This is a genomic window from Sphingobium sp. TomMM15 (assembly GCF_055397045.1).
In genome coordinates this window covers 1-57,671 of record NZ_AP027315.1, presented here as the reverse complement: position 1 = coordinate 57,671, position 57,671 = coordinate 1, and the positions used below count along the sequence as shown (strand labels likewise).

The window sequence follows — 57,671 nt, the reverse complement described above, 5'->3', positions numbered from 1 at the left end:
CTGCACATTGTCGGATTCGATGTTCGGGATGGGTGGAGGCGCCGGAATCGGCTACCCGGTGGCAAAGATGGCGATAATGGGGTTCGTGCGGGCGTTAGCGATGGAGGGCGCCCCGCACGGGATTACGTGCAATGCGATCTCGCCAGCCGCCTTTACCCGGCTGGTCGCCATGCATCTTCCCGACAGCGACATTCGCGACTGGATGGAAAAGGCCGCCACACCCGAACGCGTGGCGTCAGTGGTCGCCTGGCTGGTCCATCGCGATGCAACATGCACCGGCCAGTCGATCGCTGCATCCTCTGGCCGTTTCGCCAAAATCGTGACCGGCTTTTCAAAAGGTTATGCCGGTGGCGACCTGACCATCGAAGAGGTGCGCGACCATTTCGATGAAGCCATCGCGACGGACCATATCGATCTCATCGAAAATACCGGCGATGCGATCGCGCTATACCTTAGTGCGCTCAAGGAACGACGGCTGTCCGAGTTGAACAGTCCGCCCGAATGGGTCGCCTGAACGCCCATGCCACAGAATCACCACGACCAGATCGAAAGCGTACCGACTCATGGCTAAGCAGGAAATGGAAACCGGCCACCGCAGATTAAGCTTTGCGATAATTGGCGCGGGCATGGCCGGACTGCTAGCCGGGATTCGGCTAGACCAGAAGGGTGATGCAGATTTCACTATCTACGAAAAAGGCGACACCGTCGGTGGCACATGGCGGGAAAACCGTTATCCGGGCCTGACCTGCGACGTTCCCGCCCATGCCTATACCTATAGTTTCGCGCCCAACCCGGAATGGACGCAGTTTTTCTCCCCCGGTCCGGAGATTCAGCATTATTTCGAACGGATCGCGGACGATTATCGGCTCCGTGACCGCATCCGCTTCAATTCGGAAGTGACGGACTGCCGCTACGTTGATGGCCGCTGGCATATCGAGACATCCGATGGCTGCAAAGACATCGTCGATGTCATCATCGCCGCGACCGGCGTGTTGCATCACCCCAATATCCCGGCCATTCCCGGCCTGGAGGACTTCGGGGGTGATAGCTTTCACAGCGCACGCTGGGACGACAGCGTAGCGCTCGACGGCCGACGCATCGGCGTGATTGGCAATGGTTCGACCGGCGTCCAGATCGTCTCGGCCCTGTCGACCCGCGCCAGCACGCTTGTCCATTTCCAGCGGTCGCCACAATGGATCATGCCGGTCCAGAACTTCATCTATTCGGAAACCGACCGCCACGCCTTTCGTTCGGATGTGTCCAGGATCGACGCGATCCGCTTCGGCGAGGAATATTGGGCCGGCATCCGGCGGTTTAACAAGGCGATCATTGAGGTGGATTCGCCCGAAATGGCGGAAATAGAAGGCGTGGTCCTCCGTAATCTGGAGGACAATATTCAGGACCCGGTACTGCGCGAAAAACTCCGGCCTGATTATCGCGCTGCCTGCAAGCGGCTGATCTATTCGCCCGACTATTATGAGGCGGTGCAACGTCCCGGTGTGATCGTTGAGACGGGGGCAATCGAACGGGTCGAGGTCACAGGCGTCCGCATGAAAGATGGCACGCTGCACGAACTGGACGTGTTGGTATTGGCAACAGGCTTCAAGACCGACCGTTTCGTGCGCCCCATTCAGGTAATCGGACGAGGCGGTAATAACCTCGATGATGCCTGGGCGCTGCGCCCGACCGCTTATTATGCAATCACCGTGCCCGATTTCCCCAACCTGTTCCTGCTCAACGGCCCCACCGCACCAGTGGGCAATTTCTCGCTGATCGACATCGCTGAGCGGCAATGGGACTATATCGACCAACTCCTCGATCTTTTGCGCGACGGAACCTGTTCCGCGATCGCTGCAAAGCCCGAAGCCATGGCTGATTATGAGGAGCGCCGTATCGCGGCCGCGAAGCGGACGATTTTCGGCTCGGGGTGCACGAGCTGGTACCTAGACGCGCAGGGCGTGCCCCAGACATGGCCATGGAGCTACGACCATTTCGCCCAATCGATGGCCGCACCACGGATGGAGGATTTCGAACTGGCGTAATCGCGCGCGCAGTCCACCAGTTTGGGCGACTTACCCCAAATGAAGGTGGATGATCGCCAGAGCCACCAGTAATCTCGATGGCGCGGCAAAAGACCGCAAAAAGGAATTAAAATGACCGGCGAGGACTATTTCGAGATACAGAATCTCATTTTCACCTACCCCATGCTGCTCGACGGGGGCGATTTCGACGCGGTCGGGCGCCTTTTTGAACATGCTGTCGTTTACAGCGCGGGGATGCTGATGGCCGACCGCGATCCTGCCGCGATGGCAGCCTCGTTCCGCGACTGGGTCATTACCTATTCGGACGGAACGCCGCGGACGCGCCATTTCATAAGCAATGTCATCATTAGGCCGAAGGACGAGGGCACGGCCGTCGTCTCATCCTATGTGATGGTCTTCCAGCAAACCGACACGCTGCCGCTCCAGCCCGTCATCGGCGGAGATTACCGCGACACCGTGGCAAAGGTCGATGGCCAGTGGCGCTTCATCGAACGCCATATGGGCAATGATCTCATCGGCACGCTGACCGATCATGGACGCGATCTGCGCGCGATAACGCCCACGCGAGCGAACTGAACAGGAGCGGAGCTCATGCGATATAAAGACAAGGTCGTCATCGTAACCGGTGCCGCATCGGGCATCGGCCGTGCCACCGCCCGGCGGATGGCATCAGAAGGCGCGATACTTGTGCTTGGTGATCTCAACGAAGCGGGTGCCAAGGCCGTGGCTGACACGCTCGATACCCTGACCACGCCGGTGGTGATCGGGTTTGATGCTGGCGATCCCGATTCCTGCCGCGTGTTCATCGCTGACGCAGCAAAGGCGGCGGGCCGCATTGACATGCTGTGCAACATCGCGGGCATCATGGACTGGGCGCCGCTCGCCCGTTTCGACGACAGCCGCTGGGAGCGGATGGTACGCGTCAATCTGAGCAGCGTATTTTACCTCTGCCAGGCGGCGATGCCCCACCTGATCACCGCGAAGGGCAATATCGTCAACATCAGTTCGGCGGCGGGCCTCGTCGGCATAGCCTACACCACGGCCTACTGCGCCACCAAGCATGGCGTGATCGGCATCACCAAGTCGTTGGCAGTCGAATTCGCAAGCACTGGCGTTCGCGTCAATGCCATCTGTCCGACCGGCGTGAAAACGGCGATGACCGGGGAACTCGTCTGGCCAGATGATGTCGATGTCAGCCTGCTGACGCGCAATGCATCGAAGATGGGCGACATGATCGACGCCGAAGAAGTCGCCGCTGCCATCGCCTTTCTGGGATCTGACGACGCGCGGAGCGTCAGCGGTATCGCCATGCCCGTCGATGGGGCGCAGACGGCGGGATAATGCACGCGCGTCTTGCCGCAAACAATCAAATGGGAAGAGGGCCAATGTCGGAGCCAAATTCAGAACTCGTCGAGACGATGTTCTCGCGCATGGCGGTATCGCGCGCGATCGAACGGTTAATGCTGCGCCACACGCGCGATCATAAATTCTCCGGCTGGTGGCATCCGGGCGAAGGACAGGAGGCTGCGCCCATCGGCGCGTCCGCCGCTCTCGCAACATCGGATTATCTTTGGTATCAGGGACGCGGCGCTGCCTGGGCGATTGGCAAGGGGATGGCGCCCGGCCCCATCCTTGGCGACCTGCTCGGCAAGATGTCGGGCGCGACACGCGGCAAAGGTGGCGGTGTTCCTCATTGGGCCGACTATTCGATCGGCGTAATGGGCGAAGGCGCGACGCTGGGCAGCGTCTATCCCTTGGCTGGCGGGTCAGCGCTTGCGTCCAAGATCCGAAAGGACGGTCGGGTCTCGCTGGCAAATTTCGGCGACGGCACGTCTGCAAGAGGCACGTTTCACGAAACCATGGTCCACGCGGCAGCCTGGAAACTGCCGCTGATCTATTTCTGCGAGAATAATGGCCTGCTGGTTGGTACGCGTCTGGGATCGGTCAACTCGACGACGGACATCGCCGATTACGCGGCGGGCTATCATATTCCGGGCGTTATCGTCGATGGTCAGGATGCCATCGCCGTCTATGCCGCGACCTGTGAGGCGGTCGATCGTGCGCGCCGGGGGGACGGGCCGACGCTGATCGAAGCCAAGGTCACGCGCCGTCGCGGGCATTATGCGGGCGATCCCCAAAATTATCGCAGCGACAGCGAATTCGACGATTATCGCGATCCGCTGGATGTTCTGGCCGCGCGGCTTTCGGGAAATGCCGCTGCGCGATTGATCGAGGAGGCGGAAGGCATCGTGGATGCAGCCTATCGGGAGGCAAAGGCCGCGCCCGACCCCGACATGTCGGTTATCGAACGGGATCTTTATTATGTCGACTGAAACGATGGGCTATAATGCGGCGATGGGCCTTGCCCTGGTTGAAGAAATGCGCGCCGACGACAGCATATTCGTGCTGGGGCAAGGTGTCGCCACGGGCGGATGGTTCGGAACGGAAAAGGGGCTGATCGACGAGTTCGGCGTCGACCGGGTTTTGGACAGCAATATTTCCGAAGCGTTCGAGGCGGGCCTCGCCACCGGGGCGGCGATTGCGGGGATGAAGCCCGTCATCAATATGGGCTTTGGCGATTTCGCTCTGATCGCTGGCGATGAAATTTATCATAAGCTGGCGAAATGGCGCTATATGCACGGCCTGAATGTGCCGATGACTGCCGTCATCATTTTCCCGATCGGAGCGATGGGCGGCGCTGGACCGGAACACTCAAGCTGCACCGAAGTCTTGGGGATGCATTTCCCGGGATTGAAGGTGGTCGTTCCCTCGACGCCGGAAGATGCAAAGGGGCTTATGAAAGCGGCGCTGCGCGAACCCAACCCCGTATTGTTTCACAGTGTCCAGAGCCTGGGGTGGAGCAAGGGATATGTCCCGCTCGACCCTGAATTCATCGTTCCGATCGGCAAGGCCGCGATCCGCCGCCAAGGCGACAGCATGACGCTGATAACCTATGGGTCGATGGTATCTCGCTCACTTGCTGCGGCCGATCAGCTCGCCGCCGACGGCATCGATGTCGAGGTGATCGATCTTCGCAGCCTTGTGCCACTGGACTGGGACTGCGTGCTCGGATCGGTGCGCAAGACGCATCGTGCAATGGTCGTCCATGAAGCGGCCAAGACCGCTGGCCCTGGCGCGGAAATCGCGGCGCAGATACAGGAAACCGCATTTTTCGATCTGGAAGCACCAATCCTGCGCCTTGGCGCGAAGGATTTTCCGTTGCCCCAGCACAGTGATCTGGAAGCCCTTTCGATCCCGTCCATCGATGCCATCGCACAGATGGCACGGGACCTGATGAGCCTTTGAGGAAATGCCAATGTCCATTCTACACACCCTCAACATTCCGCAAATGGGCTCGGTAGAGAATGCCAAGATCCTTGAATGGCGAATTTCGGAAGGCGACAGTTTCAAAGAAGGCGATATCCTCTACGAGGTGGAGACGGACAAGACCGCAACGGAAGTCGAAGCGGTCGAGGCCGGGATACTCGCCCGACAGATCGGTCGGGCAGACGACGAGATGAAGATTGGCGACAAGGTCGGCCTCTGGGTTCCGCCCGGCACGTCACCGACCGCGATCGCGGAGGCGCTGGCGGCAATTGATGAGGCTGGCCCGGCTACAGTTGCGGAACAGGCCATTGCGCCCTCGACCGCAACGGCCGACCCGACTGACACGAAAAGCATTGCGGGACGGATAAGTCCGCTGGTTCGCAAACTTGCAAAGGATCATGGCGTTGACCTGTCGGCCGTGACCGGAACCGGACCCGGCGGCAAAGTCACGCAGGACGACGTTCTTGCCGCAGGCGGCGGCGATCGGCCGACGCTCGCGCCGCACTCGATGCGGCGCAAGGCCATTGCCCAAACGCTGACGAAAGCGGCGGCTGTGCCTTCGTTGACGGCGGATATGGAAATCGATCTTTCGGCGCTGTTCGCAAGGCGCGCCGCCCTGAAAGAGGCGGGGCAACCCACGCCTTCCATTCTGGGCTATATCGCCCATGTCACTGCGACAACCATCCTCAAACATCCAAAGTTAAATGCGACTTGGGGCGAGCAGGAACTGTCGCTTTGGCCAACGGTCAATCTGGGGATCGCGGTCGATGCGGAAGACGGCCTGATAGTGCCGGTGATCCGTAACGCGGAGCAGCAAGACCCGATGGCGCTCACTCAGGCAATCGCCGCATTGGCGGAGAGCGTCCGTACCGGATCGGTCAGGCAAACGGATCTGGAAGGTGGAACGTTTACGATCTCCAATCCCGGCTCTGTCGGACCTGTCATGCGCGCCGAAGCCTTGCTGAATGTTCCGCAAGTTGCGCTGCTGGGCGTGGGCGGCATCGTTCACTCGCCTCGCGCAGCGATGGTAGACGGTGAATGGACTGTGGCGGTGAAGCCGATGGTCTGTTTTTCACTGACCTTCGACCACCGCGCGATCGACGGAGGCCCCGTCATCGCTTTCCTCAATGCACTGAGAGTTGGGATCGAGGCGCTGTGAGGTCCAACAGGGCAATAGGCAGTCCTTCCGTCCAGCCATGTGCAGGAACACATGTTGATGGAAAATGATCTCGGCGAAGCGCAAATCATCGCTGGCAAGGTGGAAGCTTTCGTCAGGAATGTCGTCATCCCTTTTGAGGCGGATTATCACCAGGGAGGTCATGGGCCATCCGATGCGTTGGTCCAGGAGATGCGGGCCAAGGCCATCGCTTCGGGGCTGCTGACACCGCATGTTCGACCAGATGGGTCTCACTTCACACACCGCGGAACCGCACTGATCCTGCGCGCGTCGGGCCTGTCACCGCTCGGACCCGTCGCTTTGAACACAGCCGCGCCGGATGAGGGCAATATCTACCTTCTGGGCCACGTCGCAACGACAGAGCAGAAAGCGCGTTTCCTTGACCCGCTGATCGCGGGGCACAGCCGCTCCTGCTTCCTGATGACGGAACCGGCGGAAGAGGGCGGCGCCGGGTCCGATCCCTCGATGATGATGACGATGGCGCGGCAGGACGGCGACTACTGGATCGTGAACGGGCGCAAGGCGTTCGCGACGGGCTTCGAAGGCGCGGCGTTCGCGATCCTGATGGCAAAGACGGTGCGCGACGGCAAGGATACCGCGACCATGTTTCTGGTCGATCTTCCGCATCCCGCGATCAGGCAGGATCGGCTGATCGACACCATCGACAGTTCGATGCCGGGTGGCCATGCGGTCGTCACGATCAACGATTTACGCCTGCCGACCAGCGCCATCCTCGGTGCGCCGCACGAAGGGTTCGCCTACGCACAGATACGCCTCAGCCCGGCCCGGCTGACACATTGTATGCGCTGGTTGGGGAGCGCTATGCGTGCCAACGAAATTGCGACAGCCTATGCGCTCAAACGCAAGGCCTTCGGCCAGTTGCTGATCGATCACGAAGGCGTCGGCTTCATGCTGGCGGAAAATTTGATCGACCTCAAGCAGAGTGAATTGATCATCGATTGGTGCGCCGATGCACTCGACCGCGGAGACAAAGCTGTGACTGAAAGCTCTATGACAAAGGTTGCGGTGTCGGAGGCGCTCTACCGCGTGGCTGACCGTTGCGTACAGATATTGGGCGGCACGGGGGTATCGCGCGATACGGTCGTCGAGCAGGTCTTTCGCGAAATCCGGGCTTTCCGCATTTATGACGGTCCGACAGAAGTTCATAAATGGTCGCTGGCCAAAAAAATTAAGCGCACCTTCGCAATTGCGAATATCGAATGAGCACCGATACGCAGTCCAATGTGGGCACGACCCCGGTACGCGCGGGTCAGGGCTTCGATGAGCAGGCGATGGCCCGCTGGATGAAGTCGAATGTCGCGGGTTTCACCGGTCCGTTGAGTGTTGACCAGTTCAAGGGCGGGCAATCCAACCCGACTTACCGGCTTATGACGCCTGGCCGGGCTTATGTTCTGCGCTGTAAGCCTATGGGGCAGTTACTGGCCGGGGCGCATGCGATCGAACGCGAGGCGCAGGTATTGACCGGCCTCGAAAAAGCCGGCTTCCCGGTGGCACATGTCTATGGGCTGTGCACTGACGATAGCGTGATCGGCCGATGGTTCTATGTCATGGAATTGGTGGAAGGGCGCATCTTCTGGGATGCTACGCTGCCAGAGGTTAATGTTGCCGACCGCCCGGCCTATTTCGATGCGATGAACGCTGCTATGGCCCAGCTTCACGGAGTTGATTACCACGCCGTAGGGCTGGGTGAATATGGCCGGCCTGGCAATTACTTCGCACGCCAGATCGACCGCTGGTCACGGCAGTACCTTGGAGATGTCGAGGCCGGACGCGATCCGAACATGGATCGACTGATCGAATGGCTGCCCGCTAATATTCCGCCCGACGACGAGTCATCGATCGTGCATGGCGACTTCCGCGTTGACAATATGATCTTCCACCCAACGGAACCGCGGGTTGTGGCCGTTCTCGACTGGGAATTGTCGACGCTCGGTAATCCGCTCGCGGACTTCGCCTATAACGCGATGATGTACCGTATGCCGCCCCACATCGTGGCAGGGTTGGGCGGCGTCGACCTTGCCGCATTCAATATTCCAACCGAGGACGAATATGTCGCAGCTTATTGTAAGCGGACAGGCAGAGCCTCTATTCCCAATTACCATTTCTATATTGCGTTCAATTTCTTTCGGTTGGCGGCCATCTTTCACGGCATCAAAGGCCGCGTCATCCGCGGCACGGCGTCATCCGTGCAAGCAGCGGAGCGGGCCGAAGCATTTCCGGAGCTTGCACGATTAGCGTGGCAGCAAATACAAGAGTTTCGCTTAGCTACATCTACACCGGACTATGGCGATTGTGGGTCTGCAACCTAAGGCCTGTGGGGATTCATCGCGAGTTGATGACGGCGGCGGGGAGGCAGATCATGGCCTCGAAGCTTTGATCTGTTTTGCAGGCGCGCATGGCGATGCGCTTGAACTCTTTGAGTTTGCAGAAGAAGTCTTCGATCAGATGCCGCCACTTGTACATCTCGCTACCGAGCGGGATGGGCTTGCTTCGACGTGGGTTTGAAAACATCGGCTTTGCGCCAGCCGCGGAATCGTCGGAACACCGTGCTCCAGTTACCGAACACCGCAGGAAAGTCGCGCCATGGATTGCCTGTCCGGACAATCCACAGCACGGCCTCCATAAATAGCCGGTTGTTTCTCCCGCTCCGCCCTCGGTCAGTCGGCTTACCCAGACAATGCGGTTCCATCTTCGCCCATTGGGCGTCGGTCAATATGAAGCGATCCATCCAAAGCGTGAATCACATCTTCGCCAAAATGGGAATCTTAAATCCCCACAGGCCTTATTGCGCCTCGCCTCGCCGCGGAGGGACGCTGCCTTCAGCCTGCGACCCAGATGAGCCCCCTGCCCGCCCGTCAAGCGCTCGGCGCGCCCTTGCTGATAGGGGCGGATGAAAGACCCAAAAACTGGAGCGTCGAACTGGATCAGCGGACGGGTTCAAGGAGGCGTTGCTTCGGCAGTTGATCCACCACAATCCTGAAATCCTCCCAATCACGCAGGATGGCGGCCATCGCTGGAACAAGATATCTGAAATTGATATTCCTATTACTCATGAATCTTTTCTATGATACATATGCATCATGCGCCCGACCGATACCAGCCTTTGGCTTGCCCTCCTGCATCAGCTTCCTGCGAAGCCGCCCTATCTCCGGGTAAAAATCTGGCGGCGTTTGCAGGCGATTGGCGCCGTTCCTCTCAAAAATGCCGTCCACGTCCTGCCGCGCTCGGTCGAGGGTGAGGCGGCGTTCCGGGAGCTTCTGACCGAGATCACAGAAAATGGCGGCGAAGCGACCCTCATCGAGGCCCGTCTGTTGGTTGGCCAGACCGACCTGGATGTCCGCACGCTGTTCGATACCGCGCGAGATGCGGATTATGACGAGATCGCGCAGGCCGCGCGCCGGTTGCTGGACACGGGGCCGGCCAGCGGCGCCGATATTGCGCGCCTGCAAAAGCGGATGGAAGAGGCCAGCCGATTGGACTTCTTTGGCGCTCATGGTCGTCAGGACGCCGAAGCCGCGCTGGCGGAGCTGGACCGCCAACTTTATCAGCATCCCGATGTGAGCCGAGCCGAACCGGCAGACGCGCCACAGCCGATCGACCTTATCGGCCGCACCTGGATCACGCGCAGCGGCATCCATGTCGATCGCATCGCCTGCGCCTGGTTGATCCGGCGCTTTATCGACCCGGATGCCCGGTTCAAGTTCGTCGACAGCCGCCATTATGATCCCGTCGAGGGAGAACTCCGCTTCGACATGGTCGATGCCGAATTCACCCATGAAGGCGGCCGTTGCAGCTTCGAGACGCTGCTCATGCGCGCTGACTTGATAGATGATCATGCGCTCGTGGCGATCGGTGAGATCATCCATGAACTGGACATTGGCGACGGCAAGTTCGCCCGGCCGGAAACGGCGGGCGTCGGCGCCATGCTGTCGGGCGTTTGCGCATCGACTGACGACGATCTCCAGCGCATCGCCACCGCCAGCGAGGCGCTCAACCAGTTCCACGCCTATTTCAGCACCAGAAAGTCCGAGCGATGAGCACCACCATCACCGATCTTCACGAAGGCGCTGATGGTTCGCACGGAGATCATGGAATCGCCTTTGGTGAGGCCGCGCGCGTCTGGGCGCGGATCGCCGCGCTGAGTTTCGGCGGACCGGCAGGTCAGATCGCAGTCATGCACCGCATCCTGGTCGATGAGAAACGCTGGATCGGTGAAGAACGCTTCCTGCACGCGCTCAACTATTGCATGTTGCTGCCCGGCCCCGAGGCGCAGCAACTCGCAGCCTATATTGGCTGGCTGTTGCACAAGACCAAGGGCGGCTTGGTCGCAGGAGCCCTGTTTGTCCTCCCCGGCTTCCTGGCGATCCTGGCGCTGAGCTACATTTATGTGCTGCTCGGTCATGCGCCTCTGATCGAAGGCCTTTTCTTCGGCCTCAAAGCCGCTGTTTTGGCGGTCGTCGTTCAGGCAGTTGTTCGCGTCGGCTCCCGCGCGCTCAAGAACAACGTGATGCGGGGCATGGCGGTCGCAGCTTTCGCAGCGATCTTCTTCCTGGGCGCGCCCTTCCCCGTCATCATATTGGCGGCCGCACTTGGCGGCTATATCGGCGGCCGGGCGGGTCTTCCCGCGTTCAGGGGCGGCGGCAGCCACGGATCGGGCGGCGGCAACATTGTCCATGATCGCGACACCGCACTTGGCGAAGGCCTGCCGGATCACGCCCGGCCCAACCTTTCCTGGTCGCTCAAGATTTCGACAACCTTGCTGTTCCTCTGGCTTGCACCCGTGGTCCTGCTGTTCGTTTTCGCGGGACCCAATGATGTCTTCACCAAAATCGCGGCCTTCTTCAGCCAGATGGCGGTTGTGACCTTCGGCGGAGCCTACGCGGTGTTGGCCTATGTGGCGCAAGAGGCGGTGGGCACCTTCGGCTGGTTGCGCCCCGGCGAGATGCTGGATGGTCTGGGGCTGGCGGAAACGACGCCCGGTCCGCTCATCATGGTGACGCAGTTCGTCGGCTTCCTCGCGGCATTTCGCGAAGCGACCGGGTTGAACCCGCTCGTGGCGGCAACGCTGGGGGCAATCCTCACCACCTGGGTTACGTTCGTGCCTTGCTTCCTTTGGATTTTCGCGGGTGCGCCCTTTGTCGAAGGGCTGAGAGGGAACCGGGCACTTTCGGCGTCTCTTGGCGCAATCACTGCCGCCGTGGTCGGGGTTATCCTGAACCTAGCGCTGTGGTTTGCGATCCATACCCTGTTCCGCGAAGTACGGCCGGTCCATTTCCTGGGCAGCAGTTTCGATATGCCCGTTCTGGCGTCGCTGAACCTTCCGGCGCTTGTTTTGGCAGTGGGCGCAGCGATCGCCGTCTTCCGCTTCAAAGTCGGCATGATCCCGGTCCTGTTTACGTGCGCCGGGTTGGGGGCGGCTTATGTCCTCCTCGTCTGAGCGGAAGACAATGGTCGAATTAAATTTGTGCATCGCAAAATATTGCTTGCGACTCCAATGAATCGATGACAGCTTGCTTTTTATCGGAGCAGGGGCGCTTCGATCCATAAGTTGAACCTAGCCGATGACGGCACGGTTCAGCTTCGATCCTTAAAACGGATCTGCACGGCAATGACGCCGCCCGGATAGGTCGATCGACCTTTATCCTGGCGGCTTTTTTATTGGTTTTTCGCTGGCGGCCTGGATGCTGCCGGGCGGCTCTCAACATCATCTTCAAACGCCGGAACGCATTTCCGGCGACGGCTGGCTGCGCCTTTGTGCAGCCGAAGCGCACAACAGGGAAGGAATTTGGGGAATGGCAGAGGTGGACAATCCGAATGGCTTCAGTCGGCGCGGGCTGCTCAAGACGACCGGAACTGCGGCCCTTTTTGCCGCAGTGCAACAGGCATTTCCGTCCGGCGCCTTTGCTGCTGGAGCCGGGCCGGAAGTAACCGGCGCCAAGCTCGGCTTCATTGCGCTGACGGATGCGGCGCCGCTGATCATTGCCAAGGAACTGGGTCTTTTCGCCAAATATGGCATGCCTGATGTGCAGGTCACGAAGCAGGCGAGTTGGGGCGCGACGCGGGACAATCTGGTGTTGGGCAGCGCCGCTGGCGGCATTGACGGCGCGCATATCCTGACCCCCATGCCCTATCTTTTGACGCTGGGCCGGATCGGCAAGGCAACGCCAATGAGCATTCTTGCCCGCCTTAACGTCAACGGCCAGGGCATTTCGGTGTCCAAGGAATATCTGGGTGCCAAGGCCGATATCAACGCCGCCAAGATGAAGGGCGTGATCGCGCAGCGCAAGGGCGCGGGCAAGAAGATCACCATGGCCATGACCTTCCCCGGCGGGACGCATGACCTGTGGATCCGCTATTGGCTGGCGGCGGGCGGCATCGATCCCGACAAGGATGTGGAACTGATCACCATTCCGCCGGCGCAGATGGTCGCGAACATGAAGGCGGACACGATGGACGCCTTCTGCGTGGGTGAGCCGTGGAACGACCAGTTGGTCGCGCAACAACTGGGCTATACCGCCGTATCGACTGGCCAGATGTGGATGAACCATCCCGAAAAAAGCTTTGCGATGCGTTCCGACTGGGTCGCCAAATATCCGCGCGCTGCGGTGGCGATCACGGCGGCGGTGCTGGAGGCGCAGCGCTGGGCCGACAATCCGAACAATGTCACGCGCCTCGCCGGGGCTATCGCTGGCCGCGATTATCTGAAATGTCCGATCACCGACATTGCCGACCGGTTGCAGGGCAATTTCGCCATGGGCGACGGGCGGAAATATCCGAACGCACCGTTCAAGATGAAGTTCTGGAACGGCTATGCCAGCTTCCCTTACAAGAGCCATGACCTATGGTTCCTGACCGAAGAGCAGCGCTGGGGCAAGCTGCCCATGACGCTCGACACCACGGGCACGATCGCCAAGGTCAACCGATCCGACATCTGGCGCAAGGCGGCCGCGATGCTGGGCGGCAAGGGTCCGGCCAGTGACAGCCGCGGCGTTGAGAAATTCTTCGACGGCAAGACATTCAATCCCGCCAATCCCAAGGCCTATCTGGCCAGCCTGGCGATCAAGCGCGTCTGATTGAGGGAGAAAGCCATGGCTTCACCGTCATCCAACGGCAAAAGCGTACCGTCGGCTTCGGCCGCCGGTGCCGCTACAGCCGCCACCGAATTGGGGGTCATCCTGCCCTATCCCGAAGAGGCAATTGCGCGCCGCAGTTTCGAACCAGTCGCGGCGCCAGTCCATCCGCTGGTGAAGGCGGCGCGGACCGTGGTCGCCACTGTTCTGCCGACGCTGGTGATGCTGGTCGGGTTGCTCGCCTTCTGGCAGCTGCTGTGCAGTTCACCCGACACGACCTTCCCCAGCCCGCTCAAGGTCTGGCAGGAAAGTCATGAGGTGATCGTCCATCCGTTCAAGGGCGTGGACATCGGCCTCACCCATTTCAGCATTCAAGACGGCGGCGATGTCGGCATTGCCGGGCATGTGCTGACCAGCCTCAGCCGTGTGCTGATCGGTTACAGCCTGGCCTCGATCGTCGGCATGGCGCTGGGCATTTTGATTGGGCAGAGCATATTCGCCTTCCGGGCGCTCGATCCGCTGTTCCAGGTGCTGCGGACGGTGCCGCCGCTGGCATGGCTGCCGATCAGCCTCGCCATTTTCCAGCAGGCGCAGCCCTCGGCGATCTTCCTGATCTTCATCACCGCCATCTGGCCGGTCATCCTGAATACGGCTGCGGGCGTACAAACCATTCCGGCGGCCTATCGCAATGTCGCAAAGGTGCTGGCGCTCAATCCGATCGAATATTTCACCCGCATCATGTTGCCCGCCACGGTGCCACACATGTTCACCGGCCTGCGCATCGGCGTCGGCATGAGCTGGCTCGCGATCGTTGCGGCTGAAATGGTGCAGGGCGGCACCGGCGTCGGCTTCTTCATCTGGGACAGTTACAACAGCTCGTTGCTGACCGACACCATCGTGGCGCTGATCTGGATTGGGCTGGTGGGTTTCGCGCTGGACCGCATCGTCGCCTTTGCGGGCCGCATCATCGGCCGCGCAGGCTGAACAAGGGAGGCGTTCATGAAACAACGCAGCTATCTCGCGCTAGAAGGCATCACCGTCGAATTTCCGACCAAGGCGGGACGCTTCTGCGCGCTCGACGGAATCGATCTGGAAGTTGAAAAGGGGCAGTTCGTGGCGCTGATCGGCCATTCTGGCTGCGGCAAGTCGACCCTGCTCAATGCCGTGGCGGGTCTGGTCAAGCCGACGCGCGGCGCCATCTTCCTCGACGGGGAAGTGGTGGACGCACCGGGACCGGATCGGGCGGTGGTCTTTCAGGACCATTCGCTGCTGCCCTGGCTGACGGTCGAGGAAAATGTGCGGCTGGCGGTCGACAAAACGGCGCAGGGCAAGAACAAGGCCGAACGCAAGGATTGGGTCATGCATAATCTGGAACTGGTCCAGATGGCGCATGCCGCCGCCAAGCGACCGGGCGAGCTGTCGGGCGGCATGAAACAGCGCGTCGGCATTGCCCGCGCCATCGCCATGAACCCGCGCGTCCTGTTGATGGACGAACCGTTCGGCGCGCTCGACGCATTGACGCGGGCGGCGTTGCAGGATGTCGTCATGGAATTGCAGTCGCGGCTCAACAACACCGTGCTGATGATTACCCATGATGTTGATGAAGCGGTGCTGCTGGCCGACCGGGTGGTGATGATGACCAATGGCCCGGCGGCACGCATCGGCGAGGATCGCTCCATCGCCCTCGCCCGGCCGCGCAACCGGCTCGAAGCCATCGATACGCCCGAATATGCCGAGGCGCGATCGGCCGTCATCCACTTCCTGCACGAGCGCTACCGCAATCCAGCGACGCTCGCCGCCTGAGATTTCAAGACGTTTCAACTTGGAGGGGATGCTCTGAAAAGGCCGAAAAAAGCCATCGGAAGCATTTGAAGGGGAATTTATGGGTAGAGTTTCATTTCTGTTGTCTGCAACGGCCTTGTCCGCGATCGCGACACCGGTGCTGGCGCAGGACATTGTGTTCAAGCCGATCATTGAGGCGCGTCTGCGGTACGAAACGGTGGACCAGGATGGTCCTGCGCCGCTGACCAGCAGCCGCGATGCCGATGCGGTGACCGTGCGCCTGCGCGCGGGTGGCGAGATTTCCAAGGGGCCGTTCGCCTTCCTGGCTGAAGGGGAAGGCACGCTGGCGATCGACGAGGATTATAATAGCGGGGTCAATGGCAAGACGCTCTACCCGGTGGTGCCAGACCCGGAAAATGTCGAACTGAACCGTCTCCAGCTCCAGTATCGCACCAAGCCGCTAGTGGTGACCGTCGGCCGTCAGCGGATCAATCTGGACGATCAACGTTTCGTCGGATCGGTCGCCTGGCGCCAGAATGAACAGACGTTCGATGCCGTGCGCGTCGAATATATGGGCGTCAAAAATCTGAAGGTCGACGTGACCTACGCCATTTCAGCCCGGACCATCTGGGGCATCGACGGCGGCAAGTTCGGCGCGACCAACCGGCCGACCCAAATCGATGGCGACGATATTTTCGCCAATATCTCCTACAAGACCAAGTACGGCACGCTGACCGGCTTTGCCTATCTGGTCGATGAGGATGAAGCTGTGGCGGCGCTGCGCCGGAACAGCAGCCAGACCTATGGTGCGCGGTTCGCGGGCACGATGCCGCTGTCGAAGAAGGTGAAGCTCAGCTACCTCGCCAGCTATGCGCATCAAAGCGACTATAGGGGCAATCCTGTCGATTATTCGGCGGACTACGCCGCAGCGGAACTTGGGCTGGATGTCGCTGCGTTCAAGCTGACCGGCGGATATGAACTGCTCGGCTCCGATGCGGGCGCGACGGGGATTGCGGGCGGCTTCGCCTTCCAGACGCCCTTCGCGACGCTGCACAAGTTCAACGGCTGGGCCGACAAGTTTCTGACGACGCCGGGGACGGGCATTCAGGATTATTATGCCGGCGTCGGCTATACCGTGCCCAAGATCGGCAAGGCGGGACCGCTCGTCGCGTCCTTCACCTATCATCATTTCAGCAGCGACCGGCTGTCGATCCATTATGGCGACGAGTATAATGCGCAGGTCACGCTGAAGATTAACAAGCATCTGAACGCGCTCGTCAAATATGCCGATTATGATCGCAAGGGGATCGCCAGCTTCACTGGTGACGCTGACACGAAGAAATTCTGGGCTCAGATCGACTACGCGCTCTGAACGGATAGCTGACTATTTCAGGCGCGCGACTTCTGGTTCGACCGACATCCCCGTGAGCGAGTTTCGTGAAACGTGGGACACAAGGTTGGCACGGAGCGCGCGCCCAAACCCCGCCCAATCTGGGCAATCCGCTTCTTTCTGATTAGAATGGACGATCCGGGATCGCGTAGGCTCCTTTCCGAAATATGCTGACAGAGGATTTGGGAAACCGTCCGTCCATGTTCATAGAGTTTGCCTGTTCAGCCTCAGAGCATTGGTGACGACGCTGACGGATGAAAGCGCCATCGCCGCCGCTGCAATCATGGGTGAAAGCAGGATGCCGAATAGCGGGTAGAGCAGGCCCGCCGCGATCGGCACGCCCGCAGCATTGTAGATGAAGGCGAAGACCAGGTTTTGCCGAATGTTCGACATGGTCGCACGGCTAAGGAGGCGGGCACGCACGATGCCGTTGAGGTCGCCCTTGAGCAAGGTCACGCCTGCGCTCTCGATGGCGACATCCGTTCCAGAGCCCATGGCAATGCCGACATCGGCGGCGGCAAGGGCTGGAGCGTCGTTCACGCCGTCACCGGCCATGGCGACCACCCGGCCCTCGCTCTTGAGCTTGGCGATGACCGCGCTCTTTTGATCGGGCAGCACGTCCGCCTCGACTTCGTCGATGCCCAGACGGGCCGCCACCGCCTGCGCCGTGGTCTTGTTGTCGCCGGTCACCATCACGACGCGGATTCCCTCCTTACGCAGTGCGACGAGCGCTTCCGGGGTCGTCTGCTTGACGGGATCTGCGATGGCAATAATCCCTGCCGCTTCGCCGTCGATACCAACGAAAATCGCGGTTGCGCCGTCCCGCCGCAGATCGTCAGCGGCAGCCGCGAGCGCACTTGTATCGACGCCCTGATCATCAAGAAAGGACGCGTTGCCCAGGACGATCCTGCGCCCTTCGACGATGCCGGTCGCTCCGCGTCCGGTAGGAGAATCGAACGCGCCAACCTCGGGCAAGACCATCGACCGGCCCCGGGCGGCTTCGACAATGGCAAGAGCAAGCGGATGCTCCGAAGCCCGTTCGACCGAGGCGGCGAAGCGTAGTAATTCGGCCTCCATCTGGCCCGCAGTCGGCACTATGGCGATCACGGCGGGGCGCCCTTCCGTAAGCGTGCCGGTCTTGTCGACGACCAGTGTGTCGACCTTCTCCATATGCTCCAGCGCCTCCGCATTCTTGATGAGGACGCCCAGGCCCGCGCCCCGGCCGACGCCCACCATGATCGACATCGGGGTTGCCAGGCCCAGCGCACAGGGGCAGGCGATAATCAGTACCGCGACAGCCGCGACGAGACCGTAGGCGAAGCGAGGCTCCGGCCCCCAGATACCCCAACCGGCGAAAGCAAGGACAGCGACGGCGATGACGACCGGCACGAACCAGCCCGAAACCTGATCGGCCATGCGCTGAATCGGCGCGCGCGACCGCTGCGCCTCGGCGACCATCTGCACGATGCGGGCCAGCATCGTATCGCGGCCGACCTTGGTGGCCACGACGACAAGCGCGCCGGTCTGGTTGAGTGTACCGCCGATGACGCTGTCGCCCTTGGCCTTGGTGACCGGCATGGATTCTCCCGTCACCATGGACTCGTCCAGTGATGAACGTCCGTCCTCGACAGTCCCATCTACGGGCACCTTTTCGCCCGGTCGCACCCGAAAACGGTCGCCAACGCCGACGAGATCGAGACTGACCTCCTCATCCTCGCCATTTGCGAGCAGACGGCGGGCCGTCTTGGGCGCCAGGCGGAGGAGTGCCTTGATCGCACCTGACGTTCGCTCGCGCGCGCGCAGTTCGAGAAGCTGGCCAAGCAGGACGAGCACAGTGATCACCGCCGCTGCCTCGAAATACACAGCCACCATGCCATCGGCGTTGCGGAAGGCCGGAGGGAACAGCTCGGGGGCCAGTGCGGCGACCATGCTGTAAGCCCATGCGACACCCGTGCCCATGGCAATCAGGGTGAACATGTTCAAGTTGCGGGTCTTGAGAGAGGCCCAGCCCCGCGTAAAAAACGGCCATCCGGCCCAAAGCACGACGGGCGTCGCCAGCACTAGCTGAATCCCCGTTGAAACCGGCATAGGCACGAAATGATGAAGAGCGGGAAACAGATGCCCGCCCATTTCAAGCACGAGCACGGGAAAGGCGAGGATGAGGCCAATCCAGAAGCGACGTGTCATGTCGGCCAGTTCCGGACTGGGACCGCTCTCCGCACGCGCCATTTCCGGTTCGAGAGCCATGCCGCAGATCGGACAGGCGCCGGGATGATCCTGTCGCACTTCCGGGTGCATTGGGCAGGTCCAGATCGTGCCATCAGGGTTTGCGTTCGGGATGGGCGGCGTTCCGCCAATATAGCGTAGGGGATCGGCCGCGAACTTTGCCTGGCACTTACTGCTGCAAAAATAGAAAGTCTTGCCGCCATGCTCGGCGCGATGCGCCGTACCATGCGGATCGACCAACATATCGCAGACGGGATCGTGCACGTCCTGCTCCACTACGGAGGCGTGATGATCGTGACGGGCATGGTCCATCTCAATTCCTCGTCTGATCTACGTCCCGCTTCTCGACAGCATGTTGACGTCAATAAGCCAAGGCGGGGCTTTGAATGCTTGAAGTAGGACGGTCGCGTCGGGGGCGCGCTACGGTACGATACTTATATCGCGCATGGCTGACGGGTCGATGATACCGAAACCGCCGTACTGATCGACCATGCAGAACGAAGGAGCTTTTGCGTCGGCGGTGACATAACGCTCATCGCTACAGCGGCAAGCGGGACTATGCCGAAGCGGAGCGCTTATTCCACCTCGAATATCGGATGAACCATCTGCTGTTCATTTGTGGATAGCCAAACGTGACGCGTGCCAGCGGAGATGATCCGCCATAAAGGTGGAAATGAAATAATAGCTGTGATCATAGCCCTCGCGCATGTTGAGGGTGAGATCGATATTCGCTGCGGCGCAGGCGTCCTTCAGCAGATGGGGGCGCAGTTCCTGATCCAGAAACATGTCTGCCCCGCCTTGGTCTACCAACAGCGCGCTGACCCTCGCGCCGTCCTCAATCAAGGCTACCGCATCATGCTTCCGCCAGGCGTTGCGGTCGTTGCCGAGATATCCTGACAAAGCCTTCTGCCCCCACGGAACCTGACTTGGGGCAACGATGGGGGCGAAGGCAGAAACTGCCGCATATCGATCCGGGTGGCGCAGTCCGATGGTCAGGGCGCCATGACCGCCCATCGAATGGCCCATGATCGACTGCCGGGTCATATCGGCGGGGAAATTGTCCGCGATCACTCGCGGCAGTTCGTCTGTAAGATAGGACCACATCTTATAATGGCGGTTGTAGGGCGCTTCGGTCGCATCGACGTAGAAACCCGCGCCAAGGCCGAAATCATAAGCGCCCGCCGGATCGTCCGGCACATCATTGCCGCGCGGCGATGTATCGGGCGCTACGAAGATCAGGCCAAGATCGGCGCATGCGCGGCGAAACTCGCCCTTTTCCGTCACATTTGCGTGGGTGCAGGTCAGCCCGGACAGATACCAGACAATGGGGAGCTTCCGCCCTTCCGCCTGTGGTGGAACGAAGACCGAAAAGGTCATCTCCGTTCCGGTCGCGCTCGACGCGTGCTTGTACACGCCTTGCACGCCTTCGAACGAACGACTGGCGCTGACCTGCTCTATGCTCATTGGTCAGTGCCCGCCGGATCGCGAAAGAGGGCGACGTCGCCATCGTCGGAGATTACTGCCATCTGGATATTCCGCTCCCGTTGACGCTGTGTTTTCAGAAAAGGACCACCGACCTGATGCTTTCGCCCGCGTGCATGAGGTCAAAGCCTTTGTTGATTTCATCCAGCGTCAGAAGATGGGTGATCATCGGGTCGATCTGAATATGCCCGTTCATGTACCAGTCGACGATCTTGGGAACATCGGTCCGGCCTTTCGCGCCGCCGAAAGCCGTACCCTTCCACACCCGGCCGGTCACGAGTTGGAACGGGCGGGTGCTGATTTCCTTCCCGGCCTCAGCCACGCCGATGATGATGCTTTCGCCCCAGCCACGATGGCAGCATTCCAACGCGGTGCGCATGACTTCGGTGTTGCCGGTCGCATCGAAGCTATAGTCGGCCCCGCCATCCGTGACCTCAAGGATCTTCGCCACGGTTTCGTCGCGCGACAGTCCCTTGCTGTTGATGAAATGAGTCATGCCGAACTTGCGGCCCCATTCCTCACGGTCGGCGTTGATGTCGATGCCGATGATCTTGCCCGCGCCCACCATCTTGGCGCCCTGGATCACATTAAGGCCGATGCCACCAAGGCCGAAGACGACAACATTCTCGCCGGCCTTCACCTTTGCGGTGTTGACGACCGCGCCGACCCCGGTGGTGACGCCGCAGCCAATATAACAGCTCGACTGGAACGGCGCGTCCTCCCTGATCTTCGCCACGGCGATTTCCGGCAGAACGGTGAAATTGGAGAAGGTCGAGCAGCCCATATAGTGAAAAATCGGCTGCCCCTTGTAGGAAAAGCGGGTAGTGCCATCGGGCATGAGCCCCTTGCCCTGGGTGGCGCGGATCGCGGTGCACAGGTTGGTCTTGCCCGAAAGACAGCTTTTGCACTGGCGGCATTCCGGGGTGTAGAGTGGGATGACGTGATCGCCGGGCTTGACGGACGTTACGCCGACCCCGACCTCCCGGACTATCCCTGCCCCCTCATGGCCCAGGATCGAGGGGAAGATGCCTTCGCTGTCGAAACCATCGAGCGTGTAGGCATCCGTGTGGCAGATCCCCGTCGCCATGATTTCCACCAGCACCTCACCCGCCTTTGGGCCTTCCAGGTCCAGCTCCACTATCTCAAGGGGCTTTTTGGCTTCGAAAGCGACGGCGGCGCGGGTTTTCATTCAATTTCCTCGATCCGAAATGACATTGCGCCTCTTAGCACTAGGCCAATAAGGCGGTAATAGGGTTTTTCCTCAATACACTATTGCGTGGGAGGGATAGTTATGTCGTCCTGGGACGGGTTCGACGAATTTCTGGCTGTGGCGTCCACAGGGTCGTTCACGCGCGCGGCGCAGTTGATCGGCATTGTCCGTCGTCAGAACATTCGGCACACGTCTCGTCGTAATTAGCGGAGTGCGGATCCGTCTGGGTTTTGATGTCAGGCGGCGAGCTTGCGGTGTTGCAAGCGCCGATACATCCAGCCCCACCCGATGATCTTGAAGTAGGTGAAGTCGGTTTGCCACATCTCGTTCGGCCACGTGGTCTTGGTATGGAACTGATCAGCGGCCTTGATCGCGACATAAGCCGGGCTGGTGATCAGGTCATGGGCCTTCAAAAGGCGGTAAACCAAGGCTTCCGACACGAAGTAGCGTTTCTCGTCGGTGAAGCGTCCGCCAGTTCGCGTGGTGACAACTCGCTGTAATCCAGCGCCATCTCGACGATCTGATGCTGGATATCGTCGCCGATGCGGTTCCACACCCGGCTTGACGCCGATGGCCGATCTTCCAGCGCTTCCGGCCCGCCTTTGACGAAGCGATCATACCAGCGATAGAACGTCCGACGGGCAATACCGCAATCTCGTCGAACGCTTCTTCAGCAAACTCAAGCAGTTCCGCGCGGTGCCACCCGATACAACAAGCGCGACAACAACTTCCTCGCCTCAGTCCAACTCGCTTCCATCCGCATATGGTTGCGACATAATGAATCGGCCCCCTGAGGCATTTTCGAAGCAGATGGCATCGTCTTCTGGCTCGGAAAATGCGGAGAACAAAAGACAAATAGAGCACGAGCAGTCAGGGCAAGTCAGTTGCTGCGGGGCACCTGCCCATATTGGAGCAACGGATCAGTATCCAGGCCGACATTCACTTCCCCAACCACGTCGATGAACAGCGAAAACAGCTCCGCCATCGAACTGATATCCAGCTTGGCGTAAATATTCCTCCGATGCACCTTCGCCGTGCCCTCGGCCATTTTCAGCCGTTTGGCGATCACATCTATCGGATATCCCCTAAGCATCATCTGAACGACTTCGAACTCCCGATCGGTCAACAAGGAACGGCCGAAATTATCGCGGGCTCTTTTCAGATCGTCGTGCAGCTTCACTTCTTCGGGCGAAGGAGGAACAAATAGTTTCGGATCGGCAAAATGTCGCCAGCTCGAAGAAAGCGTACCGAAGACAATCGGAGCAATCGCCTTGGCCAGTTCCAATTCCTCATCCGAATAACGCCCCGCATCACGGGACCGGGCGAAAGAAAGCAATATGTGCCCACCCTGCCCGTCGGACATGCAATAGCACATCTCGTCGACAAGATCGGTGTCGATATAGTGCCGAACGAAGAAATCGCTGGTTTGAAAATCATCCTGATCTACCACATCCTTAAGACTGATCGCTTGATTTTCGATGGACCGCTCAATGGCGAGATAGAATGGATCGGTAAGGTAAAATCCATTTTTATAATCGTTGATCTGCTGCTGCCTGACAGACTTCGACGTACGATGTTCGACGACCTCTGGCCCTACATTTTCACGAAAATGGAACAACATCATCTCATCTGATCGGAGCGCGGCCGAGAACATGTCAAACAGTGCTTCTGCTCTCGCCTTACCTTCCAGAGCGATAAGTTGGGCGATCTTGCCATTCCACTCAGGGGAAGCCAGATATTCCAGTGACAACATTTCAGACATTCCCCCCTGCCCTGACTTCAAAACGAAATATGTTCAGGCAAACGCGTCCCCGTAAGCCTGTCGAAGACGCGCTCAATATGCCGGGTCCGCGCTGAATTGCGCCGCAAGCCAGCGTCTGAAACGGACGATTGATGGGTCCGACCACCGATTGGCGGGACCCCTGAAAACATAAGCTCCCAGTGTCACAGGCACGAATTCCTTTTCACGAGGCACCACCTTCACCAGTCTACCCGCCGCAAGATCTTCGGCAATGAGATAGTGATTGCCAAGCGCGATCCCCTGCCCCGCGCGCGCGGCGGCCAGCGCCAGATGAGCATGGCCGTATCTGCCGGTCGGGATGTTCGGCGGAAGATCGATAGATTGCGCCTTCATCCACATGCGCCATTCCACATCACTGCGTTCCTCGATCAGCGGCAATGTTGCCAGGTCTTCCGCCGAACGGATCTTGTCGCCCCAGCGAGAGACGAACATCGGTGAGGCCAACGGAAAAACATGTGGCCTCGCCAGTTCAAGCGTTCTCACCCCACGCTTCCGGTCCAGCGTCTGGCTATCGCCAATATATCGAATATCGCCATCAACGGCGTTGTTCGAAAGGTCAAGGAGACCTTCTTCGGATCGAAGATCGACCGGCGGCATTCCGTTTCGACCCGAAGACATTGCGAGCCGCGTAGCCAGCCAATGCAATGCCAACCCCCCGACGCAGGATATTACGAGCTTGCCATCGGTCCTGCCCTGAACGGCATCCGTTGCTTCCCTCAATTCATTGAAAACCTTCACCAAACGGCCATGATAATCAACGCCGACCGCTGTGAGCTGCCCGCTGTCCCGGTCCAGCAAGGTAACGCCCAGGCGCTCTTCCAGCCCCCTTACGTGACGGCTGACTATGGCGTGGCTCACGCCAAGGGCCTTCGCTGCGCGCCGAATACCACCCAATCGGCCCACTGCCTCAAAGGCCCTGAGAGCGGAGAAAGGAGGCAATGGTGAATTCATCGCGTTCAGCCATAGGAGTAGATGGTGACCTCAGGTTACCAAAGCGGCCGCCGAAAGCAACTGCTTCCGGAAGGCGGAATCCCCTAATGTGTCAGCATCAAGACAGATTCCAGAAACCATTATTGAAGGTCGTCAGATGCGGAACGCCGAATATAACGCCCGTCGCAAGGAAGCCATTCCGCAGGGCGTCGCCACCGCCACCAATATTATCGCCAGCAGGGCCGAGAACGCCACCATCTGGGATGTCGAAGGCAATGCCTATATCGATTTTGCGGGCGGGATCGCGGTTCTCAACGTCGGCCATCGCCACCCCAAGGTGATCGCGGCGGTTCGCGACCAGATCGACAAATATACCCATACGGCATTTCAGGTGGTTGCCTATCCGCCTTATATCGAATTGGCTGAGCGGCTGAACGCTTTGGCGCCCGTCGATGGCGATGCCAAAACCATCTTTTTCACGACCGGTGCGGAAGCGACCGAAAACGCAGTCAAGATCGCACGCGCGGCCACCGGTCGCCCCGGCATCATCGCCTTTGCGGGCGGCTTCCATGGCCGGACCCTGCTGACGTCCGCCATGACCGGCAAGGTTTCGCCCTACAAGAAGGGCCTTGGACCCTTTCCTGGGGAAATCTACCATCTCCCCTATCCCAGCCCGACCACAGGGGTCAGCGTTGAGGAAACGCTCAAGGCTCTCAATTTCCTGTTTGCGGCCGACATCGAACCAGAACGTATCGCGGCCTTCATTATCGAGCCGGTTCAGGGCGAAGGCGGTTTCCACAGCCCGCCACCCGAATTTTTCCAGGCGCTGGATGATATCCGTCGCCGTCATGGCATATTGGTGATCGCGGATGAGGTTCAGACCGGCTTCGGGCGAACCGGCAAGATGTTCGGCATCGAACATATGCCGATCAAGCCCGACCTCCTTACCGTGGCGAAATCGCTAGGCGGCGGCTTTCCGATTTCCGGGGTCATAGGGCGCGCTGATGTGATGGACGTCATCGGCCCGGGCGGTCTGGGGGGCACCTATGGCGGCTCTCCCGTCGGGCTGGCTGCAGCCTTGGCCGTGCTGGATGTTATCGAGGATGAACGTCTCCTCGACCGTGCCAATGTCATCGGCCACAGAATTCGCGAACGCATTACGCAGTTCGCTGAGAACAAGAATCTGGTGCAGATCACCGGCCTGCGCGGCCCCGGGGCGATGATTGCCTTCGACATCGTCGATGAACATGGCCAGCCCGACGGCGTTGAGGCAAAGCGCGTCTGCTCTCGCGCGCTCGAACAAGGGCTGATATTGCTAAGCTGCGGCCAGTCCGGTCAGGCTATAAGGATATTGGTGCCGCTAACTGTTGAGGACGAAACATTGGAGCAAGGCCTGAATATTCTGGAGAAGGCGCTGACAGTTTCCGCGAGGGAGGTGGCGTGACCTTCCCTCACACTCTCTCTCGGCCCGGCCTGCTCAAGGAAGCGGCTTTCATCGACGGGCAGTGGGTCGAGGGAGCGGCGAAGATCGCCGTCACCAATCCCGCGGACGGCTCTGAATTGGGGACTGTGCCCAATTTGGGCGCGGACGAAACAAAACAGGCGGTTGCTTCCGCCTGGCGGGCGCAAGTCGATTGGCGCAAGCTGGCTGCAAAGGCGCGCGGCACCATATTGCGGCGCTGGGGCGAACTGATGCTCACGCACCAGGACGATCTGGCCACAATTTTGACGCTGGAGCAGGGCAAGCCTTTTGCCGAGGCCAAAGGCGAGGTCGCCTATGCAGCGTCCTTTCTGGAATGGTTCGCGGAGGAAGCACGCCGGATCAATGGCGAACTGATCCAGCCGCACGCATCCGATCGCCGTCTGGCCGTACGTAAGGAGCCGGTTGGCGTCGTCGCCGCCGTCACGCCCTGGAACTTCCCCCTCGCCATGATCACGCGCAAGGCAGGCCCCGCTTTGGCCGCCGGTTGCTCGATGGTGCTCAAGCCCTCCGAGCTCACACCCTTTTCGGCACTGGCGCTCGCCGTGTTGGCGGAGGAGGCCGGGGTGCCCGCCGGGATATTCAACGTCGTGACCGGCGATGCGGCACCGATTGGGGAAATCCTGACCACGGACCCGCGAGTGCGAAAATTCACGTTTACGGGTTCGACGGGCGTGGGCAAAATGCTGGCGGCACGTTGCATGTCGACAGTGAAGCGTGTTTCCCTGGAACTGGGCGGCAACGCACCCTTCATCGTCTTCGATGACGCCGATGTCGAAAGCGCGGTTGAAGGCGCTCTGATGTCGAAATTTCGCAACACCGGCCAAACCTGCGTCTGCGCAAACCGCTTTCTGGTCCAGGATGGCATTTTCGAAGCCTTTGCAACGCGCTTGGCCGAACGCGTCAGCGAGTTCGTGGTGGGCGCGGGCATGAGCGGTCCCACAGACCAAGGCCCCCTGATTGACGGGCGGGCAGTGGCCAAGGCCTCCGCTCATGTCGATGACGCAGTGACGCGTGGGGCGCATATTCTGACCGGCGGTCACGCGATCGAGGGCGAAGGCAATTTCTTCCTTCCCACGGTATTGGCGAATGTTTCCGCCGACGCGCTGCTTTGCAAGGAGGAAACCTTCGGCCCGGTCGCCGGTCTGGTACGGTTCCAAAGCGAGGCTGAAGCGATCGCGATGGCCAACGACACTCCGGCTGGCCTTGCCAGCTACGTCTACACGCGGGATCTGGATCGAAGCATCCGCGTTTCGGAAGCGCTGGAATATGGAATGGTCGGCCTTAACAGCGGACTGATCTCTACGGAGGTCGCGCCATTCGGCGGCGTCAAGGAATCAGGTCTTGGGCGCGAAGGCTCCCACTGGGGCATCGATGACTATGTTGAATTGAAGTTGATCTGCACGGGCGTAAACAGCGCCTTCTGAACGCAGAAGGCGCTGCGCCGTATCTTCTATATTCTCGCGACATTCGCGGTGCGTCTCTTCACGCACACTGCCCCCGGCGCCGCTCAATTTGTGACACGATCCAGGTTGAGCGGCATCGAAGATCAGCAGAGCGCCTGTTATTGCGACGCCGCCCCACCTTCTCCCATCTGTCGCCCATAAACCGGCACCACGTCATCGCTCGCACGACCGTGCAGCGCCTCGATCTCCGCCTTGCGCTGCTTCAGATACAGCTCGCGATACGCCGCATAAGGATCATCCTCCTTGCGGATTTTCTGGACGGTATCGTCAAAGGCCGCGCGCTCGCCAAGCTGATTGAGGATCGTCGCCGGAATGACATATGCAGGCTTTGTGAAGGGCTTTCCGATCAGGAAAGGCACCGCCATTTTGTCCACCGTATCGCCGATGATATCGCGTAGCGTGGTCGGCCCGACGATGGGCAGATACATATATGGCCCGGGACCTACGCCATAAAAGCCAAGTACATTGGCGAGACCGTTGGGCCGATAGGGCAGGAAGAAGGGCTTGCGCTTGGCGACGTCGAACAGCCCCGCGACGCCAAGCGTCGTGTTGATGGTGAAGCGCCCCACCGTTTCCACCGCCTTGCCGGGCTTCAGCTGGAGCATATAAGCGGCGAACACCACCGGCTCCTGCAAATTGGCGAAGAAGTTACGGAAGCCCTTCCGAACGGGCTTGGGCAGTCCCTTATTATAGGCCTTCGCCACTGGCTCGACCACGGCCTTGTCAACCGACTGAACCGCTTCAAAGCTTTTTGCATTGAGATGCTCAAGCGGGTCGCCCGGTGGGGCTCGATCTGCGCCGGTCACCACGATGTCGGTGGGCTGTTCCTCCGCGCCGTTTTCCGATTTGGGAGCCAAGGATATGTTCAGCGCGGCCGCAGCGCTTGCAACATCCACCGTCGGCGACGCCTCGGGTGGCGGCGCGTCGACCGTTGCCGCCTGTGCGCCCATCATCAACATTCCCGCGGCGATGCCCGGCAGCAGCATAGTCCAGTCCTTTGCAGCGGCCGATCGCCACATCCGGCTGGGCCATCGAAGTCCAGATCGCGTCGCGGTTTATCCGTGAGTTGTCCAGCCCCGCGCGGGCTAAATGCGATATGGCGCGCCGTCAATAGACTGATTTCGTGGAAAAGCGGACCACCTCCGGGAGCCATTCAGAACCAGGATGCCGCCCCGCTCTTATCGCTTTCCGCAATCCCAAAGGTGGGGAAATGCTAAATCGCCGACGTCGCTTGCGCAGCCTCACCGTCACTCGGCGAATAGGGGAACGACAGCGTGACAAGCAATCCGGGTTCCGCGTCACCCAGCACGAGCGCGCCGCCGTGGAGCCGCGCGACAGCGGCGGCGAGCGAAAGGCCAAGGCCTGCGCCCGCGATGTGCCGGGACAGGTCCAACCGGGCGAAGCGGCTGAGGGCGCGCTCGCGATGCTCCTCTGGAACGCCGGGACCATTGTCGGACACCTGGATCAGTATCGATCCGGCTTCAAGGCGCGCGGAAAGCCCAATGCGATCGCCACCATATTTCAGCGCATTATCGATCAGGTTCGAAAGCGCCTGCCCCAGCATCTCTCGATTGGAAAACAGGAACAAGCCCGGTTCAGCCTCAACGGAAATGGTAACATCCCGGTCTTCCGCCAAGGCGCCGTACATGTCCTGAAAATCATGGAGCAGCGCAGCGATATCGACCGGCATGAAGCTGTCCCGACCTATTCCGGCTTCGGCCCGGCTGATGAGCAGGGCGGTGTCCAGCATGCGCAGCAGCGTGTCGCTTTCCTCAACCGCGCGTTCAAGTGCGCTGACGCTGGCCTCATCATGACTTTGCTTGACCGCGCCATCCAACACGGCACGCAACCGGGTGAGCGGCGAACGCAGGTCATGGGCAAGGCCGTCGGTCACCAGACGCAGTTCATCGACCAGCCCCGTAATCCGGTCCAACATGGCGTTGATCGCCTGGCCCAGCGTATCGAACATGTCTCCGCTGCCGGTCAGGGCGATGCGGCGTTCCATGTCGCCTGTTTTCACCGCGCTTGCCGTATCGGCCACGGCGTGCAGACGCCTCCGCATGATAGAGGCCGAAAGCCAGGCGGCCCCGGCGGCCAGCGGGACCGCGATCAGGACAGCGCTCAACAGCGCGGCCTCCAGATAGCCGCCGAAGCGCAGGTCGCTTTCCACCACATGTCCGGTCAGCAGGCGCGTGCCATCGGGAAAGCGGGTACTGACGATGCCCATGACCTGCGGATCGCCATGCTGGCGGGGAGCGTGCAGCAGATTCACCAGACGCCAGGATTCAGCCGTGCCGACATGATCGGGCCATTTATCGAGATTGCCGGCGATGCGGCGACCGTCGGGTCCCATGAGCAGAAGGATGGAGTCGCCGACCGGATCTGCGGCAATGCGGCTGCGCACCGTCGCCCCGGCGGCGGCTAATCCGGCAGCGGCGTAGGTGGCCGATATGTCGTCGCGCAGGCCGACCGCTATCTCGCGGCTGGCATGGTTGACTGACTGGCTAGTGAAGCGATGGACCGCCCACAGCGACACCAGCACGCAGGCGATCTGCATCAGGAAGATCAGCAGAGCAAAGCGCCAGATGACCGAATAGCGCCAGCGCATGATGCGCATCAGCCATTCTCGCTCAGGCGATAGCCCGCGCCGCGCACCGTGTGGATCAACGGCCGCTCGCCATCTTCATCGATCTTGCGCCGCAAACGGCTGATATGGACGTCGATGACATTGGTGCCGGGATCGAAATGATAATCCCACACGCCCTCCAGCAACATGGTCCGCGTCACGACCTCGCCCCTGTGGCGCATCATATATTCGAGCAGGCGGAACTCGCGCGGTTGGAGGTCGACCGACCGGCTCCCGCGCATGGCTTTCCTTGAAAGCAGGTCCACTTCCAGATCGCCGCATGTCAGCCGGGTTTCGGCCTGCCCTGCCTTCCCCCGCCGCAACATGATCCGCAGCCGCGCCAGCAATTCGGCGAAGGCAAACGGCTTGGCGAGATAATCGTCCGATCCACTGGTCAATCCCTTGACCCGTTCGTCAGCCGTCGCGAGGGCAGACAGGATCATGACCGGCGTCTCGATACCCGCCGCTCGCAACGCCGCGAGCACGGCCATGCCATCCATGCCCGGCAGCATCCGGTCGAGGATGATGGCGTCATGGCTTGCCTCTGTCGCCATGAACAACCCCTCCCGCCCGTCCTCGGCGCGGTCGATGGTGAAGCCCTCTTCGGCAAGGCCCTTTGCGATATAGTCGGCCGTCGTGGCATCATCCTCGACGAGCAGCACTTTGTAACTCATGGTCGCCCTATCGGACATCCAAAGCCCTCCGTCCAGCATTCCGCATCCGGCTGACGGCGCTCCTTGGCCCGCCTTCGATAAGGCGCTGAAGGTCCAGCATGGCCCGCAGCATCGACAACCCCTGCGGCCCGGCGATGAAGCGCGGCTCCCAGGACGGTGTGAACTTCGCCTTATAGGCGCGGAGGCCTTTGAAGCCGTAGAGGCTGCCGCCATGCTTGAAAATCAGCGCTCCCGCCTTCACCCAGATGGGCGAGAGCCGACGCGCCTCCAGTCCCGACAGCGGCGCCATGCCGAGCGTGAACCAGCGGTAGCCTTGCGCCTTCCCCCAAAGCATGAGGCGGCAAAATAGGAAGTCCATCATGCCCGCGGGCATGTCTGCATCATGCCGCATCAGGTCCACGGACAATTCCCCATGATCGGCGGTGGCCCATATGTTCGCAAAGGCGATGATCCTGCCCTCCCGTCGCACGACCGCGCAATCGAAACGCTGCAAATAGGCCGGGTCGAACCGGCCGACGCTGAACGCTTTTTCGGCACCCCCCTTGGCTTTGAGCCAGCGGCGCGACACCGCTTCCAGCTCATCGATCAGCAGGGCGACGTCAGCGGCGGGCACGATCTCGAAAGTCACGCCTTCCCCTTCGGCTCGGCGTAACGCGTGGCGAAATGGCTTGCCCTTGGGTCCGTCGATCGTGAAGCGAGACAGGTCGACGCGCGCCTCCTCCCCATATTTGACGAGCGACAGGCCAAGATCGATGGCAAGGGGCAGACCATCAAGGCTGAGCTGATAAAGCAGAAGCCGCCCCTGCGCTGCGTCCGCCCGCTCACGCAATTCCCAAAGCAGGCTGCCCCATTCGCTCGGGTCCCCGACCGGGTCGCTCATGACAATCCAGCTATGACCCTGAATCTGATACATCAGGAACGCCCTGCCCGATGGGGACGTCAGGAACAGCTTATCACCAGTCAGCGACAGGAACGCGTCGGTTTTCCGGGCTGACGCCAGCGCCTCCTGACTGGGGCTGGTCGAGATGATCGGCCCGGCGAAGGGCGATGCGGGACGAAGCAACTGCCACAAGGCCGCCCAAATCAGCAGGACGCCGGTCGCAAGGGCTGCGCGCAGGAAGCGGGATGCGTCATGGTGCCGACCGAACTGCCACCATAGGTCATTCTGATAATCGACATGCTTGAAGGCGAAGAAGCCGATCCAGACCGAAATGCCGATCGCCACCGCCAGCGCAATGATCCAGCCCGGCGCAAGCATGGCGGAGGTCAGGCTGGTCTTGCGGTAAAAGGCGGGACGGCTCCATTGCAGCAGGCCGGTAATGACGATCAGGACGGCCGCTTCCTCATAATCCAGCCCCTTCATCAGGGAGAAGCCAGCCCCCGCCAGCAACAGCAGCCGGGTCAGCCAGAACGCGCCATCCTGCCGCCGGTAGAGCCCCGATGCGAGCAGCACCAGCATCGCCCCGATCATGCTGGCGGCGAGGTGGGACGCCTCGACAAAGGGCATGGGAAGGATGCTGCTCACGGCCCTGAACCGGGCCGGTATGGCGGGCAGCGATCCGGACACCAGCAGGACGATGCCACCGGCCGCCGCCAGCATCGCCAGAACCGCAGGGGCAATCTCCCGACCCAGACTTTCCGCTCCACTAAGCACGCGCCGAACCGGGCTTTGCCATGCGTGTCGTTCATGCAAAACTATAAGGAATGCCGCTGCCGCCAAGGGCAGCAGATAATAGACCAGGCGATAGGCGAGCAGCGCTGCGAACAGCGAAGGCCGCGCGACCTGCGGCACGGTAGCGAGGACCACGGCCTCGAACAGCCCGACGCCGCCCGGCACATGGCTGATCAAGGCGATGATGATGCCCAGCGTATAGGCCAGGAAGAAGGCCGGAAAGAGCGTGATGGCGATATGAGGCAGCAGCACAAACAGCGCCGCGCTAGACAGCGTGAGGTCAACACAGGCGATGCCGATCTGTGCCGCCGCCTGTCCGCGCGATGGCAACATGAGCGTCCATCCGAACAGCCGGACGGGATGCGGCGTGCGCCTCAACGCCGCCAATGCCACCGCGACTCCGGCGAGCATGCAAGAGCCAAGCAGTTGGAGAGCCGAGGCGTCAATGGGAAACGCCTTGATGGCGATCGGCATCGGATCGACCGCCAGGAACAGCGCCGCCATCGTCATCACGCCGCCCCAGAAGGACAGGCTGGCCGACGCGATCACTCGGGCGACATCGCCCGGTCCCAATCCCGCCGCGCCATAGATGCGCATGCGCGCCGATCCGCCGGTCAGCAGCGACAGCCCCAGATTGTGGCTGAGCGTGTAGCTGCAAAAGGATGCGAGCGCCGCCGTGCGCCAGGCGATCCGCTTGCCGATGATGCGCAGCGCCATATGGTCATACAGCGTCAGCGAAAGATAGCTGAGGATCGTCAGCGCCAATGCGCCAGCGAGCGCGCCCGGCGTGATGGCCCGGATCGCGCCGCGCAGGTCATGGCCATGCACCTCTGACAGGAGGTGGAACACCATAGCCAGCCCCAGCCCCATCATCAGCAGGAGGAGCGCAACGGTCAGGCCGCGACGGCGTCTGGCAGAGGATAAGGCAGTGATCACAGCGTCATGCCGGGTGGATGGGCGAGGCGAGCGTCCGGTCTATAGCCTGCAACAATATCCCGCTCGCGCTGTCCGCATCATGGTGCAGCTCATGTCCGCCGGGCAGGCGGACGGTCGTCGCATTGCGCTGGCGGAGCGCAGGGCAAAGACTCGACCGTTCCTCCGCGCCATGGATGCAAAGCAGCGGCACCCAACTCAATTTGCGGCCCGCGAGAGAGGCATCTTCTTCCGGCTCCCCGATCGAGAATATCTCCGAGGGCGACGCGCGCCACTCGCGTGTCCCACCCGGGACGATCAGGCCGACAAAGGCGATCCGGCGGCGCAGTTCGTTCGGCACATAGGGCAGGGATGGCGCGATGACATCGGCCCCGAAGGATTGGCCTAGCAGCAGCAGCCGGGCCTGAGGATCGATCGCGATCGCGCGCCGCAACCCGTCGGCTATCATTGCGCCGGTCTGCTCGGGCGTACGGCGGACGCGGAAGAAGTGCAGGCTGTTCTCGGCGACCACGGGGATACCATGATCCGTCAGGCGATCGGCAATCGCCGGACCAAGTCCCGCATGGAAGCCCATGTCACCAGACAGGTACAGCGCGACCGCATGCCGACCCGCCTGCTGCCCGGCCTTGGCAGGCATGACGTCGAACAGATGCCCGCCCACATATCCCAGATACCAGAAGGACAAGACAATGACGCCGCATAACAGCAGCAATGTGCGCGCTAGCGATTTCACGCCGCCTTGTTCCATGCCGCCATATCCTCTGTGGTGCCGCCCGATGCCTGCACCCGGCCGCTCCGCTCCAGCTTGCCCCAGCCGACCCACGGCCCTAATATGGCGGTCGCGGTGGCACGGATCACGACGCCGTACATGATCTGGCGATAGACAAAGCGCTGTGCCACCAGCAGCAAGGCAGGGTAGCGCCGCTCGCGCGGTTCGAGCTTGTAGGCGACAGCGCCGCACAGCACGTCGATGGCGCAGAAGGCGAGCCAATAGAGACCCATGCGTAGCACGTCGGTTTGCGTCTGTGCCCAGCCATGCTGATGGATGCGCACCGCCGTATCGATGCTGCTGGCGACCAAGGCGAGGTCGATGATCGGCGACACCAGCGCAAAGCCGATCTGGAACAGCCAGGCCTGCGGCAATCCGACCCAGCTCAAACCCGCTGGCTTGCCATCGCGCCAGATGCCCCGATGCTTCCACAGACACTGCAACGTGCCATAGGCCCAGCGGAATCGCTGCTTGGCAAGCGCGCGGAAACTTTCAGGGGCCTCGGTCCACGCGACGGCTTCGGTATCATAGGCGACCAGCCAGCCCGCACGCTGGACTGCGATCGTGAGGTCCTGATCCTCCGCCAGCGTGTCGAGCGGATAACCGCCCACCTCGTCCAGCGCCGCCCGTCGCCATGCGCCGACCGCACCCGGCACGACCGTAATCGCGCCGAACCGCGCCAGCGCCCGCCGCTCCAGATTCTGCGCCGTCACATACTCCACCGCCTGCCAGCGGGTGACGAGGTTCACGCGGTTGCCGACCATCGCATTGCCCGCCACCGCGCCCACATCCTCATCGGCGAACCAGCGGGCGAGCCGGGCGATGGTCAGGGGTTCGAACTGCGTGTCTGCATCAAGCGCGACGATGATCGGGGCGCGCGCCAGCTCCAGCGCGCGGTTGAGCGCCGCCGCCTTGCCGCCATTGGTGAGGGTGAGCAGCCGGACGCGTTCATCTCCGGCGAAGGCGCGTGTCACGATCGCGCTCGTTCCGTCGGTGGAGCCATCGTCCACGACAATGACGTCCAGCGTCACCTGCTCGCTTGCCAGCACGCGGCGCACCGACGCCTCGATCACCTTGGCTTCATTGAAGGCAGGGATAATCACCGACACAAAAGTGTTGGGCTGCATCACTGGTGGTTCGACCCGGTTGGAACGCAGGCGGCTGCCAAGCGCGAGCGCCGCCAGCATCAGCGCCCGGCCGATGCCAAACAGGATGACCGCGAAGAACAGCCATTTAAGCGCCGCCGCGATCGCGGCCAGCACAAGAAAGACCGCGACGTCGATCCGCACCGCCACCAAATCTGCCCCGCCGATCCGTGGCATCACCTTGTCCGTTGTCAGCCCTGCGAGGGTGGATATGGTGACGAAGCGATAGCCCTTCGCCTCCAGCCGCTTGATGATGCGGGGCAACGCCGCGACCGTCTGCGCCCGATCCCCGCCGCTGTCGTGCAGCAGGACAACCTGTGCTGAGCGGTCAGCGTCCCCGGCTTCAACTTGCTGAACCGTGCGGTCGACGATTGCATCGACGCCCGGCCGCGTCCAATCGCCCGGATCGACATGCAAGCCGACATTCAGATAACCGGCGCGCTGCGCCTCCAGCGCGGGACCGATCTCGTCCGCACTGGTGGGTTCGGCGTCCCCGAAATAAGGCGCACGGAATAGGCGCATGGCCCGGCCGGTATAGGCTTCCACCAGCCGCTGCGTGCTGTTCAGTTCCAGCGAGACGCCGCGTGGCGAGACTTGGGCCAGATTGGGGTGGGTGTAGCTGTGGCTGCCGATTTCGCCGCCCTGCGCGATGATCTGGCGCAGCAGCGAAGGATGCATGATCGCATTTTCGCCGATGACGAAGAAGGTGGCGGGCACGTGCGCGCGCTTCAATATGTCAAGGATCGGCGGCGTCCACACCGCGTCCGGCCCATCATCGAAGGTCAACGCCACCATATGCGGGCGGTAACCCGTCCGCCGGATGACATAGGGGGTGGGCAGACTGGCATAATGTTCGTCGATGATCAGCCCGCTTAGCGGCCCTGAACCCATGCGCACCGTTCGATGACCGATGGTGGGCACATCGTCGATCCGCAGGATTTCGCCATTGCCTTCGACATCGACGGAATTGAAGCTGGTAAGCCTTCCAAGCCCTTCGACCTTGCCCTTCTTCCCGGCGAGTGCGGACCAGAAGCCGGGGTCCTCCGACCCCAGGCGCCACAGCGCGATCCCGCCTGCGCCGGTGATCCGCGCGGCCCGCACCTGGTTCCAGGCGCTAGCCGCGTCCAGCATCCAGACATGATGGACAACGCCATCCTCGGCATAGTCGAAGGTCGCGTTGCCGCTCCTGCCGTCAAAGCGGATCGGAGCGCCCGAGTCATGCGCCGTCAGCCATGCATCTTCGATCGACAGGATCGAAGCCGGGCCGCCGCCTTCCTTCCAGTCATAGGCATAGTTGCCGATCGCCACGATCGCCTTGGATGCTGGGACGGCACGCAGTGCAGCGCGCAAGCGGCCCACGAACCAGGGCTGCGCTGCGATCGGACCCGGTTGATCGCCGATGAAATGCTGGTCATAGTCCATCAGGAAAAGGCGGTCGGCCACACGCGCATAGGCATGCAGGTTCCAACGCGCATCATCCACGGGCACGGTCAGCATCACTTGCTGATTTTGACTGTGCAGCAGTTGTTCTGCTTCCTTGAGGAACGACAGATAATCGGCGTGCGCGCTAGGCGGCAGCGCTTCCAGATCGAATATGACTCCTGATGCTTTGAGCGCTTTCAGCGACTGAGCCAGGCGCAGGAGCAGCGCCTTCCGCGCCGCGCGGTCGTGCAGCAGCGCCGACGTCCCGGCACCATCCCAATCGCCATCATCGGCATTCTGCACGACCGGCATGATGCGCGGGCGATGGGCCGAGGTGCGGATGAGAGACGTGAAGACCGGATCATTCGTGACCCGCAGGTCATGGCGCGGGCCGGTAATAGACAGCAAGGTCGGGGCCACCCAGTCGATCTGGCCGATATGCTGGCGCAAAGACGCCCGGCTTGCGTCATCCCACGGAACATAGAAGGCGACGCTGACAGCCTTACCATCGGCGCCCTGACCCCGATGCGGCAGCCATTCTGAAAGGCGGTGGCGAACCGAAGCCTGGAAATGGTTCAGCCGCTGGCCGATGCCTTCCGGACGGCGGCGCTCCATCTGCAAAGGAACGGCGGGCGGAATGGGCACATTGATGATGGTATAGGCAAAGGCCATTCCGGCGGTGAGAATGACCATTATCAGGCAGAACAGAGTCGGCAGCGTCAAGCGGCGCCTGCGGCCGGTGGCATCGTAGAAAACTGGCCTGTGCATCGTCCCGCGCATCCGACTGGAGAGGCGACGCAACAGGGGTGAGCGCCGCCTCTCACTTACGTGGCCACCATGTGAGCCGCTGCACGGGATAGCTGGCATGGCCTAACCGACGCATGGTCGGCAGATTACAACTTTGTCATGGGAGGGGCCTGAGCATGCCGTGTGGCAGGAAATAGCATTGATCGACGCAGCGACGAGGAATCCGCCGCACATTACCCCCGGCCCATCATGGCCGTTTCGGACATGAACCGGGCAAGTGCTTCTGCGCGGTTTACAGGATGATCGGCAGCTTCCCTCAATAGCTGCTCAACTTCCGGATAATTCGCTTGAGCAGGTACGACATAGGCCAGCGACCAGGTGACGAACCGTCGATCGGGATAGACACCTTCGGCGATGGTGCGGATATTTTCGTGCCTCAGGTCATCGAGTATGAGTCGCTGCAACGCGTCCACGGCGCCCGCTGGCCCTTCCAGATATTGCGCGAAACTGCGGCCGGTAAACAGGAGCGCGCCCGTGACGTGAAGGCGGTGATTGCGCGGGACGGAATCCCTGACGATATCCGCGGCCAGCTCATCGGCCTCATCCTCGGCGAGCCTGCTGGCGCTGATGTAGAACCATCTGAAGACCATCGACGCGAACTCCGGAAGGCCGCTGGTCCTCATTATAGAGGAGGCTATCCGTTCGTCGCCAACTCACAGGGGTTAAACACAAAGCCCCGGCCCCTACCGCCATTCGAACGCCGCTGCCCCCTCACTCACGAGTAGGCGAGCAGCGACGTAGGACGATCGGGTCGAGGAGTTGCCAGGGCGATGCGGATGATCGGCTCACTTCTGAGCCTTTCACCCTGCCCATTGCCTTTCGCCCTTAACGAGGAAGGTCGCTGACGCCCATCAGGTGCAGATCGACTGCGCGCGCGCACTGTCGGCCCTCCCGAATGGCCCAGACGACCAGCGACTGGCCACGACGCATGTCGCCACAGGCAAACACCGACGACTGGCTGGTGGCATAGTCGATCATGTTGGCCTTCACATTGCCGCGCGCGTCCAAATCGGCGCCCGACTGTTCGACCATGCCTGCCTTGCGAGGACCAACGAAGCCCATCGCCAGCAGGACGAGGTCGGCCTTCAGCTGGAATTCGCTGCCCGCGATTTCCTGCATTTTGCCGTCAACCCATTCGACGCGCACGCATTCGAGCGCCTCGATCTGGCCGTTCTTGCCGATCGCCCGACGGGTGGTAACCGCCCAATCGCGATCGCACCCTTCCTGATGAGAGGAAGACGTGCGCAACTTGAGCGGCCAATTGGGCCAGCTGAGCGACTTTTCCTCCCTCTCAGGCGGCTTTGGCATGATCTCCAGTTGGGTGACCGAAGCGGCGCCCTGCCGGTTGGAGGTGCCGACACAGTCCGAACCCGTGTCACCGCCGCCGATGACGACGACATGCTTGCCCTGCGCAGACAAGGTGCCGCGCGGCGCGGCGCGCAGTTCATCGTCGCCCGCGTTACGCTTGTTCTGCTGCGTCAGGAATTCCATCGCCAGCCGCACGCCAGCCAGCTCGCTGCCCGGAATATCCAGCGTGCGCGGATGTTCGGCGCCACCGGACAGAACCACGGCGTCATAATTGCTGCGCAGCGCGTCCATCGAGATGGCGACGCCGATCTCCGTCGAAGTGCGGAATTCGACACCTTCCGCTTCCATCTGCTGGGCGCGGCGATTGATCAGGTGCTTTTCCATTTTGAAGTCGGGGATGCCATAACGCAGCAAACCGCCGACCCGGTCATTCTTTTCGAACACGGTCACGGTGTGACCAGCGCGGGCAAGCTGTTGCGCGCAGGCAAGGCCAGCGGGGCCAGAGCCGACGACGGCAACGCGTTTGCCGGTCTTGCGCGCGGGCAGCTGCGGTTCGATCCAGCCTTCACGCCAACCGCGATCGACGATTTCGCACTCGATCGACTTGATGGTGACGGGAGAGTCCACGATGTTCAGCGTGCAGCTCGCCTCGCACGGGGCGGGACAGACGCGGCCGGTGAATTCCGGGAAGTTATTGGTGCTGTGCAGCGTTTCCAGCGCCGTCTTCCAATCGTCTTCATAGACGAGATGGTTCCAGTCCGGGATGATGTTGTTCACCGGACAGCCATTGTGACAGAAGGGAATGCCGCAGGCCATGCAGCGCGCGGCCTGGTCGCGGATCTCTTCCTTCGACAGCGGGACGATGAACTCGTTCCAGTGCTTCAGACGCTCTTCGGGCGCGGTGTAGCTGCGATCTTTGCGCTCAACCTCGAGGAAACCGGTAGGCTTGCCCAAACTCTTTCTCCAAACTTCTCAATCTTGTCGCATGCGAGGGAGCAATGCCCTCGCCCCATGAAGCCTATTCGGCGGCCACGGGGGCTACGGCAACGCGTTCATCTTCCATGCTCTGCAGAGCCTTGCGATAATCTTTCGGCATGACCCGGACGAAGTTCGCAAGCGTGCCCTGCCAGTCGGCCAGCAGCGCCTCGGCGCGTTCCGAACCCGTGTACAGCTTATGCCGTTCGAGCAGGATGCGCAGGCGGTCGGCGTCATGGCGAAGCATGTCGCCCATACCCCAATCATGCACGTCCACGCCGCGTTGCAGCGGACGGCCAAGGCCATCGTCGTCCGAAGCCGTCGCCGGGATCGGATCGACATCGACCATCGCGGGGTTGACCTTCGATCGGAAGCTGCCGTCGGGATCGTAGACATAGGCGATGCCGCCCGACATGCCCGCCGCGAAGTTGCGGCCGGTTTGTCCGAGCACGACGACCACGCCGCCGGTCATATATTCGCAGCCATGATCGCCCACGCCCTCGACGACGGCGATCGCGCCCGAGTTGCGGACAGCGAAACGTTCACCACCAACGCCGCGGAAGAAGGCTTCGCCGGAGATCGCCCCATAGAGGACGGTGTTGCCAACGATGATATTGTCGGCGGGAACGCGCTTCGTATCTTCCGGCGGACGGACGATGATGCGGCCACCGGACAGGCCCTTGCCGACATAGTCGTTCGCATCACCGGTCAGGTCCAGCGTCACGCCGTGCGCCAGGAACGCGCCGAAGCTCTGGCCCGCAACGCCTTGCAGCTTCACCAGGATGCTGTTGTCGGGCAGACCGGCATGGCCAAAGCGCCGGGCAACCTCGCCCGACAGCATTGCGCCGACGGTGCGGTTGACGTTGCGGATCGGCCGTTCGATGCGAACCGGGTCGCGCCTTTCCAGCGCGTCCATCGACGCCTTGATCAATTCCTGGTCGAGCGCGGCATCCAGACCATGGTCCTGGCCTTCGGTGTTGCGCAGGACCAGTTCCTGATCCGGCGCGACCTGATGGAGCAGGCGGCTGAGGTCGACGCCCTTCGCCTTCCAGTGATCGATCGCATCGCGCATGTCGAGCCGGTCGACGCGGCCGACCATTTCCTCGATCGTGCGGAAGCCGAGCTGCGCCATGATCGTGCGCAGTTCTTCCGCCACGAAGAAGAAATAGTTGATCACATGTTCCGGCTGGCCAGTGAAACGCTTGCGCAGTTCCGGGTCCTGCGTCGCGACGCCGACCGGGCAAGTGTTGAGGTGGCACTTGCGCATCATGATGCAGCCCGCCGCGATCAACGGAGCGGTGGCGAAGCCGAACTCATCCGCGCCGAGCAAGGCGCCGATGGCCACGTCGCGACCGGTGCGAAGACCGCCGTCGACCTGAACGGCGATACGGGTGCGCAGGCCGTTGAGCAGCAGCGTCTGCTGGGTTTCGGCAAGGCCGATTTCCCATGGGCTACCCGCATGGGTCAGCGACGTCAGCGGCGACGCGCCGGTGCCGCCTTCATAGCCAGAGATGGTGACATGGTCCGCCCGCGCCTTGCTGACGCCCGCCGCGACCGTGCCCACGCCGACTTCCGACACCAGCTTCACGGAGATGCGGGCGACCGGATTGACGTTCTTCAGGTCGTGGATCAGCTGCGCCAGATCCTCGATCGAATAGATGTCATGGTGCGGCGGCGGCGAGATGAGGCCGACGCCCGGCGTTGAGTGCCGCGTCTTGCCGATGGTCTTGTCGACCTTGTCACCCGGCAGCTGCCCGCCTTCGCCCGGCTTTGCGCCCTGCGCCATCTTGATCTGCACATCGTCGGCATTGACCAGATATTCGGTCGTCACGCCGAAGCGGCCGGAGGCCACCTGCTTGATCGCCGAGCGCATGGAATCACCATTAGGCAACGGGGTGAACCGCTTGGGATCCTCGCCGCCCTCGCCCGTGTTCGACTTGCCGCCGATACGGTTCATGGCGACGGCCAAGGTGGTGTGGGCTTCCCAGCTGATCGACCCATAGCTCATCGCGCCAGTCGCGAAACGCTTCACGATAGCACTGGCCGGTTCGACCTCTTCAAGCGGAATAGCCTGATCCGCGAACCTGAACTTCATGAGGCCGCGAATGGTCAGCAGCCGCTCATTCTGTTGATTGATGGACGCGGCGAAGGCTTCATATTCCTTCGGATTGTTGCCACGCACCGCATGCTGGAGCGACGCGACGCTCTGCGGCGTCCAGGCATGTTCCTCGCCACGGACGCGATAGGCATAGGCGCCGCCGACATCCAGCATGTTGCGGTAGATCGGATTGTCGCCGAACGCCTCACGATGGCGATTGACTGTTTCCTCCGCGATCTCGGCAAGGCCGATGCCCTCAATGGTGGTCGCGGTGCCGGTGAAATAGCGCTCCAGGAAGGCGGAATTGAGGCCGACCGCGTCGAAAATCTGCGCGCCGCAATAGCTCTGATAGGTCGAAATGCCCATCTTGGACATGACCTTCAGGATGCCCTTGCCGACCGCCTTGATATAGTTTTTCTGAACTTCGTAGGCGGACAGCGGCAGGTTCTGCTTCACGCGGATCTGCTCAAGCGTCTCGAACGCGAGATAGGGGTTAACCGCCTCCGCGCCATAACCGGCAAGGACGCAGAAATGATGCACTTCGCGCGCTTCGCCGGTTTCGACAACCAGGCCGGTCTGCATGCGCAGGCCCTGGCGGATGAGGTGATGGTGGACCGCTGCGGTTGCCAACGCGGCCGGGATGCCGATGCGCTCGGCTGAAACGTTGCGGTCGGACAGGATCAGGATGTTCTGGTCCGCGAGCACCGCTTCAGTCGCTTCGTTACAGATGCGATCGAGCGCGCGCTCCAGACCGGCGGCTCCTTCCGTCGTCGGCCAGCTGATGTCGATCGTCTGCGTGCGGAACGCACCGTCCAGCGCATCATGGATGCCGCGAATCTTGGCAAGGTCTTCGTCGGTCAGCACCGGCTGAAGAGTTTCCAGCCGCTTGTGCGTGCCAGCATGATGGCCAAGCAGGTTCGGACGCGGGCCGATCATCGACACCAGGCTCATCACCAGTTCCTCGCGGATCGGGTCGATCGGCGGGTTGGTGACCTGGGCGAAATTCTGCTTGAAATAGTCGTAGAGCAGCCGCGATTTTTGGCTGAGCACGGCGATGGGCGTGTCGATGCCCATGGACCCGATGGGGTCTTCCGCATTGCGCGCCATCGGCTCCAGGAACTTCAGCACGTCTTCCTGTGTGTAGCCGAAAGCCTGCTGGCGATCGAGGAACGCCGCCGCGTCGTTGCCGCGCGATGGCAGCAGGTCCTCGCCAAGGGTCGCGGGCAGCTCTTCCAGCTTGTACTGCGTTTCCTTCAGCCACTCCTCATAGGGATGTTCATCCGCGAGTTGGGCCTTGATCTCCTCGTCCTCGATGATGCGGCCCTGCTCCAAGTCGATGAGCAGCATCTTGCCCGGCTGAAGCCGCCACTTGCGGACGATATTCTCTTCCTTGAAGGGCAGGACGCCGCTTTCCGATGCCAGGACGATATGATCGTCATCTGTCACGATGAAGCGCGCCGGACGCAGGCCGTTGCGGTCGAGCGTCGCGCCAATCTGGCGCCCGTCGGTGAAGGCGATGGCGGCGGGGCCGTCCCACGGCTCCATCAGCGCCGCGAAATATTCGTAGAATGCCTTACGCTTCGGGTCCATCAGCGGATTGCCCGCCCATGCTTCCGGGATCAGCATCATTACCGCCTGCGCCAGCGGGTAGCCACCGGCGACCAGCAGTTCGAGCGCATTGTCGAGGCAAGCCGTGTCCGACTGACCATGCGGGATCAGCGGCCACATCTTGTCGAGGTCCGCGCCCAGCAGCGGGGATTCGAGCGTGCGGCGGCGCGCGTTCATCCAGTTCACATTGCCGCGCACCGTGTTGATCTCGCCATTATGGGCGATGAAGCGATAGGGGTGCGCCAGCTTCCACGAGGGGAAGGTGTTGGTCGAAAAGCGCTGGTGGACGAGCGCCAATGCCGACTGGGTCAACGGATTGCGCAGATCGTCATAGAAGCTGCCGACCTGATCGCAGAGGAGCAGCCCCTTGTAGACGACGGTGCGGGTGGAGAAGGACGGCACGTAGAAATCGGCCAGCGCCTCCAGCCCCCGCTTCTGCGACAATTCCTTCAGCGGATTCTGCGTTTGCTTGCGGATGGCGAGCAGCTTGCGCTCGAACGCGTCCTGATCCTTCGTTCCGGCGCCTCGGCCCACGAAGCACTGACGGATGGTCGGCATCTCGTCCAGCACCGTCTGGCCCAGCCCGTCGAGGGTCACCGGCACGTCGCGCCAACCCAGGAGGACCTGGCCTTCCTTCAGGATAAAGCGCTCAAGCTGCTGCACGGCGGCGGCTTCGGCATCCCCGTCACGCGGCAGGAAGCACATGGCAACACCATAATCGCCGGGCTGCGGCAGATCGATGCCCGCGCCGGTGGCCCAATCGCGATACAGCGAATCAGGAATCTGAATCAGAATGCCCGCGCCGTCACCCACCAAAGGGTCCGCGCCGACGGCGCCACGATGGTCGATATTGCGCAGAATGTCCAAGCCACGAAGAACAATATCGTGGGTTTTTAATCCCTTTATGTTGGCGATGAAGCCGACGCCGCATGCGTCATGCTCATTACCGGGATCATATAAACCTTGCTTGCTTGGGTAAGCCATTCACATTCCATTCCGTGCGATCTTGCGAGCGCGCCATTACACGCGCGGCGGACGGCAGGGAATAGCTTTGGCGCGATTCCCCGACGGCGATCGATCAAAAAATCCGCATTTTAAGCAGAATCGGGCGAACTTGTCTGCGCACAGTCCGCCACCTGACCGTTCGAATCGGCCATAAATGTCTCATGCAATGCTGACAATAGGCGAGAGAAGATCGTGACGGAACACAACTCGCCACAACTCGCCACAGCTCGCCAAGCCTTCAGACACGCCCTATTGACCCCGCAATTGCACCAGTTCCACGATTACGCCATCGGCATCGCGCACCACGCTGTTGATTACCGGCCCCTTCTCGTCCGCCGCAGCGATCCTGACGATAGGAAAACCCGCCTTCTGCACGCGCAGCGCGGCGGCCCGACTGTCACTGACCCGAATGCCGACCTTCGCCCCCATCGAACGGTTCTGGGTGGCGTTCGGTTTCCCATAATGAATGAGGATCAACAGCGGTTCGCTGGACCGGGGATCACCGGAAAAATTGAATGCGATTTTTTCGGCAGGATCACCCGGCTTGCTGATCGTAAAGACCGGCTTCATGCCGAGCGCGTCGACATAGAAGGATCGGGCGCGGGCCATGTCGGCCACCTCCAGCGACAGGAAACTGAACCCTGACATCGTAGGCTGACCTTGCGTCTGCGCGTAAGCGGGCACTGTTGCCAACAGCGCGGAGAGCGCAATCATCGCGGCGCGCTTCATGCCATGATCTCCGACAAGCTGCGCGACGTCCGCATGGCTTCCGTGCCCCAGGCATCGACGGGAACCCCCATCAACTGCTGCATGGTGAGGCCGACGCGCGAAATCGGGTCGCCCTGGCCCGCGATATGGATGCCGCTCTTGACCTTCCCGCCTGCCTGTCCAGCCAGCATCACGGGAATGCCGTTCACATCGTGGTTCTTCGCATAGCTGACCTCGGAATGAGCGACGACCAGCATATTGTCGAGCAAGGTGCCGTCCCCTTCCTTCACCGCCGACATTGCCGTTACGAAGTCGGCCCATCCCTGCATGCTCTGCGTGGAAAAGGCATCGACCGTTGGCTGGTAGCCCTTCGTGCGGTCCACCTGTTCCTCATGCGTAGCCTGATGATAAGCGGTGGGCGATCCAGCCTGCCGCAGGTCGGCGGTGGCGGTGGAAAAGACCATGTTGAACACCTTTGTCTGGTTGCAGGCGACGGCCATCGCCAGCAGTTCCGCCATCAGCTTGTGCGACTGCTGGCGGGCGGTGACGTCCGTGCTGGCGGACAGGTCGGCAGGCTGCGCTGGCACGATGCACGCCTCTGCCCGGGGCGGCTTTTCCAGTTGCAGCGCCAGCTTGTTCTCGACTTCACGGATGGAGGTGAAGTAGCTGTCCACCCGCGCCTTGTCCTCCGCCCCCAGCTTGCCCAGCATCCTGCGGCGCTCGTCGGTCACGGCGGACAAGACGCTGCGACGCGCCATCACCTTGGGGTCGGGGGCAAATTCCGCCGCATTGGGATCGCGAAAATCCGCGCCGAAGATGCGGCGATATAGCTCCATGGGCGATGCGACACTGGGGTTCATCTCCGTCCCGCTGCGATAGGAAAAGCTGGTGCGCGCATTGCCATCGGCACTCAGTTCCAGGCTGCGGAACAGCGTACCCGCGCCGATCGCGTCCGCAATGCTGACGTCGAATGTCGGGCCAACGAGCTGCTGCCATGTGTCGCTGGGCGTCCCGGTTCGAAGGCCCACATTGCCCGAGATATGCGGCTGATTGCTCTTGCCGCCCAAGGTGACACCGAAGCCTGAAAGCACGGAAACCTTGTCCTGCACCGGCTTGATCGGCGCGAGTTCGGGCGGGAGGTCGTAATTGGCGCCAGCCGTCTTGGGGTTCCAGCGATCGGGGATCATCCCGCAGCCCCAGAACCATGTGCCAAAGCGCACCGGTAAGCGGCCGCCTCCATAGGTCGCGGCCACCGCCGCGCCATTATTGTCCAGGAAATAGTCGAGGAACGGCAGGCCCACGGCCACCGCGCCGCCGCTGAGCATCCCACGCAGCAAAAAGCCGCGCCTGTCGAACTGCGTCATCAACCTTTCCTTCCTGACGATGGCTTGCCCGCGATCCGCGACGCCGCTGGCGCCCGGACGGCAAAGAATTGGGGATCGATGACGATCCGCCGGAACAGCGGCCGGATGCGAAATCCAGCCTGGGCAAAATCGTCATGCAGGCGCGTCGTCAAAGGCTCTTCGGACGGAAGCAGCGACCGCCCCGCCGCGTAACGCCACGCCGATTGCGCCACGCACTGCGTCACCTTGGGATTGTCATGCAACGCCTTGCCCAGACCCGCGCTGTCGGTGAACGACACCTTGTCCAGCATGCCCGTCGTGTCGATCGGCACGCCATTTTCCGTAGGCCGAAACTGTCCAGCGCCGTCGAAACTGTCGAGCGTCAGGCCCATCGGGTCAGTCAGCTTATGGCAGCTCGCGCATTCCTCATCGTCGAGATGCGCCTTCAATCGCTCGCGCGTAGTGCGGAAGGCGGGATTGCTCGTGTCCTGAACGATTGTGAAGTTCACATTGGCGGGCGGGGTCGGCACATGTTCGCACATCAGCACTTCGCGCAGCGCTTTGCCGCGCAACGTGGGCGAGGACCGCCCCTCATGGGAATGGAGCGCCAGAAAGCTGATCTGCGTCAGCAGCCCGACGCGCGGATCCTGATCCGGCAAGGTGATCATCGACCAGTCGCGCGGGCCATAGGGTATGCGATAGAGCGGGCTCAACTGCCGGTTCATCGCCACCCGGCGGGTGGTGAACAGGTCGCGATAATCGCCATTTTCCTCCACCAGCAGTGTCGTGATGGTGCGCAGCGTCTGTTCCCGCGCGGCGGGCGCGGCGAAAGAACGGAAGGCCGGGTAGATGATCCCGTCCTTGGACAGCGACATCATCCCTTCCAACTGAAGGAAATCGTCGAAGAAGGACCGCACACCGGTTTCAAACCGGGGAGAGGCCATCAGCCGATCGACCTGTCGGATAAGCCCCGCCTTCGTCATCAGGCTACCGTCGGCCGCCGCCTGCAGCAGCTGTTCGTCTGGCGTGCTGTTCCAAAGAAAGTAGCTGAGCTTGCTGGCGCGCGACCAGGCATCGATCGTCTGCCCGCCCGGAGCACTGGGGTCGGCCACCTCCCGGTCGGTCTGGAACAGGAAGGGCAGGTCCGACAGCATCGCCGTCAACATGATCGCCAGCCCGCCGTGGAAATCCTTCACCGTCGCGGCCGCCGCCAACGTCTGCGCGACGGCGAGCTTCACCTCCCCATCAGTCAGCGGCCGACGGTAGATCCTGAGGCCGATCCGCTTGAAGAAATCCGCCGCGCAGGCCGCGCCTTGCGGATCGGATGCCGACGGCGCGCACCCGACCAGCCGATCGCGATGTTTCGCATCGACTACCTGTTCGGCGATGCCGCGCGCAATCTGCTCATATTGCTCCGCCCCCGCCGGGGTAAGCGAGACTGCGCTGGTGCCCGCCGCCAGCAAACCGCCGACCCGCATGTCCGGTTCGAACCGGCCGCTCACCTTGATGTCAGGCCCGAATATATCGGCGATGGTCGCGCGATATTGCGCCTCGGTCAGCCGCCGGAACTTGGGCACCTGTGGTTGCTGCGCCTGCTGCTGCGCTGGCGCATCCGCCTGTCCGGCGCTGGCGGCCATCAGAATTGCGCCGATGGAACAGAGCGCCGTGACTGCGGACAGCGCGCGAAGGACGCGCGATGAATTCACCGGCCCGCTCACTGCTGCACCCCTTGCGCCACTTGCTGCGCTTTGATGAGGAAGACGGGCACACCCTTGAACCGCAATGCCGATGAAATGGCCGTGTTGCGCCCCGTCTTCGGGTCAGGGAAGGCATCGGCATAGCGGCGCACCGCCTTGATCAGCGCGGGGCAGGACATCCGCGTCAGATTGGCGCCCACCTGGGTCGATTGATGATAATTGTCCTCGATGCTCGCCAAAGTGTGATAGCCGTAAATGCCACCCTCTATGGCTTCGCCCGGCTTGATCTTCGCCTGAATGCGCGCCTGCCGGACCTCGCGATAGCTGTCGATGATCTGCTCACGCAACCGCAACCGTAAGTCGAACGGTTCAGTTAGCAGTTCGCCGTTGCGGATTTTTCCTTTGGCCTGCGCCATGAAGCGGCGATTCGGATCAACATCCAGACTGGCCCATGCCAGCGGCTTCCCCGCACCCGACAATTCCAAAGGATTGGCGCTGGCATAAAGGCGCACCGTCACATCATCGTCGTTGACCGGATCATCGACGCCGCTGACCTCGACCAGCGTGGGCGACGACATCGATGTGATCACCTCGTCCGCTACCTTGGGCGTGCCGAAATCGCGCGTGGAAAAAGTGCATCCCACCGCCCGGATCAGCTGGTTATCGACGCCCGGCTTCTTATCAGGGCTGACATAATCGTCCTTGCTCGCGCGGCCGTCCAGATCGATGCCGTAGGCGATTGGCCCCCGATAATCCTCATTCCCCTTTTCCATGAAGGGGAAGTCTTCCGGATTGGTGCAGCTGTCATAAGCAAAACGGGTGCCCAGGAAGGCAGCCGTGCCCTTCCCCTTGGGTATATGATATTTCTGGCGCAAGGCTTCCTGTTCCGCTTCGCTCAGTTGAGCCATGCTGCCATTGGAACCCGAAGGCTTGCCGGTAGGCACCATTTTGAAGCCCAGCCGCTGGCCCATCAGTTTGTGCAACTCTTGCACCTTGTCGGGCGCCTCATATTTCGCGCGCTCGGCGCGCGGCAGGCTTTTCAGAAACAGGTCGGACGAACTGAGCGACAGCGCGCGACACGCCTTTTCATCTTCGTAAGCCGCGACATAGATGTTGGTCAGCGCGAAGGAAAAGCTCTGCTGCTGCGGCGCGGACGCGCCAATCGCCATCATGCTGCTCACTACCAGCAATCCCGCCGCGACCCGCCTGTCGCGCACATGGGATCTCATATCTTTCATCACCCTCTCCTGCCGCCCGCGCTGTTACGCCGGTGTTTCTTCGTCCGTTATCATGCAGCCGCGCAGGCGTGCGCCACGGCGTTACTGTTCACCGAAGCGGCAGAAATGATCCGAAATGTCTGGTAAGGCTGGCTTTAGACAGATCAGGCTGATCAGAAACTCTGCATCGCGATTTCCACACTCATCCGCTGCGCCGCGCTGATCAACGCAGGCCCCAATTCGTCCAGCCGGGCGCGGGTAAGATGAGACGACCGATCCGAAATCGACAGCGACCCCTTGGGCAGCCCGTAGCGGTCCTTGACCACAGCGGCGACGCAGCGCAGCCCGTCGCTATGCTCTTCGTCGTCCAGCGCATATCCGCGCGCCCTGATCTGCGCCAACTCGCTGCGCAGACGGTCCCCGTCGATGATGCTACGCGCTGTGCGGGCCTTGAGCGGCGTGCTGTCCAGATAGCGATCGAACTCCGGCCGGGACCATTGCGCCATCAGCACCTTGCCCGACGCCGTGCTATGCAGCGGCAGCACAGCACCCGGCCGCGCCGCAGTCTGGCGAAAACCGTTGGTCGCGGCCTGCCCGACATAACAGACACCCGCCCTTTCGGGCACGGCGATGTTCACGCAATGCTGCACTTCCGACATCAGTGACCGCATGATCGTGTGGCCCAACTGGCCCAAGTCCCGCGTCTGGGCGAACACCGCGCCCACGGTGAAGGCCTGGACACCGACCGACCAGCCATTTTTTCGCCGGTCGAAAGCGACATAGCGCAACGCTTCCATGGTCGTCAGCAGGCGATGGGTAGTAGATCGCGGCAGGCCCACGGCACGCGACAGGTCGCTGAGCGTCATATGGTCGCTCTTGGCCAATTCATCGAGAATGCCGAATGCCCGCACCAGCGACTGGACTCGCCCAAGCAGACCGTCCTCCGGCTCTTGCTGACTATCGGTCACATCATGTTCCTCGCCTGCTGAGCTGTCGTCGCGCGAACGCCAGCCTTAGAGAAACTGGTATGACCTGTTTACCGACCTTTGTCGATATGCTTTGCGTCGGGCTTCGATCGGCCCTTATCCATCATCCGCGTCCGGGAAACATCAGGTCGGCATCGCCGTCCCACATCATGGGATGATCGATTGTGGATCGACGGCCTTTGGCTAAGGATCGGGCCAAGCAAAGGAGAGGATCATGCCCGACATCTTGCCGCTCGATCGCCGCACGGCATTGACGTTGGGGGCTGGCGCGCTGCTGTCAGGTATCGAGCCCGCCTTTGCCCGCAAAATCGGACAAAGCGGCGCGCCGGACTGGGCGAGCGAACCCATGCGTTGGTTCCAGCTTGCCTTTACCGAAGATGATCCGGGCCGTTATGATCCGGCGTTCTGGATCGATTATTTCCAGCAAATTTACGCCGATGGCGTCTGCCTGAGTTCCGGAGGAGGCATCGCCTTCTACCCGACGGCCATCCCCTATCATGGCATGGCGCAGGGTATCGGCAAGGGCGTGAACCCGTTCGGCGACATGGTCGCTGCGTGCAAGAAGCTGGGCATGCGCGTGCTCGCCCGTATCGATCCGCACGCAATGAACGCGGCCGCCGCCGCTGCCCATCCCGAATGGGCGTTGACCGGCCCGGATGGCAAGATCAAGCGCCATGGCAGCGCCCCGGACCTGACCCTAACTTGCGCCTATGGCCCCTATAATTTCGAGCTGATGCCCAAGGTGATCGAGGAAATCGCCCAGCGCTATCCGGTCGATGGCTTCTTCGGCAACCGCTGGAACGGCAGCGGCACCTGCTATTGCCAAAGCTGCCGGACGCTCTATCGAGCCGCATCGGGGCAGGAGGTTCCGGCCGACCCCGACCCTTCCAAACCAGAAGGGCGGCGATATGCGGCCTGGGTTGAAGACCGGCTCTTCGCCCTCATAGACCTTTGGAATGCGGCCGCGCGCAAGCACCGACCCCAGGCCTTCTTTATCCCAGGCGGTGACCGCCGGGGACTCGTCGATTTGAACGGCCCCGCCCTGTCAAAGCGTCTACCGCTCTCCTTTTGCGATCGCCAAGCTCGCTCGTCCGACGATTCGGGCTGGAGCACGGGTCCCGAGGTCTGGGGCGCGGGCCGCTACACCCGCGAACTGCGCGCCTTCATGAAGGACAAGCCGGTCGGCCACATAATCTCCGTAGGGGTGGAAGAAGCCTATCGCTGGAAGGATTCGGTGCAGAGCCCGGCCGAAATCCGCATCTGGGCGGCAGGCGCGATCGCCCAGGGCGCGCGCCCGTGGATTACCAAGTTCAATGCCAAGCCGCTCGACCTCCGCTGGATGGACGTGGTCCGGCAAATCTACAGCTGGCACCACGCCAACGAAGCCTATCTGCGCAACAGCGGCAATCTGGCGCGGGTCGCGATCATCCATTCGCCCAGGACAACTGCCTATCTGGGCGGCTGGAATCAGCGTGGGCAGCTGGAGGGTCATTCGCGCGGTTTTTACCAGGCTGCGCTTGAATCGCGCGTGCCCTTCGACCTCATCGACGAGGATTTTCTGGACGAAATTAGCCTGTCGCGCTTCCGCACCATCATTCTCGCTAATGCCGCAGTGCTGTCGGACGCACAATGCGATCAAATCCGCGCGTTTGTGAAGCGGGGTGGCAACGTGATCGCCACCTATCAGACCTCACTCTATGATGGGGACGGACGGCAGCGGGCGGACTTCGGCCTCGCGGACCTGTTCGGCTGCTCCGTCGCCGGAAAGGCTGAGGGACCGCTCAAGAACGCTTATCTCACCTTGCGCCATGTCCACCCTGCCATAGCTAGGCTACGCGAGATTAACCGCACCATCGGCCCGCTCTTCCGCCAGCCTGTCACCGCGCGCGACCAGAGAGAAGTCGCATTGACGCTGGTGCCGAGCTATCCCGACCTGCCGATGGAGCGCGTCTTCACTAACAAGACGGAAACCGACCTGCCGATGGCGATCTGCCGTCAAGTCGGCCGTGGCCGCGTCGCCTATCTGCCCATGGACATCGACCGCACCTTTGCAGAGCTTGGTCATGGTGATCATCTGACATTGCTGCACGCAATGCTCGACTGGACCCATCAGGAAGCGCATCCGCTAAAGATTGAAGGGCCGGGCCTGCTGGACATCGCCTGCTGGCGCCAGGACAAATCGATGACTGCGCATCTGGTCAATCTCAACAACCCCATGACGATGCGGGGCAGCTATCGCGAGGCGATCAGGACCGGCCCCTACCGGGTCCGCATGCAACTGCCACAGGGCAAACGGGCGGCGCAGGCCCGGCTGCTGACGGCAGGGACAGCCGTGCCACACGGGGCGGCGGACGGCTGGGTCGAAGTCGATGTGCCGTACATAGACTTCCACGAAGTCGTCGCGATCGACTTAATTTAAGAACGGACACTTCTCCAAACCTAAACTCCGTTCGCACTGAGCCTGTCGAAGGGCTCTACTTCTTTGAAGAACAAGAAGAGGCTTCGACAAGCTCAGCCCGAACGGAATTGAAATGGTCCCATGTAACTCAGGTCGCTTTCGACCAAGAAAAGGAACAAGCCGCGATGATCGACCGCCGCGACATGCTAGCCCTGAGCGCGCTTGGGGCGCTCGCCCTGGGCACGGCTTCCCGCGCTGATGCTGCTGCCGTAACCCCCGATCAGACCAGTCTTTCCCTGCACGGACGCGAACTGCACATCCTCGACCTCACGCACAAGCTGACGCGGGCCTTCGCCTTCACCCCTGGCCGCCTGACCATGGAGGCAGTGGAAGGATCGGGAACGAAAGCAGGGATGGCGCTCAACCGCATATCGATCGTCGAACATACGGGCACGCATCTCGACGCCCCCCGCCATTTCGCGCCTGATGGAGCATCGGTCGGCGACATACCCGTCAGCCAGTTGATCGTTCCACTCGTTGTAATCGACATAAGGGACAAGGTGAAAGCCGATCGCGACGCTCGGGTGGAACCGCGGGATGTCATCGCATGGGAACGCCACCATGGCCGCATCCCGTCCGGTTCCTGCGTCGCCATGCTCTCGGGCTGGGATCCGCTGAAAGCCTTTTCAAGTTTTGGCAGCCTGCCCCCCGCCGAACGGCGCAAGAGTCCCGGCTTCGATCCTACCATAATGGACATTCTGATGAAGCGGGACGTGCGTGGCATCGGCGTCGATACCATGTCGATCGATGCGGGTGAGGCGATGCCCGCCTTCCCCGTTCATCAGGCATGGCTGCGCAGCGGACGCTGGGCGTTGGAGGGGCTGGCCAATCTCGACCGCGCACCTGCTGCGGGCGGGTTGCTGTTCGCAGGCGTCGCGCCGCTGGAAAACGCCACCGGCATGCCCGCGCGCGTGATCGCGCTCTTTTGAACAAGCGCTGCGGCGCCCGCCGGTGCAGAAGCGAGCGCCACAATCAGTGTCGTCAAGCGCGCATCATCGATCCGCCATTGACGTCATAGATTGCACCGTTGATCCAACGGCCATCCTCAGACAACAGCATTGCGACGACGCCAGCATGGTCTTCGGATTGGCCCAGCCGGGTGTGCGGGGTGCGCGCCATGAAATAGTCGGCCCACTTGGTGGCTTCCTCGGCGTTCGCTTCCATCGCCGCCTTCATCTCGCCGGTCACGGTGAAACCGGGCGCGAGCACATTGGCGGTGATGCCTTCCTTGCCCCAGCGCGCACCGACGTGGCGCGCCAGCGCATTCACGCCCGCCTTCGCCATGGCATAGCAGGGCCGCGTCGGTTCACCACCATGCGCCGAGCCGGAGCTGGTGTAGACAATCGCGCCCTTACCGCTCTTAACGAGGTGCGGCACGACCGCGCGGGTGCACAGCAGGTGGCCGCGCAGGTTCACCGCGATCGTGCGGTCAAATGTGGAAAGGTCGATGGCCAGCGCGTCGCTATCCTCCATGATAACGCGCAGGTCTGCTGCATTGATATGCGCCCCGTCGAGGCCGCCAAAGCGGTTCACCGCCTCCTCTGTCGCCTTCTGCACCGATGCCTCGTCGGAAATATCGACATGGACCGCAAAGGTTTCGCCGCCCGCTTCCTGCGCCACCTGCGTCGCGCCCTCAATGTTGATGTCGGCCGCGCAGACCCGCGCGCCCTCTTCAGCTAGGCGCTTCACAGTGGCAGCGCCGATGCCGGTCGCGCTGCCGAACACGATGATACGGCGGTCTTTGAGACGATTGTTGGTCATGAGCATCCTCCAGAAAAGCTGTTGGCGTCGGAAACGTCGTTAATTGAGTAACCACTCACCATGTGGTTAGCAGCTCGTTCGAGCGCCGTCACCATCGCGCTGTGATCCTTTTCCGCATCGCCGTGGGCTACGCAACTGTTGAAAAGTTGCTGCGCATTTGCCGTTGCGGGCAGCGCAACTCCCAGTGAACGCGCACCTGAGAGCGCCAGATTCAAATCCTTCTGATGGAGCCGGATGCGAAAGCCGGGGTCGAAGGTTCGGTCGATCATCCGCTGGCCATGCACCTCCAGAACGCGCGACGCGGCAAAACCGCCCATCAACGCTTCGCGCACCCGCGCCGGGTCCGCGCCCGCCTTCGATGCGAAGACTAGCGCTTCGGAAACGGCTTCGATATTCAGCGCGACGATGATCTGGTTGGCGACCTTGGTCACCTGCCCCGCGCCAACGTCACCCACCAGCGTGATGCTCTTGCCCATCAGTTCCAGCAGCGGCCGGACCTTTTCGAACACATCCGCCTTGCCGCCGCACATGATGGTAAGCGCCGCATTCTTCGCCCCCACCTCACCGCCGGAAACCGGCGCGTCGACATAGGCGCAGCCCAGCGCATCGATCCGCTCCGCAAAGTCACGGGTCGCGATCGGGTCGATGGAACTCATGTCGATGACGGTCGTGCCGGGCTTCAACCGCTGCGCCACGCCGTCCGCGCCGAACAGCACGCGTTCGACGTCCGGCGTGTCGGGCAGCATCAGGATCAGGCATTCGGCCTCTGCCGCCACATCCGCAGGCGTGGCGCAGGCAACTGCACCGCCTTCGCGCAACTCATTCGGCATCGGCGTGCGGTTGGCGTAACTGTAGATCGCATGGCCCGCCGCCTGTAGATGCCCGGCCATGGGACGGCCCATGATGCCGAGGCCAATGAAACCAATCTTCATGTCACGCTCTCCCGGATTTCAGATAATCGCGCGCCCAGCCAAGGCCCGCCTTCGTGTCACCCGCAGGGCGGTATTCGCATCCGATCCACCCGCCATAGCCCAGCGCGTCGATGTGGCTCAGCAGCCAGGGATAATTGATCTCGCCGGTGCCGGGTTCGGCACGGCCCGGATTGTCGGCCAGCTGCATATGGCCGATGCGGGGCAACAGCCGTTCGATCGTGCGGGCAAGGTCGCCTTCCATGATCTGCATATGATAGATGTCATATTGTAGGCGGACATTTGTGCGACCCGCCTCGTCGATCACTGACAGCGCCGCGTCTGTCGTGCCATAGAAATAGCCGGGTATATCGACGCGCGTGTTGATCGGTTCGATCAATATCTCGATGCCATCGGCCGCCGCCAGATCGGCTGTGTAAGCGATATTGTCCACCAATGCAGTCCGGCACTCCGCGCTCGCGGGTGCCTTCCCTGCCATCAGGTGAAGGCGCGGGCAGCCCAGCGCTTTGGCATAGTCCCGCCCTTTAGCGACGCCCGCGCGAAACTCCTCCACGCGATCGGACAGCGCCGCGATGCCGCGCTCTCCGCCAGCCCAATCGCCAGCGGGCAGGTTGAACAGCACGACCTCCAGCCGGCATCGCCGCGCCCGTTCAGCCACCTCTCCCGCGCCATGATCATAGGGAAACATGAACTCGACGCCGGAAAAGCCGGCCTCCGCCGCCGCATCGAAGCGGTCGAGAAAGGGCAGGTCCTGGAACATCATCGACAGATTGGCGGCCAGCTTGACCATGTCTCTTCCTCTCTTTTCAATTCGCGCCCGGTCAGAAGGCGAGGCCCAGCACCAGATCCATGACATTGGTGCCGGTGGGTCCGGTGCGGAACAGGTCACCCGTCGCGTCCAACAATCGGTAGCTGTCATTGCGCACCAGCATCTCCGCCGGGTCGATCCCCACCGCCCGCGCACGCTCGTGAAGCGCGCCATCGGCAAAAGCCCCCGCCGCATCGGTTGGCCCGTCGGTGCCATCGGTGCCAGCGGCAAGCAGGACGGCATTGTCCTGCCCAGCCAGCGCCATGGCCGCGACCAGGGCAAATTCCTGGTTACGTCCGCCCAGCCCGTCGCCCGTCACCTGAAGTGTGGTTTCCCCAGCCGACACCAACAGCATGGGGCGATCCTGCGACGGTACTACGCGCAGGGCAGCGGCCATCGCCAGCGCCGCGTCATGAGTGTTGCCCGCCATCGCCGTATCCATATCTCGCACGGCCACCCCCTCCCGCGCCGCAATGCGATGCACAGCATCCACCAGCGTGGCGCTGTCGGCCAGCAGCAGTGTCTCGCGCCGTCCCACCGTTTGGGGTACGGGATGCACGCCCTTGGCAAGCGCACGCCGGATCGATGCGGGCACAGTATCTTGCAGCCCATATCGCGCGAGAATAGCGACCGGGTCCTCCTGTCCTTCCCCGCCCGCAAGAGTCGGCCCCGATCCGATCATGCAGAGGTCGCCGCTCGGCACGTCGGATATCAGCAAGGTCAGCACCGATGCGGGGCCGATATGGTCCAGAAGCCCGCCGCCCTTCACCCGCGACAGGCGCTTGCGCACGGCGTTGATCTCCTCGATCGATGCTCCCGAACGCAGCAGCATTTCCGTTGTCGCCGCCTTCTCCTCTAGCGTAACGCCATCAACCGGAGCAACCATCAACGCGGACGCGCCGCCGGTCAGCAACACGATCACGCTGTCACGCTCGGTCAGCCCTTCGACCGTGCGTAGCATTTCGGCGGTGGCTTCCATCCCCTGCGCGTCAGGAATCGGATGCCCCGCCTGAAGCTGCCGGATGCGCGTGAGCAGCTCATCATGACCGTGCTTGACGATGATGCAGCCGTCCGAAATCCGTTCTCCCAGCAGCGTTTCTAGCCCCTTCGCGAGCGAGCCCACGGCCTTTCCCGCACCGATCACGACGATGCGACCATCTGAAGCCAGTGGCCAGTCTATGGTTTTGCCCTGGTGGCATATGGACCAATGGTCACCCTCTGGAACGCCAAGCGATGCGACCAGCCTCTCGCCGCGCACCGACTGCAGCGCCTCAAGATAGATGCTTTCCAGCAGAGCGCGGGCGGCGGCCGTCTGCAT

General features: G+C 61.7%; 42 protein-coding genes and 3 pseudogenes (1 of these 45 running past the window's edge). 20 read left to right on the top strand and 25 right to left on the bottom strand.

The window, feature by feature from the left end; genetic code table 11:
• The 9 genes from ACZ51H_RS13150 to ACZ51H_RS13110 all read left to right on the top strand — a co-directional run.
• A protein-coding gene (locus tag ACZ51H_RS13150; protein ID WP_460989089.1) for an SDR family oxidoreductase crosses the window boundary here: on the top strand, window positions 1-514 show its 3' portion. The gene continues 455 nt to the left of window position 1, outside the view; only the last 514 of its 969 coding nucleotides appear in the window; its start codon lies off the left edge, out of view; the stop codon is at window positions 512-514.
• Window positions 515-563: 49 nt separating this feature from the next.
• Window positions 564-2,042, top strand: coding sequence for a flavin-containing monooxygenase (locus tag ACZ51H_RS13145; RefSeq protein WP_460989088.1), 1,479 nt, complete (start codon window positions 564-566; stop codon window positions 2,040-2,042).
• 111 nt (window positions 2,043-2,153) lie between these two features.
• Complete coding sequence (locus tag ACZ51H_RS13140) at window positions 2,154-2,618, top strand: nuclear transport factor 2 family protein (protein WP_449469292.1); 465 nt, start codon at window positions 2,154-2,156, stop codon at window positions 2,616-2,618.
• Between the two features lie 15 nt (window positions 2,619-2,633).
• Window positions 2,634-3,383, top strand: coding sequence for an SDR family NAD(P)-dependent oxidoreductase (locus ACZ51H_RS13135; RefSeq protein WP_464803239.1), 750 nt, complete (start codon window positions 2,634-2,636; stop codon window positions 3,381-3,383).
• Window positions 3,384-3,427: 44 nt separating this feature from the next.
• A complete protein-coding gene (locus tag ACZ51H_RS13130) occupies window positions 3,428-4,375 on the top strand; it encodes a thiamine pyrophosphate-dependent dehydrogenase E1 component subunit alpha (RefSeq protein WP_464803238.1) in 948 nt (315 codons plus the stop codon).
• Window positions 4,365-5,348 carry an alpha-ketoacid dehydrogenase subunit beta gene (locus tag ACZ51H_RS13125; RefSeq protein WP_464803237.1) on the top strand — a complete coding sequence of 328 codons (984 nt, stop codon included), beginning with the start codon at window positions 4,365-4,367 and terminating at the stop codon, window positions 5,346-5,348. Before ACZ51H_RS13130 ends, ACZ51H_RS13125 begins: the two co-directional genes overlap by 11 nt.
• Before the next feature lie 10 nt (window positions 5,349-5,358).
• The gene (locus ACZ51H_RS13120) at window positions 5,359-6,528 is read left to right on the top strand and encodes a dihydrolipoamide acetyltransferase family protein (protein WP_464803236.1); all 1,170 of its coding nucleotides are present in this window, start codon (window positions 5,359-5,361) and stop codon (window positions 6,526-6,528) included.
• A 57-nt stretch (window positions 6,529-6,585) separates the two neighbouring features.
• Entirely contained in the window at window positions 6,586-7,770 is a 1,185-nt protein-coding gene (locus ACZ51H_RS13115) for an acyl-CoA dehydrogenase family protein (RefSeq protein WP_464803235.1), read from the top strand.
• Entirely contained in the window at window positions 7,767-8,876 is a 1,110-nt protein-coding gene (locus ACZ51H_RS13110) for a phosphotransferase (protein WP_464803234.1), read from the top strand. The genes ACZ51H_RS13115 and ACZ51H_RS13110 overlap by 4 nt, the downstream gene beginning before the upstream one ends.
• A gap of 13 nt (window positions 8,877-8,889) precedes the next feature.
• Here the strand turns inward: ACZ51H_RS13110 and ACZ51H_RS13105 are convergent.
• Window positions 8,890-9,295: pseudogene (locus ACZ51H_RS13105) on the bottom strand (transposase).
• Between the two features lie 352 nt (window positions 9,296-9,647).
• Here ACZ51H_RS13105 and ACZ51H_RS13100 point away from each other — a divergent pair.
• The 6 genes from ACZ51H_RS13100 to ACZ51H_RS13075 all read left to right on the top strand — a co-directional run bounded on the left by ACZ51H_RS13100 (window position 9,648) and on the right by ACZ51H_RS13075 (window position 16,791).
• On the top strand, window positions 9,648-10,604 hold the full coding sequence (locus tag ACZ51H_RS13100; RefSeq protein WP_464803233.1) for a chromate resistance protein ChrB domain-containing protein: 957 nt from the start codon (window positions 9,648-9,650) through the stop codon (window positions 10,602-10,604).
• Window positions 10,601-12,004 (top strand): chromate efflux transporter, encoded by a 1,404-nt coding sequence (gene chrA, locus ACZ51H_RS13095; RefSeq protein ID WP_464803232.1) that lies wholly within the window; start codon window positions 10,601-10,603, stop codon window positions 12,002-12,004. Before ACZ51H_RS13100 ends, chrA begins: the two co-directional genes overlap by 4 nt.
• A gap of 355 nt (window positions 12,005-12,359) precedes the next feature.
• On the top strand, window positions 12,360-13,640 hold the full coding sequence (locus ACZ51H_RS13090) for a CmpA/NrtA family ABC transporter substrate-binding protein (RefSeq protein ID WP_464803231.1): 1,281 nt from the start codon (window positions 12,360-12,362) through the stop codon (window positions 13,638-13,640).
• Between the two features lie 15 nt (window positions 13,641-13,655).
• Window positions 13,656-14,621, top strand: a complete 966-nt coding sequence (gene ntrB / locus ACZ51H_RS13085) for a nitrate ABC transporter permease (protein ID WP_464803230.1) — start codon at window positions 13,656-13,658, stop codon at window positions 14,619-14,621.
• 15 nt (window positions 14,622-14,636) lie between these two features.
• On the top strand, window positions 14,637-15,440 hold the full coding sequence (locus ACZ51H_RS13080) for an ABC transporter ATP-binding protein (protein WP_464803229.1): 804 nt from the start codon (window positions 14,637-14,639) through the stop codon (window positions 15,438-15,440).
• Between the two features lie 79 nt (window positions 15,441-15,519).
• Complete coding sequence (locus tag ACZ51H_RS13075) at window positions 15,520-16,791, top strand: alginate export family protein (protein WP_464803228.1); 1,272 nt, start codon at window positions 15,520-15,522, stop codon at window positions 16,789-16,791.
• 222 nt (window positions 16,792-17,013) lie between these two features.
• Here ACZ51H_RS13075 and ACZ51H_RS13070 read toward each other — a convergent pair whose 3' ends face one another.
• From ACZ51H_RS13070 to ACZ51H_RS13055, 4 genes and pseudogenes are all read right to left on the bottom strand, one after another.
• Window positions 17,014-19,347, bottom strand: a complete 2,334-nt coding sequence (locus ACZ51H_RS13070) for a heavy metal translocating P-type ATPase (protein WP_464803227.1) — start codon at window positions 19,345-19,347, stop codon at window positions 17,014-17,016.
• A gap of 300 nt (window positions 19,348-19,647) precedes the next feature.
• A complete protein-coding gene (gene fghA, locus ACZ51H_RS13065) occupies window positions 19,648-20,499 on the bottom strand; it encodes an S-formylglutathione hydrolase (protein WP_464803226.1) in 852 nt (283 codons plus the stop codon).
• A gap of 94 nt (window positions 20,500-20,593) precedes the next feature.
• Window positions 20,594-21,706: an S-(hydroxymethyl)glutathione dehydrogenase/class III alcohol dehydrogenase gene (locus ACZ51H_RS13060; RefSeq protein WP_464803225.1), complete on the bottom strand. Its 1,113-nt coding sequence runs from the start codon at window positions 21,704-21,706 to the stop codon at window positions 20,594-20,596.
• Between the two features lie 290 nt (window positions 21,707-21,996).
• Window positions 21,997-22,376 (bottom strand): annotated as a pseudogene (locus tag ACZ51H_RS13055) (helix-turn-helix domain-containing protein); the annotation flags it as partial.
• Here ACZ51H_RS13055 and ACZ51H_RS13050 point away from each other — a divergent pair.
• A pseudogene (locus tag ACZ51H_RS13050) lies at window positions 22,376-22,521 on the top strand (IS5/IS1182 family transposase); the annotation flags it as partial. The pseudogenes ACZ51H_RS13055 and ACZ51H_RS13050 sit on opposite strands and share 1 nt — an antisense overlap.
• Window positions 22,522-22,607: 86 nt before the next feature.
• Here the strand turns inward: ACZ51H_RS13050 and ACZ51H_RS13045 are convergent.
• On the bottom strand, window positions 22,608-23,510 hold the full coding sequence (locus tag ACZ51H_RS13045) for a helix-turn-helix transcriptional regulator (RefSeq protein ID WP_464803224.1): 903 nt from the start codon (window positions 23,508-23,510) through the stop codon (window positions 22,608-22,610).
• Between the two features lie 51 nt (window positions 23,511-23,561).
• Window positions 23,562-24,479, bottom strand: coding sequence for a LysR family transcriptional regulator (locus ACZ51H_RS13040; protein ID WP_464803223.1), 918 nt, complete (start codon window positions 24,477-24,479; stop codon window positions 23,562-23,564).
• A gap of 136 nt (window positions 24,480-24,615) precedes the next feature.
• Here ACZ51H_RS13040 and gabT point away from each other — a divergent pair, with 136 nt between their 5' ends.
• Window positions 24,616-25,902: a 4-aminobutyrate--2-oxoglutarate transaminase gene (gene gabT / locus ACZ51H_RS13035; protein ID WP_464803222.1), complete on the top strand. Its 1,287-nt coding sequence runs from the start codon at window positions 24,616-24,618 to the stop codon at window positions 25,900-25,902.
• Window positions 25,899-27,365 (top strand): NAD-dependent succinate-semialdehyde dehydrogenase, encoded by a 1,467-nt coding sequence (locus ACZ51H_RS13030; RefSeq protein WP_464803221.1) that lies wholly within the window; start codon window positions 25,899-25,901, stop codon window positions 27,363-27,365. Before gabT ends, ACZ51H_RS13030 begins: the two co-directional genes overlap by 4 nt.
• A gap of 137 nt (window positions 27,366-27,502) precedes the next feature.
• On the opposite strand, the gene ACZ51H_RS13025 is transcribed toward ACZ51H_RS13030, so the two are convergent.
• The 14 genes from ACZ51H_RS13025 to ACZ51H_RS12960 all read right to left on the bottom strand — a co-directional run bounded on the left by ACZ51H_RS13025 (window position 27,503) and on the right by ACZ51H_RS12960 (window position 50,379).
• The gene (locus ACZ51H_RS13025; RefSeq protein ID WP_464803220.1) at window positions 27,503-28,390 is read right to left on the bottom strand and encodes an MlaA family lipoprotein; all 888 of its coding nucleotides are present in this window, start codon (window positions 28,388-28,390) and stop codon (window positions 27,503-27,505) included.
• A 227-nt stretch (window positions 28,391-28,617) separates the two neighbouring features.
• Window positions 28,618-30,021 (bottom strand): sensor histidine kinase, encoded by a 1,404-nt coding sequence (locus ACZ51H_RS13020; protein WP_464803219.1) that lies wholly within the window; start codon window positions 30,019-30,021, stop codon window positions 28,618-28,620.
• The gene (locus ACZ51H_RS13015; RefSeq protein ID WP_460989066.1) at window positions 30,021-30,704 is read right to left on the bottom strand and encodes a winged helix-turn-helix domain-containing protein; all 684 of its coding nucleotides are present in this window, start codon (window positions 30,702-30,704) and stop codon (window positions 30,021-30,023) included. The genes ACZ51H_RS13020 and ACZ51H_RS13015 overlap by 1 nt, the downstream gene beginning before the upstream one ends.
• 7 nt (window positions 30,705-30,711) lie before the next feature.
• Window positions 30,712-33,309, bottom strand: a complete 2,598-nt coding sequence (gene mprF / locus ACZ51H_RS13010; protein WP_464803473.1) for a bifunctional lysylphosphatidylglycerol flippase/synthetase MprF — start codon at window positions 33,307-33,309, stop codon at window positions 30,712-30,714.
• A gap of 7 nt (window positions 33,310-33,316) precedes the next feature.
• The gene (locus ACZ51H_RS13005; protein WP_464803218.1) at window positions 33,317-34,042 is read right to left on the bottom strand and encodes an AcvB/VirJ family lysyl-phosphatidylglycerol hydrolase; all 726 of its coding nucleotides are present in this window, start codon (window positions 34,040-34,042) and stop codon (window positions 33,317-33,319) included.
• Entirely contained in the window at window positions 34,039-37,413 is a 3,375-nt protein-coding gene (locus tag ACZ51H_RS13000; protein WP_464803217.1) for a glycosyltransferase, read from the bottom strand. The genes ACZ51H_RS13005 and ACZ51H_RS13000 overlap by 4 nt, the downstream gene beginning before the upstream one ends.
• A gap of 212 nt (window positions 37,414-37,625) precedes the next feature.
• Window positions 37,626-38,042 (bottom strand): BLUF domain-containing protein, encoded by a 417-nt coding sequence (locus tag ACZ51H_RS12995; protein ID WP_464803216.1) that lies wholly within the window; start codon window positions 38,040-38,042, stop codon window positions 37,626-37,628.
• A 235-nt stretch (window positions 38,043-38,277) separates the two neighbouring features.
• Window positions 38,278-39,714 carry a glutamate synthase subunit beta gene (locus ACZ51H_RS12990; protein ID WP_449469328.1) on the bottom strand — a complete coding sequence of 479 codons (1,437 nt, stop codon included), beginning with the start codon at window positions 39,712-39,714 and terminating at the stop codon, window positions 38,278-38,280.
• 64 nt (window positions 39,715-39,778) lie between these two features.
• Complete coding sequence (gene gltB, locus ACZ51H_RS12985) at window positions 39,779-44,425, bottom strand: glutamate synthase large subunit (protein ID WP_464803215.1); 4,647 nt, start codon at window positions 44,423-44,425, stop codon at window positions 39,779-39,781.
• A gap of 270 nt (window positions 44,426-44,695) precedes the next feature.
• Window positions 44,696-45,175 (bottom strand): VOC family protein, encoded by a 480-nt coding sequence (locus tag ACZ51H_RS12980; RefSeq protein ID WP_464803214.1) that lies wholly within the window; start codon window positions 45,173-45,175, stop codon window positions 44,696-44,698.
• Window positions 45,172-46,518 (bottom strand): DUF1552 domain-containing protein, encoded by a 1,347-nt coding sequence (locus ACZ51H_RS12975; RefSeq protein WP_464803213.1) that lies wholly within the window; start codon window positions 46,516-46,518, stop codon window positions 45,172-45,174. Before ACZ51H_RS12975 ends, ACZ51H_RS12980 begins: the two co-directional genes overlap by 4 nt.
• Window positions 46,518-48,215: a DUF1592 domain-containing protein gene (locus ACZ51H_RS12970; protein WP_464803212.1), complete on the bottom strand. Its 1,698-nt coding sequence runs from the start codon at window positions 48,213-48,215 to the stop codon at window positions 46,518-46,520. The genes ACZ51H_RS12975 and ACZ51H_RS12970 overlap by 1 nt, the downstream gene beginning before the upstream one ends.
• Window positions 48,212-49,432, bottom strand: coding sequence for a hypothetical protein (locus tag ACZ51H_RS12965; RefSeq protein WP_464803211.1), 1,221 nt, complete (start codon window positions 49,430-49,432; stop codon window positions 48,212-48,214). Before ACZ51H_RS12965 ends, ACZ51H_RS12970 begins: the two co-directional genes overlap by 4 nt.
• Window positions 49,433-49,584: 152 nt before the next feature.
• Window positions 49,585-50,379 carry an IclR family transcriptional regulator gene (locus tag ACZ51H_RS12960; protein ID WP_464803210.1) on the bottom strand — a complete coding sequence of 265 codons (795 nt, stop codon included), beginning with the start codon at window positions 50,377-50,379 and terminating at the stop codon, window positions 49,585-49,587.
• A 232-nt stretch (window positions 50,380-50,611) separates the two neighbouring features.
• On the opposite strand from ACZ51H_RS12960, the gene ACZ51H_RS12955 reads away from it, so the two are divergent.
• Both ACZ51H_RS12955 and ACZ51H_RS12950 read left to right on the top strand, forming a co-directional pair.
• Complete coding sequence (locus ACZ51H_RS12955; protein ID WP_464803209.1) at window positions 50,612-52,816, top strand: alpha-amylase family protein; 2,205 nt, start codon at window positions 50,612-50,614, stop codon at window positions 52,814-52,816.
• Between the two features lie 164 nt (window positions 52,817-52,980).
• Window positions 52,981-53,784, top strand: a complete 804-nt coding sequence (locus ACZ51H_RS12950) for a cyclase family protein (protein WP_464803208.1) — start codon at window positions 52,981-52,983, stop codon at window positions 53,782-53,784.
• 52 nt (window positions 53,785-53,836) lie between these two features.
• Here the strand turns inward: ACZ51H_RS12950 and ACZ51H_RS12945 are convergent, their stop codons facing one another.
• From ACZ51H_RS12945 to ACZ51H_RS12930, 4 genes are read right to left on the bottom strand one after another with little or no spacing between them, the layout of a single operon-like run.
• Window positions 53,837-54,616: an SDR family NAD(P)-dependent oxidoreductase gene (locus tag ACZ51H_RS12945; RefSeq protein WP_460989053.1), complete on the bottom strand. Its 780-nt coding sequence runs from the start codon at window positions 54,614-54,616 to the stop codon at window positions 53,837-53,839.
• The gene (locus ACZ51H_RS12940; RefSeq protein ID WP_464803207.1) at window positions 54,613-55,548 is read right to left on the bottom strand and encodes a 2-hydroxy-3-oxopropionate reductase; all 936 of its coding nucleotides are present in this window, start codon (window positions 55,546-55,548) and stop codon (window positions 54,613-54,615) included. Before ACZ51H_RS12940 ends, ACZ51H_RS12945 begins: the two co-directional genes overlap by 4 nt.
• Before the next feature lies 1 nt (window position 55,549).
• A complete protein-coding gene (gene otnI, locus ACZ51H_RS12935) occupies window positions 55,550-56,335 on the bottom strand; it encodes a 2-oxo-tetronate isomerase (protein ID WP_464803206.1) in 786 nt (261 codons plus the stop codon).
• Between the two features lie 31 nt (window positions 56,336-56,366).
• Complete coding sequence (locus tag ACZ51H_RS12930) at window positions 56,367-57,671, bottom strand: glycerate kinase type-2 family protein (RefSeq protein WP_464803205.1); 1,305 nt, start codon at window positions 57,669-57,671, stop codon at window positions 56,367-56,369.

Bases quoted from the DNA above. Each gene is read 5' to 3' on its own strand.
- ACZ51H_RS13040 (WP_464803223.1), bottom strand. From the start codon at position 24,479: ATGAATTCACCATTGCCTCCTTTCTCCGCTCTCAGGGCCTTTGAGGCA.
- gabT (WP_464803222.1), top strand. From the start codon at position 24,616: ATGCGGAACGCCGAATATAACGCCCGTCGCAAGGAAGCCATTCCGCAG.
- gltB (WP_464803215.1), bottom strand. From the start codon at position 44,425: ATGGCTTACCCAAGCAAGCAAGGTTTATATGATCCCGGTAATGAGCAT.
- ACZ51H_RS13100 (WP_464803233.1), top strand. From the start codon at position 9,648: ATGCGCCCGACCGATACCAGCCTTTGGCTTGCCCTCCTGCATCAGCTT.
- ACZ51H_RS13080 (WP_464803229.1), top strand. From the start codon at position 14,637: ATGAAACAACGCAGCTATCTCGCGCTAGAAGGCATCACCGTCGAATTT.
- chrA (WP_464803232.1), top strand. From the start codon at position 10,601: ATGAGCACCACCATCACCGATCTTCACGAAGGCGCTGATGGTTCGCAC.
- ACZ51H_RS13060 (WP_464803225.1), bottom strand. From the start codon at position 21,706: ATGAAAACCCGCGCCGCCGTCGCTTTCGAAGCCAAAAAGCCCCTTGAG.
- ACZ51H_RS12995 (WP_464803216.1), bottom strand. From the start codon at position 38,042: ATGGTCTTCAGATGGTTCTACATCAGCGCCAGCAGGCTCGCCGAGGAT.
- ACZ51H_RS13090 (WP_464803231.1), top strand. From the start codon at position 12,360: ATGGCAGAGGTGGACAATCCGAATGGCTTCAGTCGGCGCGGGCTGCTC.
- ACZ51H_RS12950 (WP_464803208.1), top strand. From the start codon at position 52,981: ATGATCGACCGCCGCGACATGCTAGCCCTGAGCGCGCTTGGGGCGCTC.
- ACZ51H_RS13075 (WP_464803228.1), top strand. From the start codon at position 15,520: ATGGGTAGAGTTTCATTTCTGTTGTCTGCAACGGCCTTGTCCGCGATC.
- fghA (WP_464803226.1), bottom strand. From the start codon at position 20,499: ATGAGCATAGAGCAGGTCAGCGCCAGTCGTTCGTTCGAAGGCGTGCAA.
- ACZ51H_RS13120 (WP_464803236.1), top strand. From the start codon at position 5,359: ATGTCCATTCTACACACCCTCAACATTCCGCAAATGGGCTCGGTAGAG.
- ACZ51H_RS13115 (WP_464803235.1), top strand. From the start codon at position 6,586: ATGGAAAATGATCTCGGCGAAGCGCAAATCATCGCTGGCAAGGTGGAA.
- ACZ51H_RS13140 (WP_449469292.1), top strand. From the start codon at position 2,154: ATGACCGGCGAGGACTATTTCGAGATACAGAATCTCATTTTCACCTAC.
- ACZ51H_RS12945 (WP_460989053.1), bottom strand. From the start codon at position 54,616: ATGACCAACAATCGTCTCAAAGACCGCCGTATCATCGTGTTCGGCAGC.
- ntrB (WP_464803230.1), top strand. From the start codon at position 13,656: ATGGCTTCACCGTCATCCAACGGCAAAAGCGTACCGTCGGCTTCGGCC.
- ACZ51H_RS13130 (WP_464803238.1), top strand. From the start codon at position 3,428: ATGTCGGAGCCAAATTCAGAACTCGTCGAGACGATGTTCTCGCGCATG.
- ACZ51H_RS13000 (WP_464803217.1), bottom strand. From the start codon at position 37,413: ATGCACAGGCCAGTTTTCTACGATGCCACCGGCCGCAGGCGCCGCTTG.
- ACZ51H_RS12980 (WP_464803214.1), bottom strand. From the start codon at position 45,175: ATGAAGCGCGCCGCGATGATTGCGCTCTCCGCGCTGTTGGCAACAGTG.
- ACZ51H_RS13020 (WP_464803219.1), bottom strand. From the start codon at position 30,021: ATGCGCATCATGCGCTGGCGCTATTCGGTCATCTGGCGCTTTGCTCTG.
- ACZ51H_RS12930 (WP_464803205.1), bottom strand. From the start codon at position 57,671: ATGCAGACGGCCGCCGCCCGCGCTCTGCTGGAAAGCATCTATCTTGAG.
- ACZ51H_RS12965 (WP_464803211.1), bottom strand. From the start codon at position 49,432: ATGAAAGATATGAGATCCCATGTGCGCGACAGGCGGGTCGCGGCGGGA.
- ACZ51H_RS13135 (WP_464803239.1), top strand. From the start codon at position 2,634: ATGCGATATAAAGACAAGGTCGTCATCGTAACCGGTGCCGCATCGGGC.
- ACZ51H_RS13110 (WP_464803234.1), top strand. From the start codon at position 7,767: ATGAGCACCGATACGCAGTCCAATGTGGGCACGACCCCGGTACGCGCG.
- otnI (WP_464803206.1), bottom strand. From the start codon at position 56,335: ATGGTCAAGCTGGCCGCCAATCTGTCGATGATGTTCCAGGACCTGCCC.
- ACZ51H_RS13125 (WP_464803237.1), top strand. From the start codon at position 4,365: ATGTCGACTGAAACGATGGGCTATAATGCGGCGATGGGCCTTGCCCTG.
- ACZ51H_RS13145 (WP_460989088.1), top strand. From the start codon at position 564: ATGGCTAAGCAGGAAATGGAAACCGGCCACCGCAGATTAAGCTTTGCG.
- ACZ51H_RS12955 (WP_464803209.1), top strand. From the start codon at position 50,612: ATGCCCGACATCTTGCCGCTCGATCGCCGCACGGCATTGACGTTGGGG.
- ACZ51H_RS13025 (WP_464803220.1), bottom strand. From the start codon at position 28,390: ATGCTGCTGCCGGGCATCGCCGCGGGAATGTTGATGATGGGCGCACAG.
- ACZ51H_RS13015 (WP_460989066.1), bottom strand. From the start codon at position 30,704: ATGAGTTACAAAGTGCTGCTCGTCGAGGATGATGCCACGACGGCCGAC.
- ACZ51H_RS12975 (WP_464803213.1), bottom strand. From the start codon at position 46,518: ATGACGCAGTTCGACAGGCGCGGCTTTTTGCTGCGTGGGATGCTCAGC.
- ACZ51H_RS13070 (WP_464803227.1), bottom strand. From the start codon at position 19,347: ATGGACCATGCCCGTCACGATCATCACGCCTCCGTAGTGGAGCAGGAC.
- ACZ51H_RS12940 (WP_464803207.1), bottom strand. From the start codon at position 55,548: ATGAAGATTGGTTTCATTGGCCTCGGCATCATGGGCCGTCCCATGGCC.